The 49,982-nt window shown below is 70.8% G+C and carries 43 protein-coding genes; 24 read left to right on the forward strand and 19 right to left on the reverse strand.

Annotation, left to right across the window (positions count from 1 at the left end):
* Window positions 1-42: 42 nt before the first annotated feature.
* The 4 genes from ACFQ6X_RS32605 to ACFQ6X_RS32620 are packed head-to-tail and all read right to left on the reverse strand — an operon-like array spanning window position 43 to window position 2,182.
* Window positions 43-417 (reverse strand): hypothetical protein, encoded by a 375-nt coding sequence (locus ACFQ6X_RS32605; RefSeq protein WP_329210304.1) that lies wholly within the window; start codon window positions 415-417, stop codon window positions 43-45.
* A 57-nt stretch (window positions 418-474) separates the two neighbouring features.
* A complete protein-coding gene (locus tag ACFQ6X_RS32610) occupies window positions 475-939 on the reverse strand; it encodes a roadblock/LC7 domain-containing protein (RefSeq protein ID WP_383186896.1) in 465 nt (154 codons plus the stop codon).
* A 38-nt stretch (window positions 940-977) separates the two neighbouring features.
* Window positions 978-1,784: a transcriptional regulator gene (locus ACFQ6X_RS32615; RefSeq protein ID WP_383186898.1), complete on the reverse strand. Its 807-nt coding sequence runs from the start codon at window positions 1,782-1,784 to the stop codon at window positions 978-980.
* Window positions 1,781-2,182 (reverse strand): hypothetical protein, encoded by a 402-nt coding sequence (locus tag ACFQ6X_RS32620; RefSeq protein ID WP_383186900.1) that lies wholly within the window; start codon window positions 2,180-2,182, stop codon window positions 1,781-1,783. The genes ACFQ6X_RS32615 and ACFQ6X_RS32620 overlap by 4 nt, the downstream gene beginning before the upstream one ends.
* Window positions 2,183-2,486: 304 nt before the next feature.
* Between ACFQ6X_RS32620 and hutU the strand changes: the two genes are divergently transcribed.
* The 10 genes from hutU to ACFQ6X_RS32670 all read left to right on the forward strand — a co-directional run bounded on the left by hutU (window position 2,487) and on the right by ACFQ6X_RS32670 (window position 15,189).
* A complete protein-coding gene (gene hutU / locus ACFQ6X_RS32625; RefSeq protein WP_383186902.1) occupies window positions 2,487-4,151 on the forward strand; it encodes a urocanate hydratase in 1,665 nt (554 codons plus the stop codon).
* A gap of 29 nt (window positions 4,152-4,180) precedes the next feature.
* Complete coding sequence (locus ACFQ6X_RS32630; RefSeq protein ID WP_383186981.1) at window positions 4,181-5,395, forward strand: allantoate amidohydrolase; 1,215 nt, start codon at window positions 4,181-4,183, stop codon at window positions 5,393-5,395.
* On the forward strand, window positions 5,386-6,753 hold the full coding sequence (locus ACFQ6X_RS32635; protein WP_383186905.1) for a formimidoylglutamate deiminase: 1,368 nt from the start codon (window positions 5,386-5,388) through the stop codon (window positions 6,751-6,753). The genes ACFQ6X_RS32630 and ACFQ6X_RS32635 overlap by 10 nt, the downstream gene beginning before the upstream one ends.
* 29 nt (window positions 6,754-6,782) lie before the next feature.
* A complete protein-coding gene (gene hutI, locus ACFQ6X_RS32640) occupies window positions 6,783-7,955 on the forward strand; it encodes an imidazolonepropionase (RefSeq protein WP_383186908.1) in 1,173 nt (390 codons plus the stop codon).
* Between the two features lie 126 nt (window positions 7,956-8,081).
* Complete coding sequence (locus ACFQ6X_RS32645; RefSeq protein ID WP_383186911.1) at window positions 8,082-9,218, forward strand: GNAT family N-acetyltransferase; 1,137 nt, start codon at window positions 8,082-8,084, stop codon at window positions 9,216-9,218.
* Between the two features lie 200 nt (window positions 9,219-9,418).
* Complete coding sequence (locus tag ACFQ6X_RS32650) at window positions 9,419-10,696, forward strand: glycosyltransferase (RefSeq protein ID WP_383186984.1); 1,278 nt, start codon at window positions 9,419-9,421, stop codon at window positions 10,694-10,696.
* Window positions 10,693-11,514, forward strand: coding sequence for a polysaccharide deacetylase family protein (locus ACFQ6X_RS32655; protein WP_383186914.1), 822 nt, complete (start codon window positions 10,693-10,695; stop codon window positions 11,512-11,514). The genes ACFQ6X_RS32650 and ACFQ6X_RS32655 overlap by 4 nt, the downstream gene beginning before the upstream one ends.
* A 199-nt stretch (window positions 11,515-11,713) precedes the next feature.
* Window positions 11,714-13,600 (forward strand): hypothetical protein, encoded by a 1,887-nt coding sequence (locus tag ACFQ6X_RS32660; protein WP_383186916.1) that lies wholly within the window; start codon window positions 11,714-11,716, stop codon window positions 13,598-13,600.
* Between the two features lie 18 nt (window positions 13,601-13,618).
* Window positions 13,619-14,041 (forward strand): hypothetical protein, encoded by a 423-nt coding sequence (locus ACFQ6X_RS32665; protein WP_383186918.1) that lies wholly within the window; start codon window positions 13,619-13,621, stop codon window positions 14,039-14,041.
* A complete protein-coding gene (locus tag ACFQ6X_RS32670) occupies window positions 14,038-15,189 on the forward strand; it encodes a glycoside hydrolase family 26 protein (RefSeq protein ID WP_383186921.1) in 1,152 nt (383 codons plus the stop codon). The genes ACFQ6X_RS32665 and ACFQ6X_RS32670 overlap by 4 nt, the downstream gene beginning before the upstream one ends.
* Here ACFQ6X_RS32670 and ACFQ6X_RS32675 read toward each other — a convergent pair.
* The 3 genes from ACFQ6X_RS32675 to ACFQ6X_RS32685 all read right to left on the reverse strand — a co-directional run bounded on the left by ACFQ6X_RS32675 (window position 15,164) and on the right by ACFQ6X_RS32685 (window position 19,624).
* Window positions 15,164-17,335, reverse strand: a complete 2,172-nt coding sequence (locus ACFQ6X_RS32675) for a lipopolysaccharide biosynthesis protein (RefSeq protein ID WP_383186924.1) — start codon at window positions 17,333-17,335, stop codon at window positions 15,164-15,166. The genes ACFQ6X_RS32670 and ACFQ6X_RS32675 overlap by 26 nt on opposite strands.
* On the reverse strand, window positions 17,328-18,476 hold the full coding sequence (locus ACFQ6X_RS32680; RefSeq protein WP_383186987.1) for a DegT/DnrJ/EryC1/StrS family aminotransferase: 1,149 nt from the start codon (window positions 18,474-18,476) through the stop codon (window positions 17,328-17,330). Before ACFQ6X_RS32680 ends, ACFQ6X_RS32675 begins: the two co-directional genes overlap by 8 nt.
* A 182-nt stretch (window positions 18,477-18,658) precedes the next feature.
* Window positions 18,659-19,624: an RNA polymerase sigma factor SigF gene (locus ACFQ6X_RS32685; protein ID WP_383186927.1), complete on the reverse strand. Its 966-nt coding sequence runs from the start codon at window positions 19,622-19,624 to the stop codon at window positions 18,659-18,661.
* A 291-nt stretch (window positions 19,625-19,915) separates the two neighbouring features.
* On the opposite strand from ACFQ6X_RS32685, the gene ACFQ6X_RS32690 reads away from it, so the two are divergent.
* Together ACFQ6X_RS32690 and ACFQ6X_RS32695 are read left to right on the forward strand one after the other, a co-directional pair.
* Window positions 19,916-20,284, forward strand: coding sequence for an STAS domain-containing protein (locus tag ACFQ6X_RS32690; protein ID WP_383186930.1), 369 nt, complete (start codon window positions 19,916-19,918; stop codon window positions 20,282-20,284).
* Between the two features lie 197 nt (window positions 20,285-20,481).
* Window positions 20,482-20,973 carry an ATP-binding protein gene (locus tag ACFQ6X_RS32695; protein ID WP_383186933.1) on the forward strand — a complete coding sequence of 164 codons (492 nt, stop codon included), beginning with the start codon at window positions 20,482-20,484 and terminating at the stop codon, window positions 20,971-20,973.
* Window positions 20,974-21,126: 153 nt separating this feature from the next.
* Here the strand turns inward: ACFQ6X_RS32695 and ACFQ6X_RS32700 are convergent, their stop codons facing one another.
* Window positions 21,127-22,617 (reverse strand): oligopeptide:H+ symporter, encoded by a 1,491-nt coding sequence (locus ACFQ6X_RS32700; RefSeq protein WP_383186936.1) that lies wholly within the window; start codon window positions 22,615-22,617, stop codon window positions 21,127-21,129.
* A gap of 488 nt (window positions 22,618-23,105) precedes the next feature.
* Between ACFQ6X_RS32700 and ACFQ6X_RS32705 the strand changes: the two genes are divergently transcribed.
* Together ACFQ6X_RS32705 and ACFQ6X_RS32710 are read left to right on the forward strand one after the other, a co-directional pair.
* Window positions 23,106-23,783 carry a response regulator transcription factor gene (locus ACFQ6X_RS32705; RefSeq protein ID WP_329210334.1) on the forward strand — a complete coding sequence of 226 codons (678 nt, stop codon included), beginning with the start codon at window positions 23,106-23,108 and terminating at the stop codon, window positions 23,781-23,783.
* A gap of 15 nt (window positions 23,784-23,798) precedes the next feature.
* On the forward strand, window positions 23,799-25,064 hold the full coding sequence (locus tag ACFQ6X_RS32710; protein WP_383186939.1) for an ATP-binding protein: 1,266 nt from the start codon (window positions 23,799-23,801) through the stop codon (window positions 25,062-25,064).
* Window positions 25,065-25,082: 18 nt separating this feature from the next.
* Here the strand turns inward: ACFQ6X_RS32710 and ACFQ6X_RS32715 are convergent, their stop codons facing one another.
* On the reverse strand, window positions 25,083-25,601 hold the full coding sequence (locus ACFQ6X_RS32715) for a GtrA family protein (RefSeq protein WP_383186942.1): 519 nt from the start codon (window positions 25,599-25,601) through the stop codon (window positions 25,083-25,085).
* Between the two features lie 164 nt (window positions 25,602-25,765).
* Here ACFQ6X_RS32715 and ACFQ6X_RS32720 point away from each other — a divergent pair, with 164 nt between their 5' ends.
* Genes ACFQ6X_RS32720 through ACFQ6X_RS32730 form a run of 3 tightly spaced genes read left to right on the forward strand, consistent with a single transcriptional unit; the run spans window position 25,766 to window position 28,651 of the window.
* Window positions 25,766-26,917: a 5-(carboxyamino)imidazole ribonucleotide synthase gene (locus ACFQ6X_RS32720; protein WP_383186945.1), complete on the forward strand. Its 1,152-nt coding sequence runs from the start codon at window positions 25,766-25,768 to the stop codon at window positions 26,915-26,917.
* Window positions 26,914-27,450 (forward strand): 5-(carboxyamino)imidazole ribonucleotide mutase, encoded by a 537-nt coding sequence (purE, locus tag ACFQ6X_RS32725; protein ID WP_329210341.1) that lies wholly within the window; start codon window positions 26,914-26,916, stop codon window positions 27,448-27,450. The genes ACFQ6X_RS32720 and purE overlap by 4 nt, the downstream gene beginning before the upstream one ends.
* A 7-nt stretch (window positions 27,451-27,457) precedes the next feature.
* Entirely contained in the window at window positions 27,458-28,651 is a 1,194-nt protein-coding gene (locus tag ACFQ6X_RS32730; protein ID WP_383186949.1) for a dipeptidase, read from the forward strand.
* Between the two features lie 145 nt (window positions 28,652-28,796).
* Here ACFQ6X_RS32730 and ACFQ6X_RS32735 read toward each other — a convergent pair whose 3' ends face one another.
* Window positions 28,797-30,140, reverse strand: a complete 1,344-nt coding sequence (locus ACFQ6X_RS32735; RefSeq protein WP_383186952.1) for a UDP-glucose dehydrogenase family protein — start codon at window positions 30,138-30,140, stop codon at window positions 28,797-28,799.
* A 174-nt stretch (window positions 30,141-30,314) separates the two neighbouring features.
* Between ACFQ6X_RS32735 and ACFQ6X_RS32740 the strand changes: the two genes are divergently transcribed.
* On the forward strand, window positions 30,315-31,472 hold the full coding sequence (locus ACFQ6X_RS32740; RefSeq protein ID WP_329215303.1) for an acyl-CoA dehydrogenase: 1,158 nt from the start codon (window positions 30,315-30,317) through the stop codon (window positions 31,470-31,472).
* Window positions 31,473-31,550: 78 nt separating this feature from the next.
* On the opposite strand, the gene ACFQ6X_RS32745 is transcribed toward ACFQ6X_RS32740, so the two are convergent.
* Window positions 31,551-32,837: an LCP family protein gene (locus tag ACFQ6X_RS32745; protein WP_383186955.1), complete on the reverse strand. Its 1,287-nt coding sequence runs from the start codon at window positions 32,835-32,837 to the stop codon at window positions 31,551-31,553.
* Window positions 32,838-32,956: 119 nt separating this feature from the next.
* Here ACFQ6X_RS32745 and ACFQ6X_RS32750 point away from each other — a divergent pair, with 119 nt between their 5' ends.
* Window positions 32,957-33,505 (forward strand): acyl-CoA thioesterase, encoded by a 549-nt coding sequence (locus ACFQ6X_RS32750; protein WP_329210348.1) that lies wholly within the window; start codon window positions 32,957-32,959, stop codon window positions 33,503-33,505.
* A 64-nt stretch (window positions 33,506-33,569) separates the two neighbouring features.
* Here the strand turns inward: ACFQ6X_RS32750 and ACFQ6X_RS32755 are convergent, their stop codons facing one another.
* On the reverse strand, window positions 33,570-34,934 hold the full coding sequence (locus ACFQ6X_RS32755; RefSeq protein ID WP_383186990.1) for an LCP family protein: 1,365 nt from the start codon (window positions 34,932-34,934) through the stop codon (window positions 33,570-33,572).
* A gap of 328 nt (window positions 34,935-35,262) precedes the next feature.
* Between ACFQ6X_RS32755 and ACFQ6X_RS32760 the strand changes: the two genes are divergently transcribed.
* Entirely contained in the window at window positions 35,263-36,285 is a 1,023-nt protein-coding gene (locus ACFQ6X_RS32760) for a glycosyltransferase family 2 protein (RefSeq protein WP_329210349.1), read from the forward strand.
* Window positions 36,286-36,343: 58 nt separating this feature from the next.
* Here ACFQ6X_RS32760 and ACFQ6X_RS32765 read toward each other — a convergent pair whose 3' ends face one another.
* From ACFQ6X_RS32765 to ACFQ6X_RS32780, 4 genes are all read right to left on the reverse strand, one after another.
* Window positions 36,344-38,029 carry an LCP family protein gene (locus ACFQ6X_RS32765; protein WP_383186958.1) on the reverse strand — a complete coding sequence of 562 codons (1,686 nt, stop codon included), beginning with the start codon at window positions 38,027-38,029 and terminating at the stop codon, window positions 36,344-36,346.
* Between the two features lie 49 nt (window positions 38,030-38,078).
* Window positions 38,079-39,788 (reverse strand): LCP family protein, encoded by a 1,710-nt coding sequence (locus ACFQ6X_RS32770; protein WP_383186961.1) that lies wholly within the window; start codon window positions 39,786-39,788, stop codon window positions 38,079-38,081.
* A gap of 223 nt (window positions 39,789-40,011) precedes the next feature.
* A complete protein-coding gene (locus ACFQ6X_RS32775; RefSeq protein WP_383186963.1) occupies window positions 40,012-41,397 on the reverse strand; it encodes an LCP family protein in 1,386 nt (461 codons plus the stop codon).
* Window positions 41,398-41,573: 176 nt separating this feature from the next.
* Window positions 41,574-42,326 (reverse strand): TIGR03089 family protein, encoded by a 753-nt coding sequence (locus tag ACFQ6X_RS32780; RefSeq protein WP_383186965.1) that lies wholly within the window; start codon window positions 42,324-42,326, stop codon window positions 41,574-41,576.
* A 139-nt stretch (window positions 42,327-42,465) separates the two neighbouring features.
* Between ACFQ6X_RS32780 and ACFQ6X_RS32785 the strand changes: the two genes are divergently transcribed.
* The 3 genes from ACFQ6X_RS32785 to ACFQ6X_RS32795 all read left to right on the forward strand — a co-directional run bounded on the left by ACFQ6X_RS32785 (window position 42,466) and on the right by ACFQ6X_RS32795 (window position 46,100).
* Window positions 42,466-43,875 (forward strand): peptidoglycan recognition protein, encoded by a 1,410-nt coding sequence (locus tag ACFQ6X_RS32785; protein WP_383186968.1) that lies wholly within the window; start codon window positions 42,466-42,468, stop codon window positions 43,873-43,875.
* Window positions 43,876-43,954: 79 nt separating this feature from the next.
* Entirely contained in the window at window positions 43,955-45,046 is a 1,092-nt protein-coding gene (locus ACFQ6X_RS32790) for a sugar phosphate nucleotidyltransferase (protein WP_383186970.1), read from the forward strand.
* Window positions 45,047-45,101: 55 nt separating this feature from the next.
* The gene (locus tag ACFQ6X_RS32795; protein WP_383186972.1) at window positions 45,102-46,100 is read left to right on the forward strand and encodes a DNA-3-methyladenine glycosylase family protein; all 999 of its coding nucleotides are present in this window, start codon (window positions 45,102-45,104) and stop codon (window positions 46,098-46,100) included.
* A 28-nt stretch (window positions 46,101-46,128) separates the two neighbouring features.
* Here the strand turns inward: ACFQ6X_RS32795 and ACFQ6X_RS32800 are convergent, their stop codons facing one another.
* From ACFQ6X_RS32800 to ACFQ6X_RS32810, 3 genes are read right to left on the reverse strand one after another with little or no spacing between them, the layout of a single operon-like run.
* Window positions 46,129-47,394: a coenzyme F420-0:L-glutamate ligase gene (locus tag ACFQ6X_RS32800; RefSeq protein WP_383186992.1), complete on the reverse strand. Its 1,266-nt coding sequence runs from the start codon at window positions 47,392-47,394 to the stop codon at window positions 46,129-46,131.
* 50 nt (window positions 47,395-47,444) lie between these two features.
* Window positions 47,445-48,401, reverse strand: coding sequence for a 2-phospho-L-lactate transferase (gene cofD, locus ACFQ6X_RS32805; protein WP_383186975.1), 957 nt, complete (start codon window positions 48,399-48,401; stop codon window positions 47,445-47,447).
* Window positions 48,402-48,458: 57 nt separating this feature from the next.
* On the reverse strand, window positions 48,459-49,001 hold the full coding sequence (locus ACFQ6X_RS32810; protein WP_383186978.1) for a cysteine dioxygenase: 543 nt from the start codon (window positions 48,999-49,001) through the stop codon (window positions 48,459-48,461).
* A gap of 651 nt (window positions 49,002-49,652) precedes the next feature.
* Between ACFQ6X_RS32810 and ACFQ6X_RS32815 the strand changes: the two genes are divergently transcribed.
* Window positions 49,653-49,916, forward strand: a complete 264-nt coding sequence (locus tag ACFQ6X_RS32815; protein WP_031093859.1) for a WhiB family transcriptional regulator — start codon at window positions 49,653-49,655, stop codon at window positions 49,914-49,916.
* Window positions 49,917-49,982 lie beyond the last annotated feature (66 nt).

Below are 49,982 nucleotides of genomic sequence, written 5' to 3' on the forward strand. Positions count from 1 at the left end.
CGCCCGGAGGGGCGCGGCGTCGCCGCCGCTGAGGCCGGGGAGTCAGACCTCCAGTTCGGCTTCGATCTTCTTCAGCTGGTGGCGGGCCATCGCCAGGTTGGCGCGGCCCGAGTCCAGCACCAGATAGAGGAACAGGCCGTTGTTGCCACGGGTCTTGAGCAGGCGGATCAGGTGGTACTGGCCGCTGAGGGTGATCAGGATGTCCTCGATCTCTTCCTTGATCCCCAGGTGTTCCATCGTGCGGAGTTTGGCGCGTACGACGTCGGTGTTACCCGCTGCGGCGACATCCAGATTGAAGTCCTTGCCACCGCCGAGGGTGCCGAGTGCCATGCCGCTGGTGTAGTCGACGAGTGCGACACCGAGGGTGCCCTCGATCGACGTCATCGCGTCCTTCAGTGACGCTTCGGTGTTGGCCATGAGTGCTCGTTCCTTTCCTGGCCGGCCCGGCGGGCCGGATCCGTGTGTGCGTGTGTGTCAGCTGGGGTCTTGTGTGGGGCGGCGGGGGAGTGTGCGGGCCTGCGGGGCGCGTGCCGGGGGCGCGGGGCGTTCCGCGCGCTCCAGCGCGGCGTCGACCACCTCACCGATGCGAGCGCCCGCGCGGCGTCCCTCCAGGTGCAGCCGGCCGACGTTGATGCGGTCCTCGGCCAGCAGGGTGAGCACGGCGGAGGCCCCTGCCGCGTACGTCGCGATGTAGCCGCTCTCGCCGCGGACCAGGAGTTCGCGGAAGCCGCCGCGGCCGGTGGCGTCGGTCATCCGGATGGACACGCCGAGCGCGGCCGCGGTCAGCGCGGCGACGCCCTCGGCCTCGACACCGGGGGTGTCCTGGGCCAGCACCAGGCCGTCGGTACTGGCCGCCAGTGCGCCGGACAGGAGCGGGACCCGGGCCCGTAACCGCTGGAGCTCGTCGAGGACATCCTGCACTTCGGCCTCGGGCACCATCAGTTGTCTCCTCCCGGCACGCTGTCTGAGCGCGCGAATCACAGGGCCTCCAATGCGTCTCTGAGCCGGCGCAGCAGGGCGACGTCGGGGTCGGCCGTGACCTCGGGCAGCGTGATCCGGCCGGCCGCGGCGGCGGACGGGGCCGAGGTCCGGCGGGCCGTGCCGACCAGGCCGGCCGCCGCGAGCCGGCGCAGGTCGACCAGGATGTGGAAGGCCGAGCGGCCCAGCTCCTGGGCGATGTCCGTGGCCGTACGCACACCGTCCACCAGGTCCAGGACGCGGCGCTGCCTTGGCGGGACCGGGGCGTCGACGGGGTGCGCCGCAGGGGTGAGCGGGGCGCTGTCGGTGAGCGCGTCCGGCCAGATCCGGTCCAGCAGTTCCCGGCGCCGGAGCGTCTCGCGCTGCACGGCGTCCACGGGGACGGGGTGGACGGGGCCGATCCAGTGGGAGACCCCGTAGCGGAAGCGGGCCGGCGTGCGGGTCGGGGCCAGGGCGAAGAAGGCCGCGTCGTACAGCGCACCCAGGTGGCACAGCTCCAGCGCGCCGCCGGGCACCCGGCCGCTGTCCACGAGGTAGCGCCCGACCCGCTGTCCGGCGCCCGCCTGGGCGACCGCGTCCCACCAGCCCTCGGTGCGCAGCGCGCCGCCGGTGATGAGCAGGACGTCGATCCCGGGGGTGGCGGGGCTTTCGGCGTGGACTATCTGGCCGTCGGCGAGGTACAGGGTGCCGCGGTCGCGCATCAATGCGCCGGTTGCGCGCTCGGCCGCGAGCCGCTGGAGCATGGGGGAGGGGACCGAAGGGGCGGTCTGTTCGGCGGTGTCCGGCCGGGTGGCGGTCGGTCTCATGCCAGGACCAGCCGCTCCGCGATCTCGCCGAGCCGTATGCGGGCGAGGGCGAGGTTGCCTTCCGCGCGGTCCAGCCAGAGGTGCAGGAAGACGCTGCTGTCGAAGTCCGTCTCGACGAAACGGAGGATGTGATAGCCGGGCGGGGTGGTGACGATGACGTCCTCGACGGCCGGTCCGGGCGGGGCGGATAAGTCCTGTGGTCGTGACTGCGCGAAGACCGGCTGCTCCGCGGCCATCCTCGCCACCTCGGCAGTCTCGGCGGCGGTCGCCTCGTGGTCACCGCCGGGCGAGTCGCCGATGGTGCCGAGGGCGAGACCGCTCGTCCAGTCGACCACCGCGGCGCCCCGGGCACCGGGCAGCCTCATGACTTCGAGCAGGCACTCGTCGATTCCGGGCAACGCGGACTCCCCTCCCGACGTGGCGTACGGCTGTAATGGAGAGGCTACGCAACGTGCTTGCGGCAGGTGGGAGTTCTGGCATTTTCCATTGGTACATGCGGCTGGCCGTGTAAAGGGGCTCCGGGCGGCGGTGGCCGTGCGGGGTTTCCTCCCCGGCCGGTGGCGGCCGCGCGGGGATTCCGCTCCGGCAGGCGGTCGGACCGGAAGGGCGGGCGCTCCCTGTTGACTAGGAGTATTCAGACCAGCAGGATGTGAATAGAACAGTCACAGGCAGGACGGTCGCAGTCGCGAGGAGGCATTCCCCATGTCAGGACCCCGCCCCGTACGGGCACCGCGCGGTACGGAACTGAGTGCCCTGGGATGGCAGCAGGAAGCCGCCCTGCGGATGCTCCAGAACAACCTCGACCCCGAGGTGGCCGAGCACCCGGACAAGCTCGTCGTCTACGGCGGTACGGGCAAGGCTGCCCGGGACTGGCGGTCCTACGACGCCATGGTCCGCACGCTGCGGACGCTCAAGCAGGACGAGACGATGCTCGTCCAGTCCGGGCGGCCCGTCGGTGTCATGCAGACCCACGAGTGGGCGCCGCGCGTGCTGATCGCCAACTCCAACCTGGTGGGCGACTGGGCCAACTGGGAGGAGTTCCGCCGGCTGGAGGCCCTCGGGCTCACCATGTACGGGCAGATGACCGCGGGGTCCTGGATCTACATCGGTACGCAGGGCATCCTCCAGGGCACGTACGAGACGTTCGCCGCCGTCGCCGCGAAGAAGTTCGGCGGGACCCTGGCCGGGACGATCACCCTGACGGCCGGGCTGGGCGGCATGGGCGGCGCCCAGCCGCTCGCCGTCACCATGAACGACGGCGTCGCCATCTGTGTCGACTGCGACCCGCGCGCCATCGAGCGCCGCATCGAGCACCGCTTCCTGGACGTCAAGGCCGACAACCTGGAGCACGCCCTCCAGCTCGCCGTCGAGGCGCGCGACGCCCGCCGCCCGCTCTCCATCGGCCTCCTCGGCAACGCGGCGGAGCTGCTGCCCCGGATGCTCGCCGAGGGCGCGCCGATCGACATCGTCACCGACCAGACCAGCGCCCACGACCCGCTGGCCTACCTCCCGCTCGGCGTCGACTTCGACGACATGGCGGACCTCGCCGCCGAGAAGCCCGCCGACTTCACCCAGCGCGCCCGCGAGTCGATGGCCCGCCACGTCGAGGCCATGGTCGGCTTCATGGACGCCGGCGCCGAGGTCTTCGACTACGGCAACTCGATCCGTGGCGAGGCACAACTGGCCGGTTACGGACGGGCGTTCGACTTCCCCGGCTTCGTCCCCGCCTACATCCGGCCCCTCTTCTGCGAGGGCAAGGGCCCCTTCCGCTGGGCCGCCCTCTCCGGCGAGGCGTCCGACATCCACAAGACCGACAAGGCGATGCTCGAACTCTTCCCGGAGAACGAGTCCCTGCACCGCTGGATCAAGATGGCCGGTGAACGCGTCCACTTCCAGGGCCTCCCTGCCCGCATCTGCTGGCTCGGGTACGGCGAGCGCGACAAGGCCGGAGAGCGGTTCAACGACATGGTGGCGAGCGGCGAGCTGGCCGCTCCGCTGGCCATCGGGCGCGACCATCTGGACTGCGGATCGGTCGCCTCTCCGTACCGCGAGACCGAGGCCATGCTCGACGGCTCCGACGCGATCGCGGACTGGCCGCTGCTGAACGCCATGGTCAACGTCGCGTCGGGAGCCTCCTGGGTGTCCCTCCACCACGGCGGCGGTGTGGGCATGGGCCGCTCCATCCACGCGGGACAGGTCACGGTCGCCGACGGTACGAAGCTGGCGGGCGAGAAGATCCGCCGGGTGCTCACCAACGACCCGGGCATGGGGGTCATCCGGCATGTCGATGCCGGTTACGACATTGCGGAGTCCGTCGCCTCGGACAAGGGCGTGCGGGTTCCCATGGCGGAGGGCGAGCAGCCGTGACGCAGACGGCGCAGCCGTCCTTCCAGTCGATGTGGCGCGACCTCGCGCCCATCGGCCGCCATGCGGGCAGCGGCGGGTACCGGCGTTACGCCTGGACCGGGGCCGATGTGGAGTGCCGGGCGTGGTTCCGGGAGCAGGCCGAGTCGCGCGGACTGGCCTACGAGGTCGACCGGAACGGCAACCAGTGGGCCTGGTACGGCGATCCGCTCGCCGGGGACGCCGTCGTCACGGGGTCGCATCTCGACTCCGTGCCGGACGGCGGCGCTTTCGACGGGCCCCTCGGCGTGGTCTCCTCCTTCGCCGCCTTCGACGAACTCCGCCGCAGGGGAGCGGAGTTCACCAGGCCCTTCGCCATCAGCAACTTCGGTGACGAGGAAGGGGCCCGCTTCGGACTCGCCTGCGCCGGGTCCCGGCTCGCCGCCGGGCAGCTGACCGTCGACAAGGCGCACCAGCTCCGCGACGGGGACGGTGTCACGCTGCCGCAGGCCATGGAGGCCGCCGGATACGACCCCGGCACCATCGGGCCCGACCCCGAACGGCTCGCCCGTATCGGTGCGTTCGTCGAGCTCCATGTGGAACAGGGGCGGTCACTCGACCTGAGCGGTGACCCGGTCGGTGTCGCCTCCGCCATCTGGCCGCACGGGCGGTGGCGGTTCGACTTCCGGGGCGAGGCCAACCACGCCGGCACCACCCGGCTCGTCGACCGGCGCGACCCGATGCTCACGTACGCGGAGACCGTCCTGGCGGCCCGGCGCGAGGCGGAGCTCGCAGGAGGGCTCGCGACCTTCGGCAAGATCGCTGTCGAGCCGAACGGGGTCAACGCGATCCCCTCCCTCGTCCGCGGCTGGCTCGACTCACGGGCCGCCGACCAGGCCACCCTCGACGCCGTCGTCGGCGGCATCGAGCGGGCCGCCCGGGAGCACGCCGGACGGGCCGGGATCGACCTCGACGTCGTACGCGAGTCGTTCACGCCCGTCGTGGAGTTCCAGCACGCCCTGCGCGACGAGATCTGCCGGGTGCTGGGAAAGCGCGGCCCGGACGACACGGGACGCACCGTCCCCGTCCTCGGCACGGGGGCGGGCCACGATGCGGGTATTTTGTCCGCTTCGGTGCCCACCGCCATGCTGTTCGTACGGAACCCCACCGGGATCTCGCACTCGCCGGCCGAACACGCCGCCGAGGACGACTGCGTGGCCGGGGTGATCGCACTCGCCGACGTACTGGAAGGCCTCGCGTGCAGCTGACTACGCAACCCACGGGCACACCGGTCACCTCCACCTACTGGCTGTCCCACGCCTGGCTCGGCACCCACGTCGAGCCGGGCGTCGCCCTGGACGTGGCAGCAGGGCGCATCGCCGGTGTCCGTACGGGCATCGACGCACCGCCGCCCGGGGCCACCGCACTGCGCGGCCTGACCGTCCCGGGCCTGGCCAACACCCACTCGCACGCCTTCCACCGGGCCCTGCGCTCCACCGTCCAGGTCGGGTCCGGCACCTTCTGGACCTGGCGCGAACTGATGTACCGGGCGGCTTCCCGGCTCACCCCCGACACCTACTACGACCTCGCCCGTGCCACGTACGCAGAGATGGCCCTGGCCGGCATCACCGCCGTCGGTGAGTTCCACTACCTGCACCACGCGCCGGGCGGTACGCCCTACGACAATCCGAACGCGATGGGTGAGGCCCTCATCGCGGCGGCGGCCGAGGCGGGCATCCGCATCACCCTGCTGGACACCGCCTATCTCGCCGCCGGATTCGGCGAGAAGCCCAACCAGCACCAGCTCCGCTTCAGCGACACCACCGCCGACGCCTGGGCCGAGCGCGCCTCCCTCCTCAAGGGCGACGACCGGACGCTGATCGGCGCCGCCATCCATTCCGTGCGCGCCGTCCCGGCCGGTCAGCTGGCGACCGTCGCGAAATGGGCCGAGGAGCGGGAAGCGCCCCTCCACGTCCATCTCTCCGAGCAGACCGCCGAGAACGACGCCTGCCTCGCGGCCCACGGCCGCACCCCCACCCGGCTCCTCGCCGACCACGGGGTCCTCGGCCCGCGCACCACCGGCATCCACAACACGCACCTCACCGCCGAGGACATCAGCCTGCTGGGCAGCTCCACGACCGGCACCTGCATGTGCCCCACCACCGAACGCGACCTCGCCGACGGCATCGGGCCCGCCGCAGCCCTCCAACGGGCGGGCTCCCCGCTCTCGCTGGGCAGCGACAGCCACGCGGTGATCGACCTCTTCGAGGAAGCCAGGGCGATGGAGCTCAACGAGCGCCTGCGCACCCATGTACGCGGACACTGGACGGCTGCGGCCCTGCTCAGAGCTGCTTCCGCCGACGGGCACGCGGCACTCGGCCGCCCCGACGCGGGCACGCTGGAACCGGGTGCGCCGGCCGACTTCGCCACCGTCGCGCTGGACTCCGTCAGAACAGCGGGGCCGGCGCCCCGGCTGGCAGCCGAAGCAGCCGTATTCGCCGCCTCCGCCGCCGATGTGCGGCACACGGTCGTGGCAGGCCGGCATCTCGTACGGGACGGTCACCACACCCAGGTGCAGGACGTCCCCGCAGCACTCGCCTCCGCCATCGCCGCCCTGCACGGCTGATCCCCGAACACGAGGAGAGCACACCCCAGATGACGACGACCGCCGTCACCAACATCGCCAGCCTGGTCACCAATGACCCCTCCCTCGGTAACGGGACCCCCCTGGGCCTGATCCAGGACGCGGCCGTCGTCATCGAGGGCGACCGCATCGTCTGGACCGGTGAATCCAGCAAAGCACCCGCCACTGACAACGCCGTCGACGCGGGCGGCCGGGCCATGATCCCCGGCTTCGTGGACTCCCACTCCCACCTGGTGTTCGCGGGCGACCGCACCCACGAGTTCAACGCCCGCATGTCCGGCCTCCCCTACTCCGCCGGCGGCATCCGCACGACCGTCGCCGCCACCCGCGCCGCCTCCGACGACGAGCTCTCGGCCAATGTCGCGCGCTATCTCGCCGAGGCGCTGCGTCAGGGCACCACCACCTTCGAGACCAAGTCCGGCTACGGCCTCACCGTCGAGGACGAGGCCCGCGCCCTGCGCATCGCCGCCCGCCACACGGACGAAGTCACCTTCCTCGGCGCGCACATCGTGGGGCCCGAGTACGCCGACGACCCCGCCGGATACGTGGACCTCGTCACCGGGCCGATGCTGGACGCCTGCGCCCCGTACGCCCGCTGGATCGACGTCTTCTGCGAGAAGGGCGCCTTCGACGGGGACCAGGCGCGCGCCGTCCTCACCGCGGGCAAGGCCAGGGGCCTGCACCCCCGCGTCCACGCCAACCAGCTCGGCCACGGCCCCGGAGTCCAGCTCGCCGTCGAGCTCGACGCCGCGTCGGCCGACCACTGCACCCACCTCACCGACGCCGACCTCGACGCGCTCGGCCAGGGCGACACGGTGGCCACGCTGCTCCCCGGCGCGGAGTTCTCCACCCGCGCGACCTGGCCCGACGCCCGTCGGCTCCTCGGCGCCGGCGCCACCGTCGCGCTCTCCACCGACTGCAATCCGGGCTCCTCGTTCACGTCCTCCATGCCGTTCTGCATCGCCCTCGCCGTACGGGACATGGGCATGACCCCCGACGAGGCGCTCTGGTCCGCCACCGCGGGCGGCGCAGCCGCCCTGCGCCGTGACGACATCGGCCGGATCACGCCCGGTGCCCGCGCCGACCTCGTACTCCTGGACGCCCCGAGCCACGTCCACCTCGCCTACCGGCCGGGAGTTCCGCTGGTCAGCAAGGTGTGGCGGCGCGGGGAGCAGGCCGCGTAACGGGCGGAAGCGGAAGGAGCCGATTTTCACCGGTCGGTCACAAGATGTCGCGGGTGCCTACCGCGGAGTGACCGTGCCCGGTACCGTTCTGGGCAGCGTGGCTCAGGGGGTAGACCGGGGGGTCTGGTGAGCAGTCGGCGCATACGTGTGGTCAGGCCCGGGGATCTGGGCGTGGGGGACATCGAGACCTGGCGGGAGCTGCGGGCGAAGTCCGGCGCTCCGGCCCATCCGTTCATGGAACCGGAATTCACCCTTGCCGTCGGCCGCGTCCGGCCGCGCGCACGGGTGGCCGTGATCAGCGACGAAGCGCAGGGGGCGGCCGGCTACTTCCCTTTCGAGCGGGGGCGGTTCGGCGGCCACGGCAGGGCGATCGGATTCGGGGTCTCCGACCTCCAGGGCGCGGTGTTGCGCCCAGGTCTCCCGCTGGACGCCAGGACGCTGCTGCGGGCCTGTGGGATCTCCGCATGGGAGTTCGACAACCTCGAGGCGGGTCAGGAGCTGTTCGAGGCGGACGCCGCCCGCTCGTACCCCTCGTACGTCATCGATGTCGGTGACGGCTACGAGAGCTACGAGACGGAACTGTGCGCCCGGTCACCGAAGTTCCTCAGGACCACCCTGGCGAAGGAGCGCAAGCTGGGCCGACAGGCCGGTGAGGTGCGGTTCGTCCTCGACGAGAGGGATCCGGCGGTGCTGCGGACCCTGATGGGGTGGAAGTCCGCGCAGTACCGCAGGACCGGCCGCCGCGACCGCTTCGCGAAGAAGTGGATCCGCGACCTGGTGGAGTTCCTGTTCCACACCCGCGCACCCGGGTGCTCGGGTCTGCTCTCGGTTCTGTACGCGGGGGACAAGCCCGTGGCCGCCCACTTCGGGCTGCGCTCGCGGACTGTGCTCTCGTGCTGGTTCCCGGCGTACGACCCCGAGTTCGCGAAGTTCTCTCCCGGGCTGATCCTCCATCTGCGGATGGCGCGGGCAGCCGCGGACGACGGCATCGGGATGCTCGACATGGGGCGCGGGGCGGCCGAGTACAAGGACGCGCTGAAGACAGGGGAGCTGACGGTCCACGAGGGCGCGTCGGTCAGGCCGGGTGCGGGCGCGGCCCTCCAGTGGCTCGGCCGTGAACCCTCGCGCAGGGCGCACAGCTTCGTACGGAAGAGGCCCCGGCTGGCGGGTGCGGCACAGCGCGGACTCGAGCGGGCGGGCCGGCTGCGCAACCCGAAGCAGCCGAAGCAGCCGAAGAACCCGCAGCACCCGCAGCAGCCGTAACGGCCGCTGCGGCCGCTGCGGCCGCTGCGGCCGCACAGGCCGTATCGGCGTCACAGCAACCGGCGCGGGGCTGCAGCGCGCGCAGTTCACAACGGGCGGCCATGGCGTCACGACGACGTGGGGGATGGGACCGGATGCCGTACAGGACACAACGAGCCGGAACAGCACCGCAATTACCTGACATCGGCCACCTCGCCGGTGTGGCCGTGGCCGAGCTGGAGCTCGGGACACCGCAAGGCACGGGCGCACGGATCATCCCCGCCCCCGGCGGCCCGCCGTTCAAGGACGGTCCGCACGAGGGCGAGGACCAGCGGGTCTTCGCGCTCGTGCGGCTGCGCGGGCGCCCGGTCGGCACGGTCGTCGGCCGGATCCGGGCGGGCGACGACCCGGCGTCCGTACTCGCCGGACAGGCGGTGGACGAGATCGACCTGCCGGAGCCGCTCCCTGCGTCCCCGCCGGGCGACGCCCCCCGGGCCACCGTCGTCGTCGCGACCCGGGAGCGCCCCGAGCAGCTCGCCCGCGCGCTCGACTCACTGCTGGCCCAGGACCACCCGGACTTCGAGATCGTCGTCGTCGACAACGCACCTGCCACGACCGCCACCCGCGACCTCGTCGCGGCCGGGTACGCGCACCGAGGCGTCCGGCACGTCCTGGAACCCGTGCCCGGTCTGGCTGCCGCCCACAACCGGGGGATCGCCGCCGCCGAGGCGGACGTCCTCGCCTTCACCGACGACGACGTCATCGCCGATCCGCACTGGCTCACCGCCCTCACCCTGCCGTTCGCCGCGGACCCTCGGCTCGGCTGTGTCACCGGCCTGATCCTGCCCGCGCGGCTGAACACCCCTGCGCAGACCCTGCTGGAGAGCCACGGCGGCTTCGCCAAGGGATTCGCCGGGCGCCGCTACGACCCCGCGCGCCCGCCGGCCGACGAGCCGCTCTTCCCGTTCACCGCCGGACGGTTCGGGTCCGGCGCCAACATGGCCTTCCGTGCCGGACCCTTGCGGGCCGTCGGCGGCTTCGACCCCGCCACGGGCACCGGAACCCCCGCCAGGGGCGGGGACGACCTCTACGCCTTCGTACGGATCCTCGCCGAGGGCCATCCCCTGCTCTACACACCCGACGCGCTCGTCTGGCACCACCACCGGGAGCGCTGGGAGGACCTGTGCGGGCAGGCGTACGGGTACGGGGCCGGGCTCACCGCCTGTCTCACGGCACTCCTGGTCCGGCGCCCCGCCCTGCTGCCCGCCCTGCTCGCCCGGCTGCCGCGCGGTCTCGCCCACGCCCGCGCCATGACGGCGTCGCGCGCCACGGACGCGGCCGGCCGGCGGGCCGTTCCCGGCGAGCACGGCACGTACACCTACCCGTGGCCCCGGCATCTGTCCCGGCTGGAGCGGCGCGGCCTGCTGTACGGCCCGGTCGGATACCTACGCGCCCGGCTGTCCGTCCGAGGCGAACCACGTCCCTGGGAGGGGAGATGAGCGCTCACAGATCCGGCAGCTCCGGGGCGTCCCGGATACCCGTGCTGCTCTACCACGCGGTGATGGACGACCCCCCGCAGTGGATCGCCGAGTTCACCGTCGGGCCGCGCGCGTTCGCCGCCCAGCTGGACGCGATCGCCGCCAGCGGGCGCACCGCCGTCCCGATCAGTGCCCTGGTGGACCATCTCGCGGGGCGCGGCCCGCTGCCGGACCGCCCCGTCGTCCTCACCTTCGACGACGGTTTCGCGGATCTGCCGGGGCCGACCGCCGAGGCGCTCGCCGGGCGTTCGATGCCCGCCACCGCCTACCTCACCACCGGCGCGCTGGCTGCCGGCGGGTCCAGTCTGCTGCCGCCCGGCCCGATGATGAGCCTGGAGCAGGCACCGCTGCTCGAGCAGTACGGCATGGAGGTGGGCGGGCACACCGTCACCCACTGCCAGCTGGACACGCTGTCCGGTACGGCTCTGAGGCGCGAGCTCACCGACTCCAAGAGAGCGTTGGAGGATGTGCTGGGCCACGAGGTGACCCATCTCGCCTACCCGCACGGGTACAACAGCGCGGCTGTGCGCCGCGCCGCCCGTGCCGCCGGGTACGAGAGTGCGGTGGCCGTCCGGCACGCGCTGAGCTCCGCGCGGGACGAGCCGTACCGGATCGCGCGGCTGATCCTCCGGCGGGGGCACACGGTGCGGGACGTCGAGGAGTGGATGGCGGGCGGCGGCGCTCCGGTGGCGCCGTTCCCCGACTCGCTGCCGACCATCGGCTGGCGGTGGTACCGGCGGGCCCGGGCGGCGGTACGGGGACCGGTGTTCGCGGGGTGAGGCGAGCGGGGTGAGGCGAGCGGGGTGAGGCAGGACGGGTGACGCAAGACGGGTGACGCAAGACGGGTGACGGGGCACCGGACCGCGCGAGAGCCGTACAAAGGCGAAGCACATTCCTATACTTCGCTTAAGGGGACAGCGGCGTGACGGCCGCGACCACATCCGTGGGGGGAGTCGCACTGTGCAGCAGCCTGTTCCTGTGCCGGTCGCAGGGGACACCGCAGGGAGCAGCGGCTCCACGCCGCCCCCGGCCGGACCTCCCGGCACTCCGCCCCCCGAGCCGTCCCGGCGCCGTGTCCCCGAGGTGCTGAGACCTCAGCCGCTGCTCACCTGGCTGCCGTTGCTCCTGGCAGCCGGCCTGTGGATCCAGGCCCTTCCGCACATCGGATTCCGCTCGATGGGCGAGTACGGCCTGCTGGACCGGCTGCCGGTCACCTACTACCTCTCCCTGCTCGCCCTGACCGCGGGCTTCCTGGTCAGCCTGCGCCGCGCGGGTACGGCGCCCTGGTGGCCGGCCCTCTACTGCGCCGGTCTGCTGATGGCCCTCAAGGGCGTCCCCGCCGTGCTGTACGACTCCGAGCGCTACCCCTGGGCGTCCAAGCACGACGCCGTCATCAACCACCTGCTGGCCAACGGGGAACTGCGCCCGAACGAGGGCCTGTCCGGCAACATGTCGGCCTACGACCAGTGGCCGGGCTTCTTCACCCTCAACGGCGGGCTCGTCCGCGCCCTCGGGGTCGACAGCGCCGCCACGTACCTCAACTGGGCGCCCATCGTCCTCGGTCTGCTGATGATGCCGGTCCTGATCCTGATCTACCGCACCTTCAGCGAGGACTGGCGCCTGGTCTGGACGGCCGTCTGGATCTTCCAGCTCGCCAACTGGGTGGGCCAGGACTACCTCGCCCCGCAGGGCCTCGCCTTCCTGCTCCACCTCGCCGTGTTCGCCGTCGTCGTACGGCACTTCGTGCGTCCCGGCTCCGCGGGGCGGCTGCGCTCCCGCGCCTACCTCGACCCGGCCGCCGCCGTCGTCCCGCCGCCCACCGGCACCCGGCAGCGCGCGATCTGCGTGGTGGTCCTGGTGCCGGTGATCGCCGCCGTCAACGCGGTGCACCAGCTGACCCCGGTGATGCTCTGCGTCACCCTGCTCGCCCTCAACCTCACCCGCCGCTACCGCAACCCCGGGCTGCTCGTCGTGGCCGGTCTGCTCATGCTGGCCTGGGACCTCACGATGGGCCGTCCCCTGTTCACCGAGACGCTGGGCACCCTGCGCGACTCGCTCGGCGAGCTGACCCAGAACTCCCGTGCCGGGTACGCGGGTCAGCTCACCGGGGCCGGGCCGGAACTGGCCGGGCGGGCCAACATCCTGATGGTGCTGGCCCTGGCCGCCCTGGCGGGGACGGCCCTGCTGCTGCGCCGACGGCTGGTGCACAGCGCGCTGCCGCTGCTGCTGGCCTCCCTCGCCCCCGTACCGCTCTTCGTCGTCAACGACTACGGCGGCGAAATGCTCTTCCGGGTCTATCTGTTCGCGCTGCCCGGTGCCGCGTTCTTCGCGGCCGCGGCGCTCGTGCCCGCGGCCGGGGGCAGCGGCGTGCACCGGGTGAGGCCGGCCGTACGGAGGATCTGTGCGGTCGCGCTGCCCCTGTCGCTGGTCGCCCTGCTGGTGGGCTTCATGCCCTCGTACTACGGCAAGGAGCAGATGAACTACACACCGCCCGACGAGACGGCGCTCGTCACCCGCGCCATCGACCGGGCCCCCGACGGGGCACTGATCCTGGCCACCACCGGCTCCTTCCCGCGGGCACTGCACCGCTACGACCACCTGGAGCACTGGTTCTTCGCCGAGCAGGAACTCCCCGAGAACGTCGCGATGCTCGAGGACCCCGCCCGCTATCTCTCGACCCGGATGCCGCCCGGCGCCACCGCCTTCGTCATCCTCACGCGCACCCAGGACATCTACACCGCCGGTGAGGGGCTGCTGCCGCCCGGCGGTTTCGCCCGGCTGACCAGGGATCTCACCGCATCGCCGCTCTTCCGTGTGGTCGAGCGCACCGAGTACGGCGTCGTCCTGCAGTACACCGGGCCCTAGACGAGGAAGGCCGCCATCGTGTCCGAGAACCGGCAACCGACAGCACCGGGGCCACAGACCCTGATCAGAGCCGTTGTGGCGCTCTCCGGGTGGGTGGCGCTCGCCGCGACCGCACTGCCGGGCGGCTCGCCCCTGCGCTGGATACCGGTGTTCCTCTTCGTCTGCGTGGGCCCCGGATTCGCCCTGCTGTACCCACAGCCGGGGATGCTCCGACCCGCGGCCCGCCTCGAAGCGCTGGCGCTGGCCGCGCCCTTCGGCCTGTCCCTCGCCGTCCTCACGGCCACGTCGCTGTTCCTGGCCGAGGCGTTCTCGGCGACCGCGTTCCTGGTGTCGCTCGCCGCGTTCACCACGGTCGCGGCCGCGTGCCCCGGCCTACCGCTGCCCGCGGCCACCCGCGGCGCCGCGGAGAGGGGCCGGGCCAAACCTGTGAAGCGCCGATGACCGGACGCCCTGTGCCGTGGCCGGTCTCCGTTCCGCGGCTGCGCCGGCCCCGTACGTACCTGACGCTCGCCCTTGTCTCCGTCGCGGCGCTGCTGACCGGCCTCGTCGCCTGGTTCGGTACGCCTTCGTCCGGTGACGGGGACCCTCCCGTACCGTCCGCGAACGACCTGCCCGCCGATGCCGCCACCGGCGAGGTCAGCGGTGGCGGGTGCGCCCCGTCCGCCACTCTCGTACCGCCGTGCGGAGCCTGGTGGGGCGCCTATGTCCCGTACGCGGAGAACGGCTCCCTGAAGGACGCGGTGTACGCGTTCGAGAAGAAGATCGGCCGGAGGCTCGACCTCCTGTACACGTACCACGACATGTCGAACAACAAGCTCGACGGGCAGCTCCTCACCCCCGACGAGCAGATCCTCGGCCGGGACCGGATGCTGATGCTGGCCTGGGAGTCCACGGTGTGGCGCGAGCCCCGCCACGCGAACTACACCGAGGACCAGCTCGGCTGGGCGAAGGTCGCCTCGGGGGCGTACGACCGCGAGATCATCGACCCCCAGGCCCGTCGCATCAAGGCGTACGGGAAGCGGGTGTTCTTCTCCTTCGACCAGGAGGTCGACGCCCGGGTCGGTGACGCGGGCACCCCCGCGGAGTACGTCGCCGCCTACCGCCACCTCCACGACCGGTTCGAGGAGCTGGGTGTGGACAACGTGGTGTGGGTGTGGACGGTCTCCGGCTTCCTGCAGTCGGGGGAGCTCTTCGAACAGCTCTATCCGGGGGACGACTACGTCGACTGGATCGGCATGGACCAGTACAACTACTTCACCTGCCACGACACCACGGACTGGAAGGACTTCGACCGCAGCCAGCGGCCCACGTACGACTGGCTGCGCACGCACATCAGCGCGGAGAAACCGGTCATGCTCGCCGAGTTCGCCACCGTCCCGGATCCGGCCGACGCGGACCGCCAGCGCGAGTGGTACGAGGAGATTCCCGAGGTCGTACGGACGATGAAGGGGGCCAGGGCGCTGGTGCACTGGAACCGTGCGGTGCCGGGCGAGGGCTGCGACCTCACCGTCAACGACGGGCCGGGGCTGGAGGGTTACCGCACGGCCGGTCAGGACGACTACTTCAAGCAGCCGGTCCCCGGCCGCTGATCCTGCCGCGGACGGTGAGGGCCACCGCCGTTGCCGCGAACAGCCCGCAGAACACGGGCAGCCCGGCGGCGGCGAAGGCGTCCTGGGCCGCCCACCCGGCCACCGCGAGCACCCATACCAGGGCGGCAACAGCCCGGCGGGGGGCGCCCGCGGACCGCAGCAGGACGGCCGCGAGTCCCAGGCAGAGCACCTGCAGGGCGAGCGGGAGCCCCAGAAGCACCGCGGCCGGCGAGTCCAGCCCGGCGGCCCCGGCCAGGAAGCGGGCGAGGGTCCCGTGCAGTTCCTGCGAGGCGGCGGGGGGCCGGACACCGAGGAGCGGCGGGGCCGAGTGCAGGGCCGCCACGGTCACCAGCAGCGCCGACCCGATCAGCGCGGGCCGGAAACGGCGGAGCGCGACGGCCCCGCTGCAGACGACGATCATGAGCACCCCCGCCGTCACGGTGACCGGAGGCAGCGCATGGATCAGCTCGGTGCCGGTCAGCCGGTGGTGGCCGGCCCGCGCGACCCGCGTCAACGGCACCCAGAACAGCCCCGCGGCGAGCCCCAGCAGCAGCCACAGGGCGGCGTTCGGCCAGGACTCGCCGTCCGTCCGGTCCGGGGCCGACGGTGAGCCGTCGCGCACGAGGACGGGGATGCCGAAGGCGGGAGTCACCGTGTCGTGGGCGCCGCGCAGGTACACCGTGTCCGAGGTCCAGTCCGCCCCGTACTCCTCGGCCCGCCGCTCCCGGGTGCGCCGGGCCGCCGTGCGGGCCCAACTCGTCCCGAACTCCTCGTCCTTCGCCGCCCGGGACCGCCTCCCGCGGCCGAGGACGGGCCGTCCCGTCAGCGCGGCGCGCAGCCCCAGGGCGGACGCGGACGCCACCGCCGTCATGCTCAGGAGCATCGCCCAGCCCGCCCCCGCGATCCCCAGCGGACCGAGCAGCAGGGCCGCGCTGCCCAGCACCGCCGCGCACATCGCCCCCTGGAGGACGGCCAGCGCACCGGTGCGGCCCTGCACCCGCAGCACGCCGATGTACAGCTCGACCAGGACCCGGGGGAGTGCGGCGGCGGCCAGCAGGCGCAGGACGAGCGTGCCGTGGTCGGCGTAGTCGTGGCCGAACGGGGCGAGGATCTGCGGGGCGAACACGACCAGGACGAGGACGACGGGAACCAGCAGCAGGGCCATCCGGCGCAGCGCCCCCCGTACGCCCTCGGCCAGGTGGCCGGGGCTGTGGGAGGCGTGGGCGGTGAGCGAGGAGGCCATGTTGATGGCCATGAACTCCATGGTGCCGCCGACGGTGTACGCGATGTAGAAGAAGCCGTTGTGCGCGGCGTCGAAGCGGACCGCGACCATCACGGGCAGCAGATTGATCATGGCGAGGCTGAAGAGGGCGCCGACCGAGTCCCCGGCCAGGAATCGGCCGATCTCGCGGAGCCCGGGCGGCTCGCGGTCCCGGTCGGCTCCGGCCTGGTGCGGGATCAGTCTGCGAAAGATCAGCCAGCCGAGCGGCAGTACGGACAGGCCGATGGCCGCGGCCCAGGAGACGAACACGCCGAGTACGGGCAGGGCGGTGGCGAAGGCGGCGAGCATCAGCAGCTTGCCGATGGAGAACACGGCGTTGCCGACGGGCACCCAGAAGGCCTTGCGCAGCCCGGTCAGTACCCCGTCCTGGAGGGTGAGGATCGCCCAGGCGACACACGACCCGGTGAACACGAGCCCGGCCGAGAGCGTCCCCAGCGGGGCGTACGAGTCCCCCCACAGGTCCAGGGTGAGCAGGAAGACCACGCAGGCGAGGGTGACGACGACGGAGCTGGCCAGATAGGTGCGGGCGACCAGGGACGCGGTGGCGCGTCCGGCCCGGGGCACGTACCGCACCACGGCCCCGATCATCGTCGTCGCGGTGACCGAGGCGAGGAGCCGCATCGCCGCGATGGCGGCGGAACCCTGGCCGACGGCCTCCTCGGTGTAATAGCGGGCGGCGACCAGCCAGAAGCCGAGGCCGAGGGCGGCGGAGACCCCGGTGGAGAGCATCAGGGCGTAGGCGTTGCGGAACATCGAGTCGCCGCTCGCGCCGTCCTGTTCCGCCGGGACGGGCGCGTCCGCCGCACGGCCCTGTGCGGCGTCGGCGCCTCCGGCCGGCGGGCCGACTCTGGTGGTGTCAGCCACCGGGCAGCTCTCTCGCGGGCGCGATGCCTGCCGCGGTGAGGACATCGATGACCCGTCCGGCGCGCAGGGGGTCGACGGGCAGGGCGTGCCGGGCGAACCAGGCCGCGTTGGCGGGGTGGGCGGAGGGGTCGGTGAACGGCTCCCCGGCGTAGCTGTCGAGCGGCGGGTCGTAGAGGTAGCCGACGGTGATCCGGTGCCGGGCGAGGGCGGCGATCGCCGCGTCCCGGTCGGCCACCAGCAGCGGCACCCGGAACAGCGGCTGAACGGGGGTGCCCGCAGTGTGCGGCGCCGCCCAGCGGGTGGCGAGGAGGCGCTCGGTGCCGGCCCGGTGTGCGGTGAGCCGGTCGTCGAGGCCGGCGAGCAGGCGTTCGATGCGGCGCAGCCGTAATCGGCCCGGGGCGACCCGGTAGTCGTGCATGTCGACACGGACCCAGGAGTGGAAGCCGGTCAGGGAGGGCGCGGTGCCGAGGGCCTGCCGGAGGGCGGCCGGCCGCAGCGGCATCCGGATCTCCTCGCGCTCCTGGAGCCCGAGGAGCCGCAGAGCCCACCGGGCGGCGGGAGCGAGCCGCAGTCCGCGTACCGCCGCCTCCGCGTACGGCCGTACGGCGTAGGCGAGTTCGGCGGTGAGCGCGGCAGGGTCGAGGAGCGCGTCGCGGGCCTGCTCCAGCGGGGCGCGCAGCCCCGGGTCGGCGACGGCGAGGAAGCCCCCGGCCTTGGCGCCGACGTGCTTGGAGAGGCTGAAGACGGCCGCGTCCCCGAAGGTGCCGACCGGTCTTCCGTCCGTCCCGCTGCCGATGGCGTGCGCGGCGTCCTCGATCAGCGGGATGCCGAGCCGGTCGCAGCGGGCGCGCAGCTCCGGGGCGGGGTCCGGGTGTCCGTACAGGTTGGTGGTGAGGACCGCCGAGAGTCCGTTCCATACGGAGTCGGGCACGGCGTCCACGTCGATGGAACCGTCCGTGGCGGACAGCGGGGCCTGGACGGGCCGCAGGCCCGCCGCGAGGACGACGAAGAGGATGACGTCGTCGTTGACGGGGGACATCAAAACCCTGCCGCCGGGCTCGCACCAGTGGCGGAGCGCCACGTAGAGGCCCAGCCTGCACGACGGTACGTAGAGGCATTCGCGGCCGATCCGGGCGCGCATCGCCGCTTCCGCCGCGGCGTGGGCTGCCGGACCGCTCTCCCCATCAGCCATGTGTTCCCCCCAGAACCCAAGTGTCCAATGTGGCCCAGTCCGTGGCACTTCGTCAACAATGCGGAAGGACCCGCCCGTTGCCGGGACAGGTCCTTCCGCAATGACGTCTCGGGGGTCCGTGGACCACCGGGTCATTCCTCCAGTGTCAGGCCCTTCCTGAGCTTGACCAGAGTCCGTGAGAGCAGCCTGGACACGTGCATCTGCGAGATGCCGAGCTCCTCGCCGATCTCCGACTGCGTCATGTTGGCGACGAACCGCAGCGAGAGGATCGTGCGGTCGCGCGTCGGGAGCGAAGCGATGAGCGGCTTCAGGGACTCGACGTACTCGATGCCTTCGAGTCCGTGGTCCTCGTAGCCGATGCGGTCCGCGAGGGCGCCCTCGTTGTCGTCGTCCTCGGGCTTGGCGTCCAGCGAGCTCGCGGTGTACGCGTTGCTCGCGGCCATGCCCTCGACGACCTCGTCGCCGGTCAGGCCGAGGCGTTCGGCCAGCTCCGCCACGGTGGGTGCGCGGTCCAGCTTCTGGGACAGCTCGTCGCCCGCCTTGGCGAGGTCGAGGCGCAGCTCCTGCAGGCGGCGCGGGACGCGCACGGACCAGCTGGTGTCACGGAAGAAGCGCTTGATCTCACCGACGATGGTGGGCATCGCGAAGGTCGGGAACTCCACGCCGCGGCTGAGTTCGAAGCGGTCGATCGCCTTGATCAGGCCGATGGTGCCGACCTGGACGATGTCCTCCATGGGTTCGCTGCGCGAGCGGAACCGGGAGGCCGCGAACTTGACCAGCGCGAGGTTGAGCTCGACGAGGGTGTTGCGGACGTACGCGTACTCGTGGGTGCCCTCTTCGAGGGACTCGAGCCGCGCGAAGAGTGTCTTCGACAGCGCTCTGGCGTCCAGGGCGCCGACTTCGGCGAAGGGCGGGATCTCGGGGAGTTCCTCGTGGCCCTCGCTCAGGAGGTCGTTGTCGTGGTCGTTGTGGGGGGAGGTGCTGCTGGTGCGCGGGCCGGGTACGGCGGTCGCGGCGGGGGAGTCGGAATCGGTCGGTCCCTGAGGACATGTCGACGTGGCGTTGTGGGTACGCGATACGTCGAGCCGGGGTGACATGGTTCTCCTCCATCGTTCTCGGCATATGGCTGCCGATGCCCATACGTGTTCCTGCGGTGAAGCGGCGCCTCCAAAGCCGATCGGATTCCGGGTTTTGCTGTCCCTTCTACCCTTACCCGGTTCCCACCACGAGTTACAAGCTCCAAATATGCCTGTATGTCCGGTTTGTTGAGGTCTCCGACTACCGTGTGGCGAGGGAAACGCGTAATGTTTTACGCACGTCGGCGGCAGCCGCGCAGATAACCGCGCTCCTGGTGACGCGGACAGTGACGGACGGCGAAGAGGGACGGCATGGACCGCGGGACGGTCGGCAGTGCGAACCGGGGTCGGCTTCAGGTCGAGGTCCGGACGGACGGCCGCAGCGAGGTTGTGACGCCGGTGGGTGAGCTCGATCACCACACCGCAGATCTGCTCCGTGAACCTCTGGAGAGCGCGGTCGATCAGGGGCGTGTGCGCCTGGTGGTCGACTGCTCGAGGCTCGAGTTCTGCGACTCCACCGGGCTCAATGTGCTGCTCGGTGCCCGCCTGAAGGCCGAAGCGGCCGGCGGCGGGGTCCACCTGGCCGGAATGCTCCCTGTGGTGGCACGCGTCTTCGAGATCACCGGGGCAGAGGCGGTCTTCACCGTCCATGCCTCACTCGAAGAGGCTCTGGACTCCTGACCGGGCCTTTTGTGCGCTTTTGCAGCCCCGTGGGCACCGGGTGTCGCTCTCATCACGCTGTTGGCGTAGCCGAAGTGGGTGTTGTCACGATTCGGCAGGGCAGGAGACACCCCGGTGGGGTCACGGACCCGGCACACTCTGTATCTGATCAGTATCTGTTCGATGGCAACACGGTGAATCGGTGAGGTGAAGCGCTGATGAGCACCACCCGGCAGCATCCGCCGGGCGGCCTCGGCCGCGAGCCGGACGGCAAGGGCGCTGCCTCTGCCGTACCTGCGGACCGGCAGTGGCGGACCCTCTCCCTGAAGCAGGCCAGTGGCATCGTGCCGATGGCCCGGGACTTCGCCCGGCAGGCCCTGCACGACTGGGGCTGGCTCCCGGCGTCCGGCGCCGATCGCCGTGCCGCCGCCGAGGACGTCCTGCTCGTCGTCTCCGAGCTCGTCACGAACGCCTGCCTGCACGCGGACGGTCCTGAGGAGCTCCGTATCGCCTGCTCGCCCAAGGTGCTGCGGGTGGAGGTCGTCGACCGGGGCGCGGGACAGCCGTCGCCGCGCACCCCTCACCGTGCGGGACGGCCCGGCGGGCACGGCATGTTCATCGTCCAGCGGCTCTGTCTGGACTGGGGCGTCATGCGTACGCCGGACGAACCGGGCAAGACCGTGTGGGCGGAGCTGGCGGCTCCCGCGTAGCCCCTTCGCTTCCGCCCCGCTGCAGAAGAGCGCGCCCGTCGGGCGCGCTCTTTGTCGTTCCCCGGCGGGTACTCGCCCCCCATCCGGTGGGCTACGACGGAGGGCCGCCGCACCGGATCGGTGCGACGGCCCTCGGCAGGGGAGGAGTCCGGGTCAGCGGACGTCGCCCATGAGCGTCTTGACCTTGCCGCGGTACATGAAGATCGCGACACCCGCGGCCACCGCGAGGGCGGCCTGGAGCGCCACCACCCCGGTGCCGTTGAGTTCGACACCCGCGATGGACAGCAGACCGGTGGTGCAGTCGCCGGCGGTGACCGCCAGGAACCAGACACCCATCATCTGGCTGGCGTACTTGGCCGGAGCCATCTTCGTGGTGACCGAGAGGCCGACCGGGGAGAGCGTCAGCTCGGCGACGGTCTGCACGAAGTAGATCGCGACCAGCCACATCGCCGCGGCCTTGTGGCCGTCACCCGCGATGGTCAGCGGCAGCAGGAACAGGAAGAACGAGGCGCCGACCAGGACCAGACCGGAGCTGAACTTCACGATCGTGCTGGGCTCCTTGCCCCGCCGGTTCAGCGCCATCCAGAAGGCGGCGAAGACCGGGGCCAGCGCCATGATCAGGACCGGGTTGACCGACTGGTACCAGGAGACCGGGAAGTCCCAGCCGAGGACCGAGTTCTCGGCCGAGGAGTCGGCGAAGATCGCCAGGGTCGAACCGCCCTGGTCGTAGATCATCCAGAAGATGGCCGCGGCCACGAAGAACCAGATGTAGCCGGACATCTTCTTCTGCTCGGTGTCGCTGAGCTCCTTGTCGCGCTTGATGCGCGTCAGGACTAGCACCGGGATGACCAGGCCCGCGATCGTGATCGGGACAAGCAGCCAGTTCAGCGTGTACACGCCGGTGACGACCGTACCGATGTAGAAGACGGCCGCGACGGCCATCCAGATCATGGCCTTGCGCAGGGTCGAGGCACGCTCGGCAGCGTCCAGCGGCTTCGGGACGATCAGGCTGCGCTCGTTCAGGTGGCGCGTGCCGAGCAGGAACTGGGCGACACCCAGCCCCATGCCGAGCGCGGCGATGGCGAAGCCCAGGTGCCAGTTGACGTTCTCGCCGATGGTGCCGATGACGAGCGGCGCGGCGAAGGCACCCAGGTTGATGCCCATGTAGAAGATCGTGAAGCCACCGTCGCGGCGCGGGTCGTCCGGGCCGTCGTAGAGGTGGCCGACCATCGTCGAGATGTTGGACTTCAGCAGACCGGAGCCGATCGCCACCAGGCCGAGACCGGCGAAGAACGTGCCCTCGGAGGGCAGTGCCAGGGTCAGGTGGCCGAGCATGATCGTGCCGCCGGCGATGGCGACGGTCTTGCGCGGGCCCCAGACCCGGTCGCCGAACCAGCCGCCGGGCATGGCGAGCAGGTACACCAACGACAGGTAGACCGAGTAGATCGCGGTGGCCGTGCCCGGGTCCATGTCGAGCCCGTTGGGAGCGATCAGGTAGAGCGGGAGGAGGGCGCGCATGCCGTAATAGCTGAAGCGCTCCCACATCTCGGTCATGAAGAGAGTGGCCAGGCCGCGGGGGTGGCCGAAGAAGGTCTTCTGCGAACCAGAAGTACTGGCCGAGTCCTTCGTCAGGCTGGACGCCATGGTCGATCCTTGCTGGTCGGGACGCTCGCCTCGCGAGAGTGACGCGCCCGGTGGGGGGTAGCCGGCACCGGTACGGCTGCGCCCCACCCCTGACGCCTCAAGGGGATTCGATCCGGCCGTCGGCTCCGCAGGGAGTCGGGGCGGAGTCGGGGGACCGACCGCACCGGGATCCACACCCGGTGCGCGTTTCTCGCACTCCGGGCCCGGCTCACAGGTCATTCACTGATCAGGGCCGGCATGAACCGGCCCCGCACATAAAAGCGACCCTTGGCGCGAAACGCTGCCCAAAGGTCCTTCTGTAGTGCAACAGGCGTCGAGCCACCATACGACACGACACACGGGGATATGAAAGGACTTGAGACATGGATCACAGGTTGTGGTGGAACCAGACTCGCACATTCAAAGGAGGATGACCGATTCGTAACCCTGACCCGCAGGTCTCCACAAGCGCCTCACCTCGGGCGCCCTGTGCGGACTACCATCACTGCATGACCCGTGTACTGCTCGCCGAGGACGACGCATCCATCTCGGAGCCTCTGGCCCGTGCCCTGCGTCGAGAGGGTTACGAGGTCGAGGTCCGCGAGGACGGCCCGACCGCACTCGACGCCGGGCTCCAGGGCGGCGTCGACCTGGTCGTGCTCGACCTGGGGCTGCCCGGGATGGACGGCCTGGAGGTCGCGCGGCGGCTGCGCGCCGACGGCCACGCCGTGCCGATCCTCGTGCTGACCGCGCGGGCCGACGAGGTGGACACCGTGGTCGGCCTGGACGCCGGGGCCGACGACTACGTCACCAAGCCCTTCCGTCTCGCCGAGCTCCTCGCCCGGGTCCGCGCCCTGCTGCGCCGCGGCGCCACCGAGTCCGCCCCGCAGCCCGCCACCCACGGGGTCAGGATCGACGTCGAGTCGCACCGGGCCTGGATGGGCGAGGAGGAACTCCAGCTCACCGCCAAGGAGTTCGACCTGCTCCGGGTCCTCGTCCGGGACGCCGGCCGGGTCGTCACCCGCGACCAGCTGATGCGCGAGGTCTGGGACACCACCTGGTGGTCCTCCACGAAGACCCTCGACATGCACATCTCCTGGCTCCGCAAGAAGCTCGGTGACGACGCCGCCAATCCCCGTTACATCGCGACCGTCCGGGGCGTCGGCTTCCGCTTCGAGAAGAGCTGACGTACAGAAACAGTCATGCGCCGTCGACTGATCAACTCCACGCTCGCCGTGGTGCTCGTGGTGATTGCCGTCTTCGGCGTCTCCCTCGTCATCGTCGAGACCCGCACCATCAGCAACAGCGCCCAGGAGAGCGTCGACTCCGAGGCGCTCCGGCTGATCAGCGTGGTCGAGAGCCGGCTGCTCGGCGAGGAGCGCATCACCCCCGCCGTGCTGTCCGAACAGGTCGACCCCAGCCGCTACGCACGGGTCGAGATCCCGGGGCGGCCCCCCATCGAGGTCGGCGAGCGCCCCGACGACAGCGTCATCCGCAGTACGGAGACGGGCGAGCAGGGCGAGAAGGTCACCGTCGAGGAGTCCCGCTCCGCCGTCACCCGTGAGGTCGGCCGGACCCTGCTCATCATCGGCGCGGTGGCGCTCCTCGCGATCATCTCGGCCGTGCTCCTCGCCGTACGCCAGGCGAACCGGCTGACCTCGCCGCTCACCGACCTCGCCGAGACCGCCGAACGCCTCGGTTCCGGCGACCCGCGCCCCCGGCACAAGCGGTACGGGGTGACGGAGCTGGACCGGGTCGCCGACGTCCTGGACGCCTCCGCCGAACGGATCGCCCGGATGCTGACGGCGGAACGGCGCCTCGCCGCGGACGCCTCGCACCAGCTGCGCACCCCCTTGACCGCGCTCTCGATGCGGATCGAGGAGATCTCCGTCACCGACGACCCGGAGACGGTGAAGGAGGAGGCGAGCATCGCGCTCACGCAGGTCGAGCGGCTCACGGACGTGGTGGAACGGCTGCTGACCAACGCCCGGGACGCGCGTACGGGCTCCGCGGTCTTCTTCGATCTCGACGAGGTCGTCAAGCAGCAGCTCGAGGAGTGGCGCCCGGCCTACCGCAGCGCAGGGCGCGCCGTCGTCTGCTCGGGCAAGCACGGACTGAAGGCGGTCGGCACTCCCGGTGCGGTCGCCCAGGTGCTCGCCGCGCTCATCGAGAACTCACTGATGCACGGCGGCGGCACGGTCGCGCTGCGCACCCGTGTCACCGGCAACCAGGTCGTCATCGAGGTGACGGACGAGGGCCCCGGCGTTCCCGCCGACCTCGGGGCGCGGATCTTCGAGCGGACCATCAGCGGCCGCAACTCCACCGGGATCGGTCTCGCCGTCGCCCGTGACCTCGCGGAGGCCGACGGCGGCCGGCTCGAACTGCTCCAGCAGCAGCCCCCGGTCTTCGCCCTCTTCCTCAGCCGGATCGCGCCGACCCGCAAGGAACAGGAGCGCCCGGTGCGCTGAGCGCCTCGGCCGGGCGCCTCAGGGGTGTACGGGGTCGGGCGCTACTTCGTCGGCGGCTCGTCGCTGCTCCAGAAATCGTTCCGCGTTCAGCACGGCCTCCTCGGCGGGCAGCGCCTTGAACACCCAGGTGCGGTACGACCAGAAGCGGAACAGGGTGGCGACCCCGATCCCGACGATCTTGAAGACATTGCTCTGCACCGGGCTGTTCCACCCGAAGCCGTACGTCGCCGCGTACAGCACACCGTTCTCGATCACCGCGCCCGCGGCGCTGAACAGCAGGAAGAGCATCAGCTCCCGGGTCCGGCCGGACTTGTCGCGGTCCCGGTAGGTCCAGTAACGGAAGCCGATGTAGTTGAAGAGGATGGCGACGGACGTGGCCAGGACACTGGCCCGGACCACCTGGAGGTCCGTGGTGTGCCGGACCAGGTTGAAGACCGCGATGTTGACCAGCAGGCCCAGAGCGCCGACCGCGCCGAACTTGGCGACCTCCCGGGCAAGCAGATCAAGCCGGGCCCGCAGTGCGCCCCGTTCGCTCATGATGATCGCTCAGCCCCGTCCGTTCGGTTTCGTCAACCCGGCCATGCTAACCAGCCCTCCCGTGTGATGCCTGTGCGCTGCCGGTGAGGTGTGGCGAGGCTGTGACGAGGGCCTGTGACCGGAGAGGGTGGGGGAAGCCCCGGCGCGCCGGATACCCTGGACGCGTGACGTTCCCGGTAGTCGGCATGGTCGGCGGCGGTCAGCTCGCCCGTATGACCCACGAGGCGGGCATCCCCCTCGGCCTCAAGTTCAAGCTCCTCAGTGACACCCCTCAGGATTCGGCAGCCCAGGTGGTGAGCGAAGTCGTCATCGGCGACTATCGCGACCTGGAGACGCTGCGCGCCTTCGCGCGCGGCTGCGACGTGATCACCTTCGATCACGAGCATGTGCCGACCGAGCATCTGCGGGCCCTGGAGGCGGACGGCATTCCCGTCCGCCCCGGCCCCGATGCGCTGGTGCACGCCCAGGACAAGGGGGTGATGCGCGCGAAGCTCACGGAGATCGGCGCGCCCTGCCCCCGCCACCGCCTCGTGACGGACCCGGCGGACGCCGCGGCGTTCGCCGAGGAGACCGGGGGCTTCCCCGTCATCCTCAAGACGGTCCGCGGCGGCTACGACGGCAAGGGCGTGTGGGTGGTCCGCTCCGAGGCGGACGCCGCCGAGCCGTTCCGCGCCGGTGTCCCCGTCCTCGCCGAGGAGAAGGTCGACTTCGTACGGGAGCTGGCGGCCAACATCGTCCGCTCGCCGCACGGCCAGGCCGTCGCCTACCCGGTCGTCGAGTCCATCCAGGTCGACGGCGTCTGCGACACGGTCATCGCCCCGGCCCCCGAGCTGGACGAGCGGCTGGCCGGAGAGGCCCAGCAGCTCGCGCTGCGGATCGCCGCGGAGCTCGGTGTGGTCGGCCACCTCGCGGTCGAGCTGTTCGAGACCCGTAGCGACGACGGGACCCCCGGGATTCTCGTGAACGAACTGGCGATGCGCCCGCACAACTCCGGGCACTGGACCCAGGACGGCGCGATCACCTCCCAGTTCGCCAACCACGTGCGGGCCGTCCTGGACCTCCCGCTCGGCGACCCGCGCCCGCGCGCCACCTGGACGGTCATGTGCAACGTCCTGGGCGGCGACTTCCCGGACATGTACCAGGCGTACCTGCACTGCATGGCCCGCGACCCGCAGCTCAAGATCCACATGTACGGCAAGGACGTGAAGCCCGGCCGCAAGGTCGGCCACGTCAACACCTACGGCGACGACCTGGCGGACGTGCGGGAGCGCGCCCGGCACGCGGCCGACTACCTGCGAGGAACAATCACCGAATGACTTCCCCCGGTACCGCCCCTGTCATCGGCATCGTCATGGGCTCGGACTCCGACTGGCCCGTCATGGAAGCGGCCGCGAAGGCACTCGACGAGTTCGAGATCCCCTACGAGGTCGACGTCGTCTCCGCCCACCGCATGCCGCGCGAGATGGTCGCGTACGGCGAGCAGGCGGCGGACCGCGGTCTGAAGGCGATCATCGCGGGCGCCGGGGGAGCGGCCCACCTGCCCGGCATGCTCGCCTCCGTGACCCCGCTGCCCGTCATCGGCGTGCCCGTCCCGCTGAAGTACCTGGACGGCATGGACAGCCTGCTCTCCATCGTGCAGATGCCGGCCGGCGTCCCCGTCGCCACCGTCTCGGTCGGCGGCGCACGCAACGCGGGGCTGCTCGCCGCCCGGATCCTCGCCGCCCACGACAGTGAGCTGCTGGCGCGGATGAAGGACTTCCAGCAGGAGCTGAACGACCAGGCGACGGAGAAGGGCAAACGCCTCCGGGCCAAGGTCGAGGGCTCGGACTCCTTCGGCTTCGGGAAGTAGGCGCCCCATGGACAACCTGGACCGTGCCCGGCTGCTCCTCGCCGAGAACCCGGTGGTCGACGGCCACAACGACCTCCCCTGGGCCCTGCGCGAACAGGTCGGCTACGACCTGGACGCCCGCGACATCGCGACCGACCAGACCGGCGCCCTGCACACCGACATCCCGCGTCTGCGGGCCGGCGGCGTCGGTGCACAGTTCTGGTCCGTCTACGTCTCCACCCGTCTGACCGGTGACGACGCGGTCAGCGCCACGCTGGAGCAGATCGACGTGGTCGCCGAGCTGCTGGAACGCCACCCGGCGGACCTGCGGCGCGCCCTGACCGCCGACGACATGGAGAAGGCCCGCGCCGAGGGGCGTATCGCGTCCCTGATGGGCGCCGAGGGCGGCCACTCCATCAACAACTCCCTGGGCACCCTGCGCGCCCTGCACACCCTCGGCGTCCGCTACATGACGCTGACGCACAACGACAACACCGACTGGGCGGACTCGGCGACCGACTCCGCGCAGGTCGGCGGCCTGTCGGAGTTCGGCCGCGAGGTCGTCCGGGAGATGAACCGCATCGGCATGCTGGTCGACCTCTCGCACGTGGCTGCGACCACGATGCGCGACGCGCTCGCCACCTCCGTCGCGCCGGTGATCTTCTCGCACTCCTCCGCCCGGGCGGTCTGCGACCACCCGCGCAACATCCCCGACGACGTGCTGCGGATGCTCGCGGCCAACGGTGGCGTGGCCATGGCGACCTTCGTGCCGAAGTTCGTCCTGCCGGCAGCCGTCGACTGGACGCTCGCCGCCGACCGCAACATGCGGGAGCACGGTCTGCACCACCTGGACACGACCGCGGCGGCGATGCGGATCCACGCGGACTTCGAGGCAGTCAATCCGCGCCCGATGGCCACCGTGTCGACGATCGCCGACCACCTCGACCACATGCGTGAGATCGCCGGGATCGACCACATCGGCATCGGCGGCGACTACGACGGCACGGCGTTCCTGCCGGCGGGCCTGGAGGACGTCTCCGGCTATCCGAACCTGATCGCCGAGCTGCTCACCCGGGGCTGGTCGGACACCGACCTCGCCAAGCTGACCTGGCAGAACGCCGTCCGGGTCCTGCGGGACGCGGAAGCGGTCTCCCGCGACCTCGGCGCGCGGCGCGGCCCCTCCCACGCAACGATCGACGAGCTGGACGGCCCCGCGGTGTAGCCGCACACAAACGCCGGGCGGGCCGTATCGGGCCCGTCCGGCTGCTGTGTTCGAACACCCTGGGCAGGGCCCACAAGCCCGTCCGGCGATTGCGGACAGGACGACCAGCGGGCGGAACCGGTCATCCCGCCCGCCCCGCCAGGCGTTACGCCTTCGGCCGGCCCATCGCGCGGTACGTCCACCCGGCCTCACGCCACACCGCCGGGTCCAGCGCATTGCGGCCGTCCAGGATGATCCGGCGCCCCGCGGCCTCGCCCAGTGCCACCGGGTCCAGCTCGCGGAACTCGCGCCACTCCGTCAGGTGCAGCACCACATCCGCGCCGCGCACCGCGTCCAGCGCGGTGTCCGCGTAGGCGAGGGTGGGGAAGAGCCGTCGGGCGTTGTCCATGCCCTTCGGGTCGAAGACCGTGACCTGGCCGCCCTGCAGATGGATCTGCCCGGCCACGTTCAGGGCCGGCGAGTCCCGTACGTCGTCCGAGTCCGGCTTGAACGTCGCGCCCAGCACCGCGACGCGCTGCCCGAGGAACGAGCCCCCGCCCACCGCCTCGCGGGCGAGCTCCACCATGTGGCCTCGACGCCGCATGTTGATGGAGTCGACCTCGCGCAGGAACGTCAGCGCCTGGTCCGCGCCCAGCTCACCGGCGCGCGCCATGAACGCCCGGATGTCCTTCGGCAGACAGCCACCGCCGAACCCGATCCCGGCCCGCAGGAACTTCTTCCCGATCCGCTCGTCGTGGCCGATCGCCTCGGCCAGTTTCACCACATCGCCGTCGGCGGCCTCGCAGACCTCCGCCATCGCGTTGATGAAGGAGATCTTGGTCGCCAGGAACGAGTTCGCCGAGGTCTTCACCAGCTCGGCGGTGGGGAAGTCCGTCACCACGAAGGGCGAGCCCTCCCCGACCGGCCCCGCGTACACCTCGCGCAGCAGCTTCTCGGCCCGCTCGCTCTCCACCCCGACGACGATCCGGTCCGGGTGCAGGGTGTCGTTCACCGCGAAGCCCTCGCGCAGGAACTCCGGGTTCCAGGCCAGCTCCGCATCCGTGCCCACCGGCGACAGCTCGGCCAGCCGGGCCGCCAGCCGGGCGGCGGAACCCACCGGGACGGTGGACTTCCCGACCACCAGCGCGGGCCGCGTCAGCTGCGGGGCCAGGGACTCGAAGGCGCTGTCCACGTAACTCATGTCGCACGCGTACTCGCCGTGCTTCTGCGGAGTGTTCACGCAGACGAAGTGCACATCGCCGAAGGCGCCGACCTCCTCCCAGGAGGTGGTGAAGCGCAGCCGGCCGCTGGAGCCCTCGATACCCGCGACGTGCTTCTGCAGGATCTCCTCGAGCCCCGGCTCGTACATCGGCACCCTGCCCGCCGAGAGCATCTCGATCTTCTCCGGCACGACATCGAGCCCGAGGACTTCGAAGCCCAGCTCAGCCATGGCCGCGGCATGGGTGGCGCCGAGGTAGCCGGTGCCGATCACAGTGATCCTGAGGGCCATGGGTGCTCCTGAACGATGCGGACAGACGTGCGGAGCCGAGCATATCCGGGCCTGCCGAAACCTCGTTTTGCGGCTGTCGGCAAGCTCACGTGCCCCGCCCGTATGCCGGGTCGAGGCCCGGCCACTAAAATTGGGTTACTTAACAGTAGTTAGCACCCTTGGGGAGTGAACGTCTTGGCGGGTTCGACCGACTTCGACCTCTACCGTCCGGCCGAGGAGCACGACATGCTCCGCGAGACGATCCGTTCGCTCGCCGAGGCAAAGATCGCTCCATTCGCCGCCGAGGTGGACGAGGAGGCCCGCTTCCCGCAGGAGGCCCTGGACGCCCTGGTCGCCTCCGACCTCCACGCGGTCCACGTCCCGGAGGAGTACGGCGGCGCGGGCGCCGACGCGCTCGCCACGGTCATCGTGATCGAGGAGGTGGCCCGCGCCTGCGCGTCCTCCTCCCTCATCCCGGCCGTGAACAAGCTCGGCTCGCTCCCGGTGATCCTCTCCGGCTCCGAGGACCTCAAGAAGAAGTACCTGGGCCCGCTCGCCAAGGGCGACGCGATGTTCTCGTACGCCCTGTCCGAGCCGGACGCAGGCTCCGACGCGGCGGGCATGAAGACCAAGGCCGTCCGCGACGGCGACTTCTGGGTCCTCAACGGTGTGAAGCGCTGGATCACCAACGCGGGTGTCTCCGACTACTACACGGTCATGGCCGTCACCGACCCGACCAAGCGCTCCAAGGGCATCTCGGCATTCGTCGTCGAGAAGGCGGACGAGGGTGTCTCCTTCGGCGCCCCGGAGAAGAAGCTCGGCATCAAGGGCTCCCCGACGCGCGAGGTCTACCTCGACAACGTCCGCATCCCCGCCGACCGCATGATCGGCGAGGAGGGCACCGGCTTCGCCACGGCGATGAAGACCCTGGACCACACCCGCATCACGATCGCGGCCCAGGCACTCGGTATCGCACAGGGCGCCCTCGACTACGCCAAGGGCTACGTCCAGGAGCGCAAGCAGTTCGGCAAGCCGATCGGCGACTTCCAGGGCATCCAGTTCATGCTCGCCGACATGGCGATGAAGCTGGAGGCGGCCCGCCAGCTCACCTACGCGGCGGCGGCCAAGTCCGAGCGCCTCGACGGCGACCTGACCTTCTTCGGCGCCGCGGCCAAGTGCTTCGCCTCCGACGTCGCCATGGAGGTCACCACGGACGCCGTCCAGCTGCTCGGCGGCTACGGCTACACGCGGGACTACCCGGTGGAGCGGATGATGCGCGACGCGAAGATCACGCAGATCTACGAGGGCACGAACCAGGTCCAGCGCATCGTCATGGCCCGCAACCTGCCGTAACCGCTTGCTCCCAGCGGTGCACCGCACGCGAAAAGGTCCGGACGGTTCTCCGTCCGGACCTTTCGCGTGCGCCTGCGGTCAGTTGCCCTTGACCGTGACCTTCTCGTCGTTCTTGAGCTGCTCCACGAGCTGCTTGACCTTGGCCTTGTCCCAGACCAGGTTGCCGCCGGTGCTGCCCGAGATCGGGATGTTCATCGACGTGCCCTCGCCGCCCGTGACGCCCTTCATCGCGAAGAACATCTTGCCCAGCGACCAGAGCGACATGTCCTTGTCGACGATCAGCGTGTCCAGGCCGGCGCCCATCGTCGGGTACAGCTTGAACGGGTTGAGGATCGTGGACGGTGTCGCCGTCTGGCTCGCCAGCGCCGCGAGGAACTTCTGCTGGTTCTTCGTACGGTCCAGGTCGCTGCCCGCGAACGCGTACCGGGTGCGGACGAAGGCGAGCGACTGTTCGCCGTTCAGCGTCTGCTTGCCGGCCTGGAAGTCGGCACCGGACTTCTTGTCCTTGAAGGCCTTGGGGATGTCCAGCTCCACGCCGCCGATCGCGTCCACGATCTTGGCGAAGCCGCCGAAGCCGATCTCGACGTAGTGGTCGATGCGCAGCCCGGTGTTGAACTCGACCGTGCGGACCAGCAGCTCCGGGCCGTCCTCCGCGTACGCGGCGTTCAGCTTCGTGGTGCGGCCCGTGCCCTTGAAGGTCTTGCCTGACTCGGAACCGACGAACGAGGGGATCTCGACGTTCGAGTCACGGGGCAGGGAGATCAGCGTCGGGCCGTTGGAGCCGTCGTGCAGGATCATCATCGAGTCGGTGCGCTTGCCCTCGGCGGAGCCGGTGTGCAGCTTCTTCTTGTCCTCGGCCGTCATGCCCTCGCGGCTGTCGGAGCCGACGATCAGGTAGTTCGTCCCGTCGCCCTCGGAGGGGCGCTCGATGACCTTGGAGAGGTCGACCTCGCGCTTGAGCTTGCCGTCGGCCCAGAAGTACGTGCCGATGGACACGGCGACCAGCACGACGACGAGGGTCAGTACGCCGACCTTGATGCGCCGGCCCCAGTTGGGCGTGGGGCGGCCCTGTACGTAGCCGCGGTCGCCGCCGCCGTAACCGTCGCCGCCGTATCCGCCGCCCTGTCCGCCGCCGTTGCCGCCGCCGTAGACCTGGCCCGTGTTGTAGCCGCTGTCGTAACCGTCGTCGGCGTACCCCTGTCCCTGCGGCGGGATCCGGGGCGGGGCCTGCGGTGCGCCCTGCGGCGGAGCGGGGCGCCGCCGGACGTGCGGCATGGCGCGGGCGCTCTCGGGCTGCGGGTTCGCGCTGCCCTGCCCATAGCGCTCGCCGGGTCCGCCGTTCCGTCCTTCGGGCCAATCGTTCATGCGGAACAGTGTGCCGTCCCGGCCCGCACGTATTACAGGGTGTACCGGAAATCGGACCAGGGCTGTTGCGAAGCTGATGCAATGCAACCGGGGGCAAGCCCCCGCATAAGGTGGAGGGCATGACAGATCAGGCCCAGCCACCGGAGGGCGAGATTCCGGCCAAGCCGACCGCGGCCTCCCGGACGACCCTCAGCCACATCATGACCGGCAGCGACACCAACCTCCTGGGTACGGTGCACGGCGGCGTGATCATGAAACTGGTCGACGACGCCGCGGGTGCGGTCGCCGGCCGGCACTCCGGTGGCCCGGCCGTGACGGCCTCGATGGACGAGATGGTCTTCCTGGAGCCGGTCCGCGTCGGTGACCTTGTTCACGTCCGCGCGCAGGTGAACTGGACCGGCCGCTCCTCGATGGAGGTCGGAGTCCGCGTCCTGGCCGAGCGGTGGAACGAGTCGACCCCGGCCCAGCAGGTCGGGAGCGCCTACCTGGTGTTCGCGGCGGTCGACGAGGACGGCAAGCCGCGCCGCGTCCCCGAGGTGGTCCCGGAGACGGAGCGCGACAAGCGGCGCTACCAGGAGGCCCAGATCCGGCGTACGCACCGTCTCGCCCGGCGCCGTGCGATCAAGGAGCTGCGGGAGCAGCGCGCCGCCGAGGGCATCGACGACTGAGGACCACGCACGAAGAAGGGGTGCCGGTCGCGGACCGGCACCCCTTCTTCGTGCGCCCGGAGGGTTACGGGCAGACCACCTGGTCGCCCGTCACCGTGCCGAACTCGCCCCGCTGCGGGTCCTCGGCCTTGACCCGCTGGACCTTCGTGAAGTCGGAGCCGGCCTTCACCTTCATCGTCCCGCCCTGCCCCTTCACGGCCTTCAGCTCGCACCCGGGCAGCGCCGTCGCCAGGGCCTTCGCCGACCGGTCCCACCGGGGGTCGTAGCTGACCACGGTCCGCTTGAGGTCGCGCGGGCCGCCGTTCAGCGGGGAGCGGGTGGTGTTGAAACCGGTGCCGCGCAGCGCCGCGTCGACCTTCTGGCCGAGCCCGTCCTTCCGCGTCCCGTTGTAGACCTGCACCCGGATCTGCTCCGGGGCGACGCCGACGACCGTCGCCCTGGGCTGCTTCGGCAGGTGGGGGGCGAGCGGCTTGTCCTCGCGCAGGGCACGGAACAGCTTCTTCGACTTCTTCGTGTCCCACTTCACCGTGGAGCCGATTCCCTTGACGGGATAACCGCCGTCCTGGATCGGTACGGAGGCGAATTCCGACGAGGACGGAGTGAAGCCGCGCATCGCCTTGCCGAGCTCCAGCATCTGGTCCGTGCCGAATCCCTTGTCGGCGCGGACCGATTTGAGCATCGACGAGGCCACCTGCTGGAACTTCACCGGGTTCATCAGCACACCGCTGCTGGTGGTCTGCTTGACCAGCGCGGCCATGAACTTCTGCTGGCGCTGCATCCGGCCCAGGTCGGCGGCCCCGTCGATGTGCCGGGACCGTACGTACTGGAGGGCCTTGCCGCCGTCCAGCTTGTGGGTTCCCGCGGCCAGGTTCAGGCCGGTGTAGCGGTCCTTGAGCGGCTTGGCGGTGCAGATCTGCACCCCGCCCAGGGTGTCGACCGTCGCCATGAAGCTGGTGAAGTCGACCTCCAGGTAGTGGTCGATCTTGATTCCCGTCATGCCCTCGACGGTGCGCACGGTCAGGTGCGGGCCGCCCTCCGCGTAGGCGGCGTTCAGCTTCACCGGGTGGGCCGAGTGCTTCTTGCCGGTGGTCCGGTCGGTGTGGGCCGGGATCTCGGCGTAGCTGTCGCGGGGCAGGCTGACGACGCTCGCCCGCTGCTTGTCGGCGGAGAGGTGGACGAGCATGAGGGTGTCGGTGCAGTGACAGGGCGCTCCGCCCAGCCTGTACTTCTTCTTCTCCGCCTTGGTGATCTTCTCCCGGCCGTCGGTGCCGACCAGCAGGAAGTTCATGCCGTGGCCGCCCTGGGGCCGGTTCTTCATGTCCTTGAACGGATCGACCCGGTCGATCCCCGTCTCCAGGCCGCTCACCACGGCGTGGCCGATCCCGCCGGCGCCGAGCACCAGTACGGACAGCCCGGTGGCCACCCGCATGCCCCAGCGGGGCGGCCCCTTCCGGCTGCCGGTCCGGGGCCGGTTCCTGGTGCCCGCTCCGGGCTTCCGGGCGGTTCTGCGCTGCGTGGGAGCGGTGCGGGGGTGCGGTGGACGGGGCGATCGGTGCGGCGTGGGCACGGGGGACACCTCCGCGGTGCGAGTGGGACTTTCGCACGGTAGGCCCATACGATCTGCAGACCGGGAGGAGACCCGGCGGCGCGCGCCGGTGTCCCCCATTCGCGGTAACGTGGCGGCCGAATCACGCCGTATCCCGGGGTGCGAGAGCCCCTCGGAACCCCGGCACCCCCGAGGACCCCCTGAGGACCACATGTCTGCCGCGCAGTACCCCGCCGTCTCCGTGATCATGCCGGTGCTCAATGAGGAACGCCATCTCAGGAACTCGGTCCGGCACATCCTGGAGCAGGAGTACGCCGGTGAGATGGAGGTCGTGATCGCCCTCGGTCCCTCGACGGACCGTACGGACGAGATCGCCGCTGAGCTGGTACGGGAGGACTCCCGGGTCCACACGGTGCCGAACCCGACCGGCCGCACCCCCGCCGCGCTGAATGCCGCGATCAAGGCCTCACGTCACCCGATCGTGGTACGGGTCGACGGCCACGGCATGCTCTCTCCGAACTACATTGCGACCGCGGTCCGCCTCCTGGAGGAGACCGGCGCGCAGAACGTCGGCGGCATCATGCACGCCGAGGGCGAGAACGCCTGGGAGGACGCCGTCGCCGCCGCGATGACGTCGAAGATCGGCGTCGGCAACGCGGCCTTCCACACCGGCGGCCAGGCGGGCCCGGCCGAGACCGTGTACCTGGGCGTCTTCCGCCGCGAGGCCCTGGAGCGGGCCGACGGCTACAACGTGGAGTTCATCCGCGCCCAGGACTGGGAGCTGAACTTCCGCATCCGCGAGGCCGGCGGGCAGATCTGGTTCTCGCCGGAGCTGAAGGTGCAGTACCGGCCCCGGCCCAGCATCCGCGCCCTGTCCAAGCAGTACAAGGAGTACGGCCGCTGGCGCCACGTCGTGGCCCGCTACCACGCCGGGTCGATCAACCTGCGCTACCTGGCCCCGCCGACCGCCGTCTGCGCGATCGCGGCCGGCATCGTCGTCGGTGCCGCGGTCACCCCGTGGGCGTTCGTCGTGCCGGCCGGGTACGTCGCGGCGATCGTCGCCGGCTCGCTGCCCGCAGGCAAGGGCCTGCCGCTCAAGGCGCGGGCGCAGATCCCGGTGGCGCTGGCGACCATGCACATGTCGTGGGGCTACGGCTTCCTGACCAGCCCCCGGTCGCTCGCGAAGCGGGTCATCGCGAGCCGCCGCCCGGCCGTGCGGGAACAGACGGTCTGACAGCCGGACGCAGGAAGGGGCCCCGCCGGAGACGGCGGGGCCCCTTCTCGTACGGGCGTCAGAAGGTGTAGTTCGGGTTGACGTGCATGCACGCCTCGTCGTTCGCACCGTTGAGCGCACCCGCCGACTCCGGCGTCTTCTCGTCGACGGCCTTGGCCGGGTACGCCCCGTCCTCGCGCCAGTCGGCACCCACGGCCAGCACGATGCCCGAGGCATCGGTCGACTTCTGCACCTGGGACACCGGGATCCCGAGCGCCTTCGCGACCGCCTGGGCGTCGGCCTCCATGTCCGCACTGGGGTAGAGGATGCCGGTCCGGCCGGCCGCCGCGACGTTCTGGGAGTCGATCGAGGCCTTGGCGAAGCCCGCGTCCGTGAGCAGGTCCTTGACCGCGGTCGCACGGCCCTGTGCCGGACCGAGACCGTCCGTGCTGGTCGCGTTGCGCACGCTGACGGGGATCTCCGCGACGGGCGCGGCGACGTCCTTGGTGACGGGTGTCTTGCGCTTGGAGGCCTTGCCGTCCAGCGGGATGTCCTCACGGACCATCCGGAACACCTGCTCCGCCTCCCCGGCCTTGGGGAACACCCGGCCGGCGAGATCGCCCGTCCCGTAGACGTTCGGCATGGTCGTCATGGTGATGCGGTCGGTCGGGGCCTTCTTGAGCTCCTCCGCAAGGTCGTACAGCTTCTTGACCGTGTCCAGGCCCTTGTCGACCGTCAGCGCGCTGGTGGCCGCCTCGGCGAGCCCCATCAGCTTTCCGGGGTCGGTGAGCTTGGTGCCCTTGCGCAGTTCGCGCACCATCGAGTTCAGGTACTGGTGCTGGGCCTTGGCGCGGCCGAGGTCCGTGTTGTCCTCGAAGCCGTAGCGGGTGCGCAGCCACTGCAGAGCCTGCTTGCCCTTGACGGCGGTGGTGCCCTCCTCCAGCTTCAGCCCGGAGCCCTTGCCGTCGCTGCCGTGCGAGTGGATGTTGGCGTCGACACAGACCGGGACGCCGCCGATCGCGTCGGCCATCGAGACGACGCCCGCGAAGTCGATCATCATGAAGTGGTCGATCGTGATGCCGGTGAGCTCGTACCAGGTGGCCACCGTGCACCCGGGCCCGCCGCGGCCGAGGCTCGCGTTCGTCTGGACGGGCTTCGTGCTGGCCGGGTACACCTCGTCGGTTTTCGGGTCGGTGCACTTGGGCATCTTCAGCATGGTGTCGCGCGGCATGCTCACGACCGAGATGTTGCTGCGGTCCGCGGAGAGGTGCAGCAGCATCTGCACGTCGGCGAGCGGTGTGCCCCCGAAGGTCTCCTTGGCGCCGCCGAGCTTCTGGTTCGCTTCGGAGTCCCGGGCGTCGGACCCGATGATCAGGATGTTCAGCGGGGTCTGCCCGGCGGCGTTGGCCTTGTGGTCGGCCATGTCCTTGTCGCCGAGGGTCAGGTCCTCTTTCTTGATGTTGCCGTTGAGGTGCTTGTAGTAGAGGTATCCGGCTCCGCCGGTGCCGAGTATCAGCAGGGCGAGAACGGACGCGACCCAGCGCAGTACGCGCCGTTTGCCGCGTTTGTTGGCCCGTCTGGAACGGCGGCTCGGCCCGCCCTGGCGGTGCCCGCCCTCCGTCGGGGCGGACCGTTCCCGTCGGCTGCGACCACCTCTTACCGTGCCGCCGGTCTCCGTGTCGCCGCTTCCGAGGGCACCGTCGACCGGGCCCTCGTGCCGGACGCGCGACCGCGTCCCCTCCCCAGGCGTGCTGCTCCGTCCCACCAGGACCCCCCTGCTGCTCAGACTTTCGCTGTGGCGCGACGACCCGTCGTCACTTCGCGCACTCTGCCTTGTCGGCGCTGGCCTTCTGAATGTCTTCCGGTGCCTTGACCGGACCGGTGACGGGCACTCCCGCACCCTTGAAGTCGGCTCCCAGGGTCAGCACCATCGCCTGAAGGCCTTCGGCGTCGGCTGTTCCCTGCTTGAGTGCCGTGGCGGGCAGCCCCATGATCGCCGCGAGGGCGCGGGCCTGGTCCGCCTGGTCGGGCGCGTACGCCAGTGTCGTCGTGTCGATCTTCGCCGGGGCGTTCGCCTTGTTCGTGGCCTCCGGCACGCCCTGTTCGGTCTTCAGCCAGGTGACGGTCGCGCCCGCGGCGCCGGCGATGCTGCCGCCGTTGAGGACGTCGACGCGTATGTCGGCCGGATCGGCCTTGGCGCCCTTGAGCACCGCTTCCTGCTTGCTCCTGGCCGCCGTCTCCTTCTGCTTGACCTCGGTCAGGGAGGTGTCGGAGCGCATCATCGCGAAGAGCTGCTCCGACTTCCGCGGTTCCACGACCACGGTGATGGGCGTCGGCTCGGCCGGGTTGTCGATCACCGGCAGCGTGACGAAGGTGATGTTCTTGGTGTCGATCCTGCCGAGCTCCTGCGCGAGCGAGGTCAGCTTCTTGATCGACCCGATGCCGGAGTCGACCGTGAGCGCCTTGGTCGCGGCGTCCGCGAGGCTGAAGAGCTTCGTGGGGCTCGTCAGGGTGTCGTCGGACTTCATCTGACGGATCATCGAGCCGATGAACTGCTGCTGCACCTTGATCCGGTCGAGGTCGCTCTGATTCCCGAAGCTGTGCCGTGTGCGGACGAACGCCAGTGCCTGCTCGCCCTCGACGGTGGACTCACCGGCGGGCAGGTCGAGGTGCGAGTCGGGGTCCTTGACCGCCTTGGCCAGGCAGACCTTGACCCCGCCGACGGCCGTGGAGAGCTCCTTGACCGCGTTGAAGTCGACCATCATGAAGTGGTCGACGGAGAGGCCGGTGATCTTCCTGACCGTACGCATCGTGCAGCCCGGGTCGCGGCCTTCCTGGCCGAGGCTGACGTTGAACCGGACGTTCTGCGAGCCGGGTATGACCTTCTGCGAACCGTCCGGCTGCTTGGTCGTGCACTCGGGGATGTCCGTCATCAGGTCGCGGGGGATGCTCATCGCCGTGGCGTTGGTGCGGTCCGCGGAGACGTGGAAGAGGATGTTGGTGTCGGCGTGGCCGGTGCTGCCCTTGTCGCCGTAGCCCTCGTTGCCGCTGCCGGTGCGCTTGTCCGTGCCGATGATCAGTATGTTGAGCGGCCCGTCGGCGGCGACGCTCTTGCTGCCGGCGTCACCGACGTCGACGGTGTCGAGATTGCCGTTGAACTTCTGGTAGAGGGCGTACGCCCCCGCCGATCCGGCGACGATCACGAAGGCCATCACGCCGCCGGTCCACAGCAGGGCCTTCTTCCGCCGCGCCTTCGGCGATGTGCGCTTACGGCGCCCGGCCGGCACCTGCGGCTGCTCCTGGGTGTGCCCGCTCCGTGCGGAACGGCGGTTCCGCTGCCCGGGGACCTCGCGGAGTGGATCGTTCCTGTTGTCCGGGCCATAGGGGGCCGACGTACGGGAAGTGCCGGACGACTCTGTTCCGGAGTGACTCAGTCGCAATTCGTAATGGCCGGTCTGCGGGTTGAGTACCCACTGGTCGGCGGCGTCCATTTCGTCCGCCCGCCCACGGCTATGCGCGTCCACGGTTTCCTGAATCCTCCGTCGGTGCCACGCGAGGCGCCTCCCCCGGCAGGGCGCTCGGTCTGTCGCTCCAGCAGTGCGCGGCCATGGGGCCGTCGGCACCGGATCGCGTCACACTATCCGGCCGATTCGGCCATGGGCGACGTGCGTGACATATTCCACGCCTCTTATAACCGGGCATTCTGCCTATTCCACTCCGATTGCCGCCCATTGCTTGGCCATTGCTTTACTGGTCGCACAGGTCATCCGCGGCATTCGACCCCGAATAAGTGGGGGCCGGCGTCGGACTCCCGTCCGTACTGCCGGGCTTTTCGTCGGTGGAGTCCTTCTCGGAACTGTGCGTCGGCTGTGAATCCCCCGCTTTGTTCTCGTCGGCCGGGACGACGGCGACGGGCTCGTCCTTGCGCAACTGCTCGAACAGCCGGTCGGCGTCCGGCTGGACGAGCTCGTCCCGGTTCCGGTCCGCACGGTAGGGCTGCCGGGGCACGGTCAGGAACTGCACCTTCTCCGTGGGGACGTTCCGCATCCCGCGCACCAGGTCGTACAGGTCCCTGAGCGAGTCCAGCCCCGGGTCGGTGGTGAGCGACTTCGTCGCCGCGTCCAGCACCGGGTACAGCCTCGTCGGGTTGAGCAGGACGCCGTTGCTCTGCATCTTGTTCACGAGGGCGCCCAGGAACTTCTGCTGGCGGTCCATTCGCTCGGTGTCGCTGCCGTCGCCGATCGACTTGCGGGCCCGTACGTACCCCAGCGCCTGCTCGCCGTCGAGCTTCTGGCGTCCCGCGGGGAGCTCGAGATGGGCGTCGTCGTCCTTGACCGGCTCCTTGAGGCAGACCTCGACACCGTCCACGGCGTCCACCATGTCCTTGAAGCCGCTGAAGTCGATGACCATGTGGTGGTCGACGCGAATGCCCGTCATGTTCTCGACGGTGCGGATCGTGCAGGCGGTGCCGCCGAGCTCGAAGGCCCAGTTGAACTGGGCGAACTGCTTCTTGGTGGCCTTGCCGCCCGCGGGGTGGCAGCTCGGGATGTCGACCATCAGGTCACGTGGGATGGACACCGCGGTGGCGCTCTTACGGTCGGCCGCGAGGTGCAGGAGGATCGTGGTGTCCGAGCGCTGGCTGCCGCCGTCGTCCCGGCCGTACTTGCGGTTGTCGCCCGACCGGGTGTCCGAGCCGATGAGCAGGATGTTCTGCGCGTCCATCGCGATCGCGGTGGGGCGCTCCTTCTCGTACGCCTTGAGCTCGGCGGCGGCGCTCGTGTCGGTCGTGATGTTGCCGTCGAGCTTCTTGTACAGCCACCAGCCGACCCCGGCGGCGACCAGCACGAGGAACGAGGCGGCGAGAGCGGTCCAGCGGAGCCAGTGCCGCCGGTGCCCGGGGATGCCGCTCTTGGGCCGCTCGGCCCAGGTCCGGATCCCGTCACCGCCGCCGTCGCTCTTGTCGCTGCCGTCACTTCCGTCGTCGCCGCCAGGGGCGGGCGAGCCGGCCTGCGGGGTTGCCCCGGAATCGTCCTGCGACCCTTCCTTCGGCCCGTCCTCGGCCGAGGAGTCCGGGCGGTCCGGGCGGTCCGGGTCGGCAGGGGGTCCGGAGCTGTCGGTCACGTCTGCGTCCATCCTTCACGTTCGGCGGCGCGATGAGCCGCCGGTCGCAGGAGTAGACGGCTGAACCTCACGCTTGGTTGTGCATTCAGGCAGAGTGGTCTGTACCGCCCGATCATGTACCGCAGCCGCTGCTCAGTCCCGGGGGCTCGGCCCGCCGTGGGCCGGACGGGTGGCCCACGGAGCGCTTGTCATACCGCGGTGCTGCTGACCCGCTCGCTCTCGACGCGCTTGGCCAGACCGTCCTCGTCCAGCAGGCCGAGGTGGCGGCACAGGACCACGGAGCCCCCGGCGGCCAGCGGGGCGAAGAGACCGGCGGAGAGCCCTCCCCAGGTGTCGTACGAACGTCCCGTCAGCAGGCGCGACCCCGGCGTGAGGCCCAGTTCCGCCGCGTCCTCACGGGCCCGTGCGACGAGCCGGTCCGCCGTCAGTTCGACGCCGTCCACGGCCAGGGCGGGTGCGGCGGGGTCCACGGGTGCGTACGGGGCGAAGCGGTCGCCCTGGCCCGGCACCTCCACCGCGTAGTCCGCGAAGCCCTCGGGCGGCTGCGGGAAACGGCCGCCGAGGGGGCGCAGCGCCAGCGCGACCCGCTCGCCGCGGCAGGCGCGCGCACGGTCCAGCGTGTCCGGTCCGCTGACGACGAGATCGGCGGCGGCGGGGTCGCCCTGGACGTCGGCGACGACGCCCACCGACGAGCACGCGAGCAGCCAGACCGCCGACTGCCAGTGGGCGGGGAGCAGCAGCGCCAGCCGGTCTCCCGGTTCGGCGGCCAGGTCTCCCTGCAGCAGATTGGCGGTCTTGGCCACCCAATTGGCGAAGGTGGCCACCGACAGTTCGACGCGCTCTCCGGTTGCGTCGTCGTAGAAGGTGACCAGGGGGCGGGCCGGGTCCGCGGCGAGCGCGGATCGCAGCAGGTCGGCGGGGGTGCGATCACTGGCGTTCATCCGCGCAAGGGTACGCGGCCGGAAGGGACGGGGCGGGGCGCGAAGGGTGCCGCTTACACCGGATCGGCAGACGGGCCGTCAAGTGGGGGCGGTCACCCTCCAGTAGCCGGAGATGCCGGTTCTGTCCAGGATTTCCTGTATGCATGCACTTCTTGCAACCTCCATCGGCGTCACCTGCGCGGCGGCACTCACCCTGCCGCTCGCCGCGCCCGCGCCCGCCGTACCCGCTTCTGCCCCGGTCGCCCAGGCGGCCGCGGCGACCGCTGCCGAACCGTCGGGTTCGACGCAGTCCCTGCCCCTGCGACCGCTCACCGGCGCGACCTCACGGGCCACCGGTGAACCCACCGACTCCAGATCGCTGTCCCCCGACTCGGCCCGGGGTCTGGGTCAGCGCAACGCCCACCGCTTCTCCCTCGTCGGCGTGGTCTGGGACGACGCCGACGCCGAACTCCACGGAACCGTCCAGGTCCGCACCCGCTCGACCGGCACCGGTCGTTGGTCCGGCTGGCAGGACCTCGAGACGCACAACGCCGACCACGGGGCCGACGCCGGGAGCGCCGAGCGCGAATCCGCCACGGTCCGCGGTTCCACCGCCCCGCTCTGGGTCGGCGACTCGGACGGCGTCGAGGTACGCGTACGGGCCGAGGCCGCGCAGGACCGTGCCGGTCTGTCGGCACCGCTCCCCGAGGGTCTGCGGGTGGAACTCGTCGACCCGGGCGACGACCCGCAGCAGCCCTCCGCGGGCACCCCGGGCACCGGCACCGCCACGCCCGTCACGTCCCCCCAGCCCGGCGCGCTCCCCGGCGCCGGCGCCCTCACCGTGGCGGCGGCCGAGAGTTCCGCCGTGAACGCCGACCTCGCCCCGCTCGGCGCCACCGAGATCCCCGCCCTCAGCAAGGCCGAGTCCGAGGAACAGGCCGTCGTGGCAGCGGGCGCCAAGCCGTTCGTGGGACCACGCCCGCGCATCGTCACGCGCAAGGGCTGGGGCGCCGACGAGAGCCTGCGCGAGCGCAGCTTCGCGTACACCACGACCGTCAAGGCCGCCTTCATCCACCACAGCGCCACGGGCAACAACTACACCTGTGCCCAGGCGCCCTCGGTCCTGCGCAGTATCTACCGCTACCACGTCAAGAGCAGTGGCTGGCGCGACTTCGGCTACAACTTCGCCGTCGACAAGTGCGGAAACATCTACGAAGGACGCGCGGGAGGCGTGACGAAGGCCGTCCTCGGGGCACACACCCTCGGTTTCAACTCCAACAGCATGGGCATCGCGGTACTCGGAACGTACAGCTCGAAGAATCCGCCCGCCGCCGCCGTGACCGCGATCGCCAAGCTCACCGCCTGGAAGCTCGGTCTGTTCGGCCGTAACCCCAAGGCCAAGGTCACTCTCGTCTCCGGCGGCAGCGGCAAGTACAAGAAGGGTGCGAAGGCCAAGCTCAACGTCATCTCCGGTCACCGCGACGGTTTCGCAACCGAATGCCCCGGGAGCCGTCTCTACAAGAAGCTCGGCACGGCCCGGACCAGTTCGGCCAACCTGCAGGGCCGCTGACCGGGAGAGCTCCGCACGGTCTGCATACACTGGCCAGCCGATACGAGGCCCGGCCCCAGCAGGAAGCAGAGACGGTGCTGTGACAGAGGCAAGAGAAGCGATCCTCCTGGTAGGAGGCAAGGGCACCCGGCTGCGTCCGCTGACGGTGCACACCCCGAAGCCGATGGTTCCGGCGGCGGGTGTCCCGTTCCTCACGCACCAGCTGGCGCGTGCACGGGCAGCCGGGGTCGAGCACATAGTGCTCGCGACGTCCTACCTGGCGGAGGTGTTCGAACCGTACTTCGGTGACGGTTCGTCGCTCGGCCTCTCCATCGAGTACGTCACCGAGCACGAACCGCTCGGTACGGGCGGAGCCATCCGCAACGTGGCGTCGCGGCTGGCCTCCGGCCCGGACGAGCCCGTCCTCATCTTCAACGGGGACATCCTCACCGGTCTCGACATCCGGGCCCTGGTCACGTCGCACGCCACGTCGGGAGCGGACGTCTCCCTGCACCTCACGAGGGTGGAGGACCCGCGCGCCTTCGGTCTCGTACCGACGGACGCCACGGGCAGGGTGACGGCCTTCCTGGAGAAGCCGCAGACTCCCGAGGAGATAGTCACCGACCAGATCAACGCGGGGGCGTACATCTTCCGCAGGTCGGTCATCGACACCATCCCGGCCGGCCGGCCGGTCTCCGTGGAACGTGAGACCTTCCCCGGGCTCCTCGCCTCCGGAGCCCATCTCCAGGGCATGGTCGACTCCACCTACTGGCTGGACCTCGGCACCCCGCAGGCATTCGTACGCGGCTCCGCCGACCTGGTCCTGGGCCGCGCCCCGTCCCCGGCGGTGCCCGGCCGCTGCGGGGACCGCCTGGTGCTGCCCACGGCATCCGTGGCCGCCGACGCCAAACTCACCGGCGGTACGGTCATCGGCGAAGGCGCGCTGATCGGCGCGGGTGCGAGGATCACGGGCTCCACCGTCCTGGCGGGCGCGGTCGTCGAACCGGGGGCCGTGATCACCGACTCGCTGGTCGGGGCCGGCGCCAGGGTCGGCAGTCGTACGGTGCTCGCCGGCGCGGTGATCGGGGACGGCGCACAGGTCGGCGCCGACAACGAACTGCGTGACGGGGTCCGCGTCTGGTGCGGTGCCGTCCTTCCGGACGCCTCGGTGCGTTTCTCGTCCGACGAGTAGGTTCCGTTCCGCCGGCCGTACCCTCGAAGGCAACCGACGACCGAGGACCTCACCCGTGGCAGGACGCTTCGTACCCCGCACCACCGCCGTGCCCCACCAGTTGCCGGCGGCGACGGGCACGTCCGCCCCGCCCCGGGACCGGACCTGGACCCCGCCGGGTCCGCTCGATCTGCGGCTGGTCCTGAGCCCCCTGCGGCGGGGCCCCGTGGACCCCACGTACCGGTCCCTGGCCGACGGATCGTTCTGGCGGGCCACCCGCACACCGGCCGGCCCCGGCACCCTGCGGGTCACGGCTGCCCGGGACGGCCGGATCGAGGCGGCGGCCTGGGGCCCCGGCGCGCAGTGGCTCCTGGACCGGCTGCCGGCGCTGCTCGGCGAGGGCGACGATCCGGACGCCTTCCGCCCGCGCCACCGGCTGGTCGCCGCGACCCACCACAGCCGGCCCGGTCTGCGCCTGCTGCGCACCGGTCTGGTGATGGAGTCCCTGATTCCGTCGATCCTCGAACAGAAGGTCACCACCGACGAGGCCTACCGCGCCTGGCGCCTGCTGGTCCGCCGGTACGGCACCCCGGCGCCCGGCCCCCAGGACGGGCTGTTCGGCGCCCATGGCCTGTACGTCATGCCCGACGCCAGGACCTGGTCCCTGATCCCGTCCTGGGAATGGCATCGCGCGGGTGTCGACACCAAGCGCTCCTCGACGATCCTGCGTGCCGTACGGGTGGCCCGCCGGATGGAGGAAGCGGCCGCCATGGAGCTCCCCGAGGCCATGGCCCGTCTGGAGCTGATCCCGGGCATCGGTCCCTGGACCGCGGCGGAGACCCTCCAGCGCTCGAACGGCGCTGCCGACGCGGTCACGGTCGGCGACCTCCACCTCCCGGGCATCGTCGGCCATGCCCTGGCGGGCAACAGGAACGCCGACGACGAGGAGATGCTGGCCCTCCTGGCCCCGTACGAGGGCCAGCGGCACAGGGCGACGCGCCTGATCATGCTGTCGGGCCGCACCCCGGCCCGCCGGGCCCCGCGCATGACACCGGGCGACATCGCCCGTCTCTGAGCCCCGGGCGGGGAGACGCCCGCCCGCCTCACCTCACCGCGACGAACTCCTCCACCTCGCGCGGGCCCCGCTCGCGCGGCGCACCTGCCGCGTGGCCCACGGCCACCGCGCCCAGCGGATCCCATGAGTCCGGAAGATCGAGCACCCCGCGCACCACGTCCCGGCAGAACATCGTCGAGGACACCCATGCCGATCCGAGCCGCTCACCGGCCAGCGCCACCAGGAAGTTCTGGACGCCCGCGCCGGCCGCGACGACGAACATCTCGCGCTCCGCGGCGTCCCTGCGCTCGTCCCCGTAGGTGTGCGAGCCGTCCATCACCAGGCACGGCACCGCCAGATACGGCGCGTTGCGCAGGACGTCACCCCGTCGCACCCGCTTGGCGATCGACTGCTCGCTCCGGCCGTCCCGGCGCAGGTCCGCGATCCACGCGTCCCGCATCGCGTCGAGCAGCCGGGTCCGTGAGCTCGCCGACTCCAGCAGGACGAACCGCCACGGCGTCGTGTGGTGCGGGGCCGGAGCCGTCACCGCCGCCGCCACCGCACGCCGTACGGCTCCCGGGTCCACCGGCTCGTCCGTGAACTCCCGCACCGTGCGCCGCAGATACAGCGCCTCCCGTACCGCCTCGGACGTTCCCAGCCGGAACATGTCGTCGGCCGCGACCCGCACCATCTCCCGGGCGCCGCCCCCGGTGTCCGCCGTGGACGTCACATGGGACAGCCCCCGCACCACCGCGACCGGCAGCCCCGACGCCTTGCCCTTCACCAGGTCACCGGCCGAGGCCAGCTCGTCCGCCGTGGCGACCACGGTCGCGCTCAGCGGATTTCCGTACGCGTCCGTGCCGCCCCGGAGGTCGTCCAGCACCCTGACGCCGGCCGCCCCGATCGCGACATCCGTCAGGCCGTTGCGCCAGGGGCGCCCGAAGGTGTCCGTGACGACGACCCCGACCTCGACCCCGAGCGTGTCGCGCAGCCCGTCCCGGATCGCCCGCGCGGAAGCGTCCGGGTCCTCGGGGAGCAGCAGTACGGTGCCGGTGGGGGTGTTGGACGCGTCGACCCCGGCCGCGGCCATGACGAGGCCCTGCCGGTTCTCCACGATCCGCAGCGTTCCGCGCCGGGCGACCACACGGACGGTCTCGGCGTCGATCGCCGCCTCACGGTCGGCCGCCTCGACGATCCGGCCCTCCGCCTTGGAGACGATCTTCGAGGTGACGAGCAGGACGTCGCCGTCCACGAGCCCCGGGTCCGTGGTGGCGATCAGCTTGGCGATGTCGTCACCCGCCCGCACCTCGGGCATCCCGGGCAGTGCCCACACCCGGTACGAGGGTGCCTCGCCAGGTCCGCGGTTCACGCCCGTACCTCCTCGGCGAGTGTCAGCGCCTGCCGCGCCATCTCGGCGGTCGCGTCCACGTCCGTCATCATCAGCGGCACGGCGCGGCAGCGGATCCCGGCCGCCTCGACCTCGGCCACGGACCCGGCGTCCACGGTGTCGACGAGCCAGCCGTCGAGCAGTCCCGAGCCGTAGTGCTGGGCGACGGCCGACGCCGTCGCTTCGACGCCGACCGCGGCCAGCACCTTGTCGGCCATGCCGCGCACGGGTGCGTCACCGACGATGGGGGAGAGTCCGACGACCGGCACCCCGGCCTCGGCGATCGCTTCCCGGATACCGGGCACGGCCAGGATGGTCCCCACCGAGACGACGGGATTGGACGGCGGGAAGACGATGACGTCGGCCTCGGCGATGGCTTCGAGCACTCCCGGCGCGGGCTTCGCCTGCTCGGCGCCGACCGGCACGATCGCCTGCGCCGTGACGGAGGCGCGCAGCTTCACCCAGTACTCCTGGAAGTGGATGGCCCTGCTCTCGCCGTCGACGTCGACGGCCACGTGCGTCTCGACGCGGTCGTCGGACATCGGGATCAGCCGGACCCCCGGCTTCCAGCGCGCACAGAGCGCCTCGGTGACCGCGCTCAGCGGATAGCCCGCGCCGAGCATCTGGGTACGGACGATGTGGGTCGCGAAGTCACGGTCGCCGAGCCCGAACCACTCGGGTCCCACGCCGTACGCCGCGAGTTCTTCCTTGACCTGGAAACTCTCGTCCGTACGCCCCCAGCCCTGCTCCTCGTTGATGCCACCGCCGAGGGTGTACATCACGGTGTCCAGGTCGGGGCAGACCTTCAGCCCGAACAGATGGATGTCGTCGCCGGTGTTGCCGATCACCGTGATGTCCGCGTCCGGGGCGGCCTGTTTGAGGCCACGCAGGAAACGAGCACCACCGATACCGCCGGCCAGAACCACAATGCGCATGAGGACCAGTCTGTCAGGCGGGGCCCGGTCCTCGTGGGGGTGGTGGGGACTGCGGCGTCAGGCGGGTACGGCGTCCAGGGCAGCCGGGGCGCACTGCGCGGTGTGCATCGGCATGTCGGTCAGACCCGGGTAGTAGATGTGCAGGCTGACGGCCGGTTCGAGCGAGTCGTTGACGACCTCGTGGACGTAGCCGGGCGCGAACACGCGCTGTGCGCCGGCGCCGAGCGTCCGTGTCCCGCGCTCCGTGCGCTCGGTCAGTTCGCCTTCCAGGACGGTGAGTACACCCGAGGACAGGCCGTGGTCGTGGAGCCCGCTGCCCTGGCCGGGAACCCAGCTGAGCAGCCAGACCTCGTAGCCGAGCGGGGTCTGCCCGGCCGGGTCGGAGCCGGTGGCCGGGGGAACGCTCTGCAGCCGGTGGTACCAGCGGGTGGTGGTGTCGTACCGGACGAGGTGTGCCCAGCGGGACCGGTCCGCGGCGAGGGAGCGGGCCAGGCCGACGAACTCGGCCACGGTGGAGGGGTGGGTGCGGGCCGGCTGCAGGAGGTGCTGGACCTCGAGGATGTCGCCGGCGATCGAGAGGTCGCTGTCGCTGCTGTTCATGGGTGCGGTGGTTCCTCGGCATGGGGATACATGTGCGGGGGGTGTCGCGGAGACCCGAAAGCGGGGAAAGAGAGCTGGATCAGAGCTGGAGCGCTACGGCTTCAACAGCTGTGACAGCTGGAACAGCAACAGCGGGCCTGGACAGCCGTACGGAACCCACGGACGTGGGTCGGGTACATGGCTGCGGTCGCTGGCATGCAGTCAAGGAGACCGGCTTGCTCGTCCTTCTGTCAACCCAATGCCCGAATTGGCGGCAATGTTTCACCCCATCCGGTTGTAGTGGGTGGAGAAAGGTTTTGGCAGTTGCGGGACAGGCAAGGTGGCGCATCAACCGCATGAGTAAACGCGGTTGAGTATCCGTGACCCGACTGTGATCTTGATCCCTTCGGTGATCGAATCGCAACATCGGGGCAACCCCGGTCGTCTCACTCGGTGAGAAGCGGCGCGGAGCCAAGCCGATGGCATATGTCAGGTTTTTGGTGATTTGAACACTTTCCGCATAGGCTTGGTTCCGCAGAGTGAATACCAGGGCCAATAGCAGATCTTCGCTTGACTGGCCCGGAGCTACACACTTGTAATTTCACTCGTGTCGTTCGGCCGCATCAGTAACGGCTGCATCACGGGGACGCAAGAGACAGACGAGGGGCGCACATGACCGAGCTGTTCCAGCAACTGCTGGTCGAGGACGCGGACGAGGAACTCGGCTGGCAGGAGCGCGCACTGTGCGCCCAGACAGACCCCGAGTCCTTCTTTCCCGAGAAGGGCGGATCCACCCGCGAGGCGAAGAAGGTCTGCCTCGCCTGCGAAGTCCGCTCCGAATGCCTTGAGTACGCCCTCAACAACGACGAACGGTTCGGTATCTGGGGCGGCCTCTCCGAGCGTGAGCGGCGACGCCTCAAGAAGGCCGCCATCTGAGCCGCACCACCGCAGACCACGGACGCCGGTGGCCCGTGGTTCCCGCCCTGCGCACAGGGCGGGAAC

Origin of the sequence: Streptomyces sp. NPDC056452 (genome assembly GCF_042796085.1) — a bacterium.
Lineage (GTDB): Bacteria > Actinomycetota > Actinomycetes > Streptomycetales > Streptomycetaceae > Streptomyces.

Coding starts and splice junctions, on each gene's coding strand:
- ACFQ6X_RS32705 (WP_329210334.1), top strand. CDS start 23,106: ATGACCCGTGTACTGCTCGCCGAGGACGACGCATCCATCTCGGAGCCT.
- ACFQ6X_RS32615 (WP_383186898.1), bottom strand. CDS start 1,784: ATGAGACCGACCGCCACCCGGCCGGACACCGCCGAACAGACCGCCCCT.
- ACFQ6X_RS32710 (WP_383186939.1), top strand. CDS start 23,799: ATGCGCCGTCGACTGATCAACTCCACGCTCGCCGTGGTGCTCGTGGTG.
- ACFQ6X_RS32810 (WP_383186978.1), bottom strand. CDS start 49,001: ATGAACAGCAGCGACAGCGACCTCTCGATCGCCGGCGACATCCTCGAG.
- ACFQ6X_RS32685 (WP_383186927.1), bottom strand. CDS start 19,624: ATGTCACCCCGGCTCGACGTATCGCGTACCCACAACGCCACGTCGACA.
- ACFQ6X_RS32655 (WP_383186914.1), top strand. CDS start 10,693: ATGAGCGCTCACAGATCCGGCAGCTCCGGGGCGTCCCGGATACCCGTG.
- cofD (WP_383186975.1), bottom strand. CDS start 48,401: ATGCGCATTGTGGTTCTGGCCGGCGGTATCGGTGGTGCTCGTTTCCTG.
- ACFQ6X_RS32800 (WP_383186992.1), bottom strand. CDS start 47,394: ATGCCCGAGGTGCGGGCGGGTGACGACATCGCCAAGCTGATCGCCACC.
- ACFQ6X_RS32785 (WP_383186968.1), top strand. CDS start 42,466: ATGCATGCACTTCTTGCAACCTCCATCGGCGTCACCTGCGCGGCGGCA.
- ACFQ6X_RS32695 (WP_383186933.1), top strand. CDS start 20,482: ATGAGCACCACCCGGCAGCATCCGCCGGGCGGCCTCGGCCGCGAGCCG.
- ACFQ6X_RS32760 (WP_329210349.1), top strand. CDS start 35,263: ATGTCTGCCGCGCAGTACCCCGCCGTCTCCGTGATCATGCCGGTGCTC.
- ACFQ6X_RS32735 (WP_383186952.1), bottom strand. CDS start 30,140: ATGGCCCTCAGGATCACTGTGATCGGCACCGGCTACCTCGGCGCCACC.
- ACFQ6X_RS32610 (WP_383186896.1), bottom strand. CDS start 939: ATGGTGCCCGAGGCCGAAGTGCAGGATGTCCTCGACGAGCTCCAGCGG.
- ACFQ6X_RS32630 (WP_383186981.1), top strand. CDS start 4,181: ATGTGGCGCGACCTCGCGCCCATCGGCCGCCATGCGGGCAGCGGCGGG.
- ACFQ6X_RS32670 (WP_383186921.1), top strand. CDS start 14,038: ATGACCGGACGCCCTGTGCCGTGGCCGGTCTCCGTTCCGCGGCTGCGC.
- ACFQ6X_RS32755 (WP_383186990.1), bottom strand. CDS start 34,934: ATGCGGGTGGCCACCGGGCTGTCCGTACTGGTGCTCGGCGCCGGCGGG.
- ACFQ6X_RS32750 (WP_329210348.1), top strand. CDS start 32,957: ATGACAGATCAGGCCCAGCCACCGGAGGGCGAGATTCCGGCCAAGCCG.
- ACFQ6X_RS32690 (WP_383186930.1), top strand. CDS start 19,916: ATGGACCGCGGGACGGTCGGCAGTGCGAACCGGGGTCGGCTTCAGGTC.
- ACFQ6X_RS32605 (WP_329210304.1), bottom strand. CDS start 417: ATGGCCAACACCGAAGCGTCACTGAAGGACGCGATGACGTCGATCGAG.
- ACFQ6X_RS32730 (WP_383186949.1), top strand. CDS start 27,458: ATGGACAACCTGGACCGTGCCCGGCTGCTCCTCGCCGAGAACCCGGTG.
- purE (WP_329210341.1), top strand. CDS start 26,914: ATGACTTCCCCCGGTACCGCCCCTGTCATCGGCATCGTCATGGGCTCG.
- ACFQ6X_RS32745 (WP_383186955.1), bottom strand. CDS start 32,837: ATGAACGATTGGCCCGAAGGACGGAACGGCGGACCCGGCGAGCGCTAT.
- ACFQ6X_RS32700 (WP_383186936.1), bottom strand. CDS start 22,617: ATGGCGTCCAGCCTGACGAAGGACTCGGCCAGTACTTCTGGTTCGCAG.
- hutU (WP_383186902.1), top strand. CDS start 2,487: ATGTCAGGACCCCGCCCCGTACGGGCACCGCGCGGTACGGAACTGAGT.
- ACFQ6X_RS32780 (WP_383186965.1), bottom strand. CDS start 42,326: ATGAACGCCAGTGATCGCACCCCCGCCGACCTGCTGCGATCCGCGCTC.
- hutI (WP_383186908.1), top strand. CDS start 6,783: ATGACGACGACCGCCGTCACCAACATCGCCAGCCTGGTCACCAATGAC.
- ACFQ6X_RS32775 (WP_383186963.1), bottom strand. CDS start 41,397: ATGGACGCAGACGTGACCGACAGCTCCGGACCCCCTGCCGACCCGGAC.
- ACFQ6X_RS32715 (WP_383186942.1), bottom strand. CDS start 25,601: ATGAGCGAACGGGGCGCACTGCGGGCCCGGCTTGATCTGCTTGCCCGG.
- ACFQ6X_RS32815 (WP_031093859.1), top strand. CDS start 49,653: ATGACCGAGCTGTTCCAGCAACTGCTGGTCGAGGACGCGGACGAGGAA.
- ACFQ6X_RS32680 (WP_383186987.1), bottom strand. CDS start 18,476: ATGCGCGCCCGGATCGGCCGCGAATGCCTCTACGTACCGTCGTGCAGG.